The sequence below is a fragment of the Hyphomonas sp. GM-8P genome, from assembly GCF_003263315.1.
In the GTDB taxonomy this organism is placed as follows: Bacteria; Pseudomonadota; Alphaproteobacteria; order Caulobacterales; family Hyphomonadaceae; genus Hyphomonas.
Window position 1 is genome coordinate 57,672 of the sequence record NZ_AWFE01000024.1, and the last position, 56,496, is coordinate 114,167.

A 56,496-nucleotide genomic window follows, 5' to 3' on the forward strand; every position below is an offset into this window, starting at 1 on the left:
AAAAACGGCACCTGCAAGGTGCTGGTGGCAACCGACATTGCCGCCCGCGGCATCGACATCGACGGCATCAGCCATGTCGTGAACTTCGAAGTCCCGAACGTGCCTGAGCAATATGTGCACCGTATCGGAAGGACGGCTCGCGCCGGCCGGACAGGTCTTGCCGTCTCCTTCGTCGCGGAAGACGAGCGCTATTTCCTGCGCGACATCGAGAAGACGATCGATATGCAAATCGATGTGCTGAAGGCGCCGGAAGGCACCAAAGTCGATCTGTTGCCGACGCCTGACCCGAACGAGCGTCTCTACAAGCCAAAAGGCCCGGCGCGCGGTACTGGTGGACGTGGTGGCCAGCGCCGTCCGCCGAATTCTTCCCGCCCGCAGGGCAAGGGAAAGACTCAAGGCACAGGCAAGGCCGGTGGTAAGCCGGGTAGCCGTAGCCGCGGTGGCAAGAAGCGGAAACTGGAAGGTGCGCGCGGCTAGAGGCTGGCGCGCAGCTTGGCCCATTGGTTGGCGAGCTCGTCCCGGAAGTCAGGCGCGGAAATGGCGATCAGCCGTTCCGCGCGCTGGTCGATGTCGGCCGTGGTTAGGTCCGCAACTCCGTATTCGGTGACGACATAGCCGGCTTCTGCCCGGCTGAGCGTCACTGTGGGTGAGGCAAGCTGCACGACAATCCGGGACAGGCTGCCGCCACGGGCGGTGGCCGGCAGGGCAATGATGCTGCGCCCGCCTTCGGACAATTGCGCCCCGCGCACGAAGTTGCCGAGCCCGCCGGTGGAGGCAACCTGACGTCCCTTGACCCATTCGGAGTTCAGCTGTCCGAACAAGTCGACTTCCACGCCGCCATTAATGGCGGCAAGGCGGGGGATGGCGGCCAGCACAGGCACGGAATGGGTGACACTCACAGGCTGAAAATTGAAGCGCGCATCCTTTCCGGCTGTCGTGTAGAGCGGCGGTGTACCAATGGCCGTACCCGTCAGGATCGTGCCGGGCTCTGGTGCGATCGACCCGGCATTCAGCGCTTCCATCGTCGCGTCAGTGATCATGCCTGTATGAATACGGATATTTCGATGGTGCGCTGCCGCAGCCATCGCGATCTGCTGCACGCTGCCGATGCCGGACTGGATGGTGAACCCTTCATCCAGCAAAGTTGCGACATGTGCCGCGATCGCTTTTGATTCATCCGAGAGAGGCGGATCGGTGAGCGTGATGAGCGGCGCGGTGTCTTCCAGAACATCCGTAAAGTCCGAAAGAGGCAGGCGGGGGGCACTTGCCGGGAACGGCATGTCCGGCCGGACTACAGCAATCCGGCGGATATATCTGCGATCCGCGAGTGCCGGCGACATATCAGTGCCGAGGCTGAGTGAGACGTCTCCCTGCTCGTTCGGGGCAGAGACAGGAATGAAAGCGGCATCCAACGGAACCGACTTCAGCCATTCATAGGCTTCCGAATAATGGATGGGGCACAGCCTGTAACGACCTTCCTCGAATGCGGTGCGGTATTCCGAATAGAGGAATGTCCCTTCAGCAGACGCGTTCGGGTGAAAATCGGTCCAGGCTGTCCGGTTGATACCTGGCAGCCAGTGACCCACGAAGGTGGTGCCGTCCGCCAGGTCGGGTGTTTCGCGCAGGGCGTCCGCTACGCAGGCAGGTTCCGCCGGGCCGCCGGGCACATAAATACGCGGCGCGCCGTTTGCGGCGTCCCTCAACTCGGCAAGCAGTTGCTTTACGCTTTTCATGCCCGCCTCACGGCGTGAGGATAAGACCGGAGGAGGGGCTCACATCCGCATCCAGCGTTTTCTGCCAGGCGGCAGAGATGGCTTCGTGTCCCTTGGCTTGTTTCGGTTTCACGAACTTGCGTGACGCCTTGTAGAAACTCAGGAGCGACTGGCCGAGCTTCGCATTGAGCGTGTTGGCCCCGAGTTGCTTGGTACGCTCCGCCGCATAGGTCGGTACGAAGAAGAACTCCGGCTGCGGATCGGGCAGCTGGATCGGGGTGCGATTGCCTTCCCAGTCCGTTACACCAATGACAAGGCTGCGCACGAGCCGGTCTTTCAGCGCATTGTGCACGTCTGCCGTCAGGGTGGGGCGGCCGAGAAAGTCGACAAAGGCGGTCAGTCCGCGTGCATGCAGACGGTCTACATCGCCATAGGTTCTCACCCGGCCATACAGCCCGGTAGATTCCACGAAGGATTTGTTGCCTTTGGAGGTCAGCCCCACGGTGTCCACATTGCCACGCTGTTTCAGGCAATGCGCGAGGGCGAGAGCGGTCTTAGAAGAGGCCGAAGATATCACAACCGTTTCCGGGATCGGATCACCGGTTTCCATCAGCGAGTCGTCGATCATCCATCCGGTGGTGAACAGCGGCCGGAACAGCATCTGTTGTGCCTCGGACTCAGCGTCGTAGGAAGGGTCCGCGGCTGTGAAGATATAGGTGTTGTAGATGGCGGCCATGGGCTGGCGGTGCGCAGCGCCGTCCACGAAGCTGGCTTTGCTCACTTTCGAGGGCTCGACATCGAAGCGATCCGAGATCGGAAGGTATCCGTAGACCCGCTGGCCAGCCGTCACGCCTTCGGCCTTGGACTCTTCAACCGTCGCAAAGCCCCAGACCGGGACGCGCCCGTAAGCCGGGTCAGCCGCCGGGAAGAAGTCCCAGTATTTCATCGCATCGCCAAAGGTGGCGTATGTGACATTGTTGGCGGTCAGGGCGAAGGCTTCGATCTTGAGCCGCGCGCAACCATCGGCCAGCGGTGTTGCGAGCCGGTCGGTCCATTTGACGTCGCGCAGGTCGTCGCGCCGGATGAGAAAATCGCTCATGTCTTTGCTTTCGGTGACTTTCCTGTAAAGGCCCCGATTCGAGCCTGCATGTCAGGCCCCACGCCCTCATTGTTAAGTATCTCCCATTGCAGGCCGCTGTCCATATCGCGTGCATCGGTGGCTTCCAGAAGCCGCTTGTTGGCCGCATGAGAAAAGGCAGAGTTTTCCGTGATCTGTCCGGCCAGTTTTTCAATTGCCGCGTCGAACTCGGCGTCCGGTACGATCATTTCGGCGAGTCCGATGCGGAAGGCTTCGTCTGCGCGGATCATTTCGGCGGTAAACATCAGGCGCTTTGCGGTCGCGATGCCGACGCGGCGGGGCAGGCGCTGGCTCATGCCCCAGATCGGCGTCAGGGCCCATTTGGCGTGTGTGTCGCCAAAACGCGCACTCTCGGCGGCGATGATGAAGTCCGCCGCCAGCGCGACTTCCAGCGCGCCGGTGTAACAGTGCCCGTGCACGGCAGCGATCACAGGCTTCGGCAGGCGCTCCATCAGGCGTAGCGTTTCCGAATGCCAGCCGCGGGACGGCACGGCTTCGCCCTCGGCAATGTCTGCCAGATCGTGCCCGGCGGAGAAGCACTTGCCGGCACCGCGCAGGACGACACAGCCAATGGAGTCGTCCTTGTAGAGATCGGACACGTGCGAGCGGAGCTCCCGGAACATGCCGACCGTCAGCGCATTCAGCTTGTCCGGGCGGTTCAGGGTCAGGATGGCGCAGCCATCATTGTCCTGCCGCGTAACGAGTGTATCTGTCATGATCCGAGATCCACCATGAGGCTGGAGATGGCGTGAACGAAATTGTTCGGCGCGATGGTCTGCTCGCCGGTCCATTTCACATCCGGGAAGCGCGTCAGAATTTGCCGGTAAGCCGCTTCAAGCTGCATGTTGGCGACGCGCTGGCCCAGGCAGACATGAGGCCCATGCCCGAAGGCGAGATGCTCCTTCGCGTTCTCCCGAGTGATGTCGAACCGGTTCGGGTCCGGGAATTTCGCCGGGTCGCGGTTCGCCGCAGCATAGTACATGACCACCTTGTCGCCCTCGGCGATGGGCTGGCCGCCGAGTTCGGTGTCTGCCGTTGCCGTGCGGCGCATATAGGTGACCGGCGAGACCATGCGGATCGCCTCGTGGACGAAGTTGGGAAACAGGTCGGGATTGGCCTGCAGCTTCGCCTTCTGGTCCGGGAATTCCGTCAGCAGGCGCATCGTTCCGGAAAGAGAGTTCCGGGTCGTGTCGTTTCCGGCAAAGACAATCAGCAGCCAGGATCCGTCCAGGAATTCCGGGCTGAGCGGTTGGCCGTCGATCTCGACGTTGGCGATGGCTGACAGCAGGTCTTCTTTCGGCTCCTTGCGGCGTTCGGCCAGCAGGTGACGGCCGAAGTCGAACATCGCCTGAATCTCGTTGACGAACTCCATGATGTCTTCCGGCGTCACATTGCCGAGGCCTTCCTGCTGGGCCCGGTATTGCGATGTCTCCAGGAAGTGCATCCAGTGGACGAGCTTCGGCCGGTCGGCCGCCGGAACGCCGAGGATTTCGCATAGGGTGAACAGCGGCAGTTCGGCGGAGAACATCTCCACCATGTCCACGACGGGGCCTTGCTTCTCCATCGCGTCGAGCAGTTCGGTCACATAGGCATCCACGCGCTTGCGAAGTTCGGCGACGAAGCCGGGGCGGAAGAAGTGCATGTGCTCCATCCGCAGCGGCGTGTGATAGGGTCGGTCAAGATTGATCAGGCTGTTCAAGCTGGAGGAATGCAGCAGCGGATGGCGCGGCTGATCCGGCAGGCCATAGGTCATCAAGATGCCGCCGCGCTGGGACGAGAACGTCGCCGGGTCCAGTTCGACCTTCTTCACCAGTTCATACGGCGTGACGGCCCAGAAGCCGGCGGCGGCCTTTTCCGGATGCCACATGACCGGCGCTTTCTGACGCATCATGGCGAAGGCTTCGTGCGTGTAGCCGCCATGACTGGAAAACACTTCCGGATCGGTCAGATCGACCGGCGGGGCGAGGTCGTAGACCGGTTCGTTGGCTGGCGCGTGGGGCGGCACCTCTTGCTGGTAGGTGTCGGTCACGTTCTGAAGCGTCATGCAATGCCTCCCTTATGGCGATGACCACGGGCGGCATTTTATGCGCCGTCTCAGCGTGGCTTGCTGCGTTTTCTGCTGCCTGACAGCTTACCGGAAGGCGGCTTGGTGCCAAGGCGTGACTTGGGGGAAGTACGATCGGGGCTGGTTGACCATTCTTCCTCTGGCTTCCGGCCTTTTTTGCCGCGTGTTTTCGCCGCCGGTTTCGAGACAGGCTTCGGGCCGGGTTTGCTGTTCCTGACGGCCGGTTTCGACCGCGGAGGTGCGCCGCCGTTCCAGGCAGGCGCCGAGTGCTTGACGCCCTCGTACAAGTCGCCAACCGCTTGGACGAGCAGGTCAGGCGGGACTTCGTCCACCTGTCCCGGTTTCAGTTCCGCCAGTTCGAACGGGCCATAGGAGACGCGGATCAGCCGGTTGACCATCAGGTCCAGCGACTCTAGCGCGCGGCGTACCTCCCGCTTCTTGCCTTCGGCCAGCGTCACCGTCAGCCAGTTGTTGGCGCCGGTCTCACGATCCAGCACCGCCCGGATCGGCTGGTATTTCACCCCCTCGACCGTGATGCCCTGGGCGAGCTTTTCGATCTTTTCCGGCGTCACAGTGCCATGGGCACGGACGCGATAGGTCCGTTCCAACCCGCTGGAAGGCAGTTCCAGAGCCCGGGCGAGGGCGCCGTCATTGGTGAGCAGCAGCAAGCCTTCAGTGGTGAGGTCGAGACGGCCGACCGTGACGACGCGGGGCAGCGTGCGGGGCAGTTCGTCAAAGATGGTCCGGCGGCCTTCCGGGTCCACATTGGTTGTGATCAGGCCGGAGGGCTTGTGATAGCGCCAGACGCGCGTTGCTTCCGGGGCGGAGATGGTGCGCCGGCCGACGCGGATCAGTTCCTTGCCGGTGACCTTGAAGGCCGGTGACGCCAGCTTCTTGCCGTCGACCGTGACCTTGCCTTCCTCGATAAGGCGCTCGACTTCGCGACGGGAGGCAACGCCAGCCCGTGCGAGATACTTCGCGATCCGCTCGCCTTCGCTCCAGTCGGTTTCTTCAGCCGGACCGCGTGGTGCGCTGGATTTACCCCGAGGGCCAGATTTGTAGTTGGGCTTGTCGCCCGGTTTGCCTCTCGCGCTAGCAGGCTTGCGGCGCAGGCGGCCCGTCTCTCGACGCTCCGTCATGATGGCTTCCTTTCAATGTCAGCGGCCCGAATCCGTCATCCGGGCCGTTGATGCAAGGGATTTTGACTGCCGGTTACTTCGACAGTTCAGTGATCAGCACATACCAATGGTCCAGTGCGCCGGGGATGGAGGCGACCGGCACACGCTCGTTCAGGCCGTGAGCATACTCGTCCGAAGGCTTCATGAAGATGCCGGTGACGCCATAGGTATCGATGCCTTCCTTGCGGAAGAACAGGCCGTCCGTCGTGCCGGCGGACATGGACGGGATAATCGGCAGTCCGGGGGCCTGGGCATCGACGGCCTTGCGCAGCGCGGTCATGACCTCCGGGTGCAGCGGTGAGGTTTCAGACTGCGGGAAGACTTCCGGGAATGTCACCTGTGCGCTCTCGCCCGCCAGTTCCTGCAGCTTCGCCATCACGTCGAGCGACGGAATGCCGGGGAAGATACGGCAGTTGATGTTCGCCACCACGCTCTGCGGCAGGGCGTTTGGTGCATGGCCGCCGGTAATCTCGGTTGGCACGCACGTGGTGCGGACCTGACCGACATATTCCGGATGTTTCGACAGCTCTGCTGCGGCTTCGGCGTCGTCCGGATTTGTCGAGAAGCGCGCCATCGCCTCGCCCAAACCGCCTTCCGTGCGCTTGGCCGTTTCGGCGAAGAAAGCGCGCGTCAGTTCACTTGAGCGGACAGGGAACTGGTAAGTGCCGATCCGTTCCAGAACACCCGCCATGTCGACGATTGCATTGTGCGCGGTCGGGCGGCTGGAGTGGCCACCGGGATTGGTGATGGTGATCTTGAAGTCTGCATAGGTCTTTTCACCAGCCTGCAGGCTGTAGAAGGCGAAGCTGCCATCCTCGTTCAAGGTGCCGCCACCTCCATCGGCGTTCAGTACGTAACGTGCATCCCGGTAGAGCGGTGCAATCGTCTCGGCCGTCTTTTGCGCGGTCTCTTCGTCACCTGTCAGGATAAGGATGATGTCGTTTTCGGGTTCGAACCCTTCGCGCTTTAGGCGCAGCAGTGTGGTGACCAGCATGGTGAGGCCGAACTTGTCGTCCAGCACGCCGCGTCCATAATAATAGGTGCCGTCGGTTTCCATTGTGAACGGCGCGCGTTCCCAATCGGCCGGGTTCGCCTCGACCACGTCCATGTGGGCGTTCAGCAGGATCGGCGCGTTGGAGTTCCGGCCGTGGTAGGTTGCGATCAGGGTCGCGGTCTCGCCCAATGGGACGATTTCAACGTCCTCCTCCGGAAAGCCGCCAGCCTTCAGTTCGCCTGCAAGGTATTCGGCATAAGCCGGGACCTGTCCGCGGCCTGCAACCGTGTCGTACGCCACCGATTTGCCGAGGATCTCGGTTGCCTTCTCGACATCGACCTGCTCGGCGTTGGCGAAAGTTGGGGTTGACACGCAGCCAACGAGGAAGAGCGCCGCAAGGCTGGTGAGGAGTTTCTGTGTCATTGCATGAAGGTCCGGATGGTTTCGTAAATCTGGATGAGGTTGGATCCAATCGCCAGGCCGATGATAATTTCAAGCGGAATCCAGACGGGGATGAGGCCGCGGGCGCGATTCTTGTCCTTGTCGACCAGCAGAGAGAGCGAGCGTCCAATGCCTGCGCCGATCCATCCGAGGGCGAGGGGTAAGGCGGCAAATCCGGCATAGATGGCGGGCAGGTAGATCGCGATCAGCAGCGCCGACAGGTGCGCCATCAGGAACAGGCCGCCATAGGTGGCGCGGAATTCCGAATAGCCGCCCGGGCGGGCCGGGTCAGGATCTTCGACGAGGCGCACGACACCGGACGCCCATCGCGGGGAGATCAGGGCGCCAAGCCCCATCGCCGCGCCGGAGGCAAGGGCGATACAGGAAATGATCTGGCCATAATGCATGACGATTCATCCTCTCAGTCGGCAGGAACTTTATGCTGCTTTGCGCCTGTGTCTAACGGCCAGTTCAGTTGGCCACGACAAGAAAAAAGCGCCGGTCGTTTCGGACCGGCGCTGCAAGAGGGGATGGGTTAGTATGCCTACGCTTTACGTAGCTCTTCTTTCGGCGGACCGAATGCGTTGATGCTTGGGCGGCCGAGGAAGTAGCCCTGGCCGCGGCGGACGCCGAGCAGCTTCAGGGTACGCAGTTCGGCTTCGGTTTCGATACCTTCTGCAACGATCTGGGCGCTCGTCTCACGAGTATAGTGCAGAAGGGCAGAAATCAGTGCGCGGCGGGCAAGGTCGGCGTCGACGTTGCGCGTCAGGCTGATGTCCACTTTCACGAAATCCGGGCTCAGCTGGATGATGTGGCGCAGCGAGGAATGACCGGCGCCGGCATCATCGACTGCGATGCGCAGGCCGCGCTTGCGCAGCGGTGCCAGGCACTTCGTGAACAGGTCATAGTCCTCGATGATCGCGTGTTCGGTAATCTCAAGTACGATGCGCGACAGCGGAAGGCCGGAGAAGGCTGGCGCAAAGGCCGGGTTGATCACGGTCTGCGGTGAGGCGTTGACGGACACATACTGGTCTGCCGGCAGGACGTTCAGCGCCCGCACGGCATGCCGGATGGCCGCGAGTTCCAGTTCGGCGGCAAGGCCCACTTCGGCAGCTTCAGCGAACCAGATGTCCGGTGTGCGGTAAGGCTCAGCGGAGAAGCGGGACAGCGCCTCGAAGCCTTTCGGCTGCATGTCACCCAGGTCGACAATCGGCTGGTAGGCGATTTCGAAGGCTTTCTCTTCCAGCACGGACTCGATGCGGATGCGCTTCTCGCGCATGATGCGCTCGGTGCGGTGATTGGCATGAATCTGCTGCGTCGCGAGATTGGCGAACAGGCGCATCGTTTCCAGGTCGCGCGAGTTCAGGCTCGTATTTGGTTTCGGGCTGAGGCAGGCGAACATGCCGTAGATCGTGCCATCTTCCAGATGGATCGGAATGGCAATGTGAGACCCGATCGGAAGGGTGCGGGTGATCGGCAGGGAGGCAGCCAGCTGGTTCTCAGACGTGTCCGGGATCATTTGCGGCAGGCGGCCGGCGATGATCAGGCCGCAATAGCCTTCATCCATGCTGCGGCTGGCGCCGGCGCGGATCAGATGCTCATAACCGGGCGCATCGACATTGCGGTAAACGACGCGGCCGTTCACGAATTGCGAGAGGTAGGCCACCGGCATGTCCAGGTGTTCGCGGATTGCCCTCAGCGAAGACTCGATGATCTGCGGCGATGTATCCGACGGCCCCTTCAACATGGATGGGTCGAGTTGGAATGCGTTCATCAGTGCCCTCCCGGCGAGCGCCTGGTAAAAAGTAAATCCCCCTGCCGTCCTGGCAGCTACCCGGGAAACATAATTAGCTTTTTTTAAGCAAGCGGTGCCGGAAACGGGGGAATTCGGAAAAGAGAGTTGCCGACTTGGAAACCATGTTGAGCTAGGACAAGCTCGGCACATCAGGTGATGCCGGCTTCCTTCCAGGCTTCCTTGGGCCAGCGGCGGTGTTGCCAGAACCATTGGCCGGGATGGGCGCGGACCTGCGCTTCCAGGAATTTGTTGATCCGCGTGACCGAGCGCAGAATGTCGGCATCTGAATCGCCGGTATCTTCTGGCACATAGGGCTCGTGGAACTCGATCCGGAAACGGGCAGGGCCGGTGCGGATGGTTGAAACAGGTACAATTGGCACCTGGTATTTCAAGGCGAGGCGCGTCGGGCCCGGTGCGGTCATTGCCTCGCGGCCGAAGAAGGGGACGGCCACGCCTTCGTTGAATTTCTGGTCGTTCATCAGCGCGATGGGGGAACCCTTGGCAAGCGCCCGCATCAGTTCCCGCGTGCCGATGCCCTTCGGCGCGTTGATCGCCGTGCCGTAGTCATGACGCAGTTTCGAAATGCGCCGGTCGATGTGCGGATTGTTGAGCGCCCGGTAGGTCATCACCGCATGCGGGATCCGCTTGGTGATTGCGGCCGGCATGATTTCCCAGTTTGCGAAGTGGCCGGAGATGAACACCGCGCCTTTCCCGCTGTCGCGGATGCGGTCCAGGATATCGAGGCCGACGATTTCCACTCGTCCAGATGTGTACGGATCGATCTTTGGTAGGTGCGGCAGCTCGCCCGCTGTGCGCCCGGCAGATTCCCAGGCGGCGAGGGCGGTTTCTTCCACCTGCTCCTCCGTCCATTCGGGAAATGCCATTTTCAGGTTCCGCCGCATCGTCTTGTGCTGAGACAGTCGCGGGCCGATCTGGCGCAGCAGCCAGCCGCCAAAGTTGGACGCGCGTTCCGGCCCCATCGCCTTGACCGGTGCCCAGTAGATCCAGTCCCAGGCGATCGTTTCCAGCCGCCACTGGACCCGCTGCCAGAAGCTGGCACGGTTATCGATGTCCTTCGGGCGGACATATCCGGTTTTCTGCTGCGGATCGCTCATGCTTTATCCGGCGTGAGAACTGGCTTGAGAATTGGGGCGAGGAGCGCGGCGAGCGCTGCCTCATCCTCAAAGCGGGCTTCGACGGGAAAGACAAGAATGCGCGCGCGTTCTTCCGCAGGCAAGCGCACATGGTCTTTCGACGTTGTAATCAGGCGTGCCCCACGCTCGGCGGCGAGGTCATGCAGGAATTTCAAATCGCCTGCAGTGTAGGCGTGATGGTCGCCATAGGGCACGCTGTCCTGTAGGTCAGCGCCGGCTGCGGTCAGGCTGTCGAAGAATTTCACCGGGCGGCCGATGCCGGCAAACGCGACCAGTGGGCCTTCAGGCACATCACCTGCGGGGGCCAGTCCGGCCCGTACCACAGGCAATCGCGACTTTTGTACCGCCGTCAGTTCCTTGCCTTCTCCCATCAGGATCACGCCATCGGCGCGGGCCAGGCCGTCGGCGACCGGTTCGCGCAGCGGCCCCTTGGGCAGAACGTGGCCATTGCCGAAGGGCGCGGCGGCGTCGATCACGATCAGGGAGAGGTCTTTGGCGACGGACGGGTTCTGGTGTCCATCATCCATGACGATCAGCTGGACGCCGTCTTCTGCCATGGTGCGGGCCGCTTCGGCGCGGTCTTTCCCGATCCAGGCTTCGCCTGTGGCGGCGAGCATCAGCGGCTCATCGCCAACGTCGGCGGAATTGTGTTTGTCCGGATCCACTTTCAGCGGGCCTTCAAGCTTGCCGCCATAGCCCCGCGAAAGGCTTGCCGTGCGCAGGCCGGCTTCGCTGGCCCTGCGGCGGATGGCTTTCACGACCGGGGTTTTGCCCACACCGCCAACCGTCAGATTGCCGACGCAGACAATCCGTGCCGGGATGGATTCCGGTTTGGCGCGGGACAGCTTCCGGCGGATGCCGAAGGTGTAAAGCGCTGCGAGAGGCGTCAGCAGAAGACGGGTCAGCGGCGCAGCTTCGCGGGATCTCGGATCAAGGCCGGCCGACCAGAAGTGCGGCGCCTTCATTCCAGCAGCCCTTTTTCCGGGAGCAGCGGAAGAATGGCCCCCAGCGTCGCCTGCATGGGCGCGTCGGCCTCATATTCAAGAAGGTCGAGTGAGGAACTGGACGGCGGTGCCATGGTCACCAACGCGCGTCCGATGGCCTTGGGAGTCTTGAGCAGGCGGATCAAACCGCGCTCCGACAGGTCTTCCATCATGTTGGCGAAGTTGAACACATCCGGACTGGAGACCACCGGCTTGCCGAGCCGGATCGGTTCCAGCGGATTGTGTCCGCCGACGTCCGGCGTGTGCCCACCGCCGAGATAGACGGCATCGGCGAGCCGGAACCAGATACCCATCTCGCCCATCGTGTCGGCCAGCAGGACTCTTGTATTTGTATTGGGTGCTTCCCCGCGTGAGCGCCGGGCGAAGGGAATGTTCCGGGCACGCAGGAGGTCTTCAATCAACGGGCCGCGTTCCGGATGGCGCGGGGCAAGGATGAGGGCTGCGTCCGGCGCAGCTTTCATCGCATCCAGGAACAGGGCTTCTTCGCCGTTATGCGTGGAGGCGGCGAGATAGCATTTGCGCAGGCCCTTGAAGGATTCCTGCATCCGGCGCAGCTCAACATCATTGGCGGACGGCGGCGGCAGGGCAGATTTCAGATTGCCGGCACAGACGACAGGCTTCCCCATCAGGTTGGCCAGCCGCCGGGCGGTGTCCTCATCCGCCGCCAGCACGGCGTCGAACCGGCCGACAAGCGCCCGGAAGGTCTGGTGGAAGCGTTGCCAGCCCTGCGCGGACTTCTCGGTCATCCGTGCGTTGACCAGAGCGCGTTTTGCTCCGGCCTTTTCGGCTTCAAGGATCAGGTTGGGCCAGATCTCGCCTTCGCCGAAGATGCAGAGGCTGGGCTTCCAGTGCCGTATGAAACGCCGGGCAGCGGCCGGCGTATCGATTGGGGCCATTGTATAGACGGCGTTGTCGGGCAGCATCGGTCCCATCAGCTTGGCCGATGTCTGCGTCTGGCTGGTGAACAGCAGCATCAGGTCAGGCCGCTCGTCCAGAAGACGGTTTCCGAGTTCCAGCAGGAGGCGGCTCTCGCCGACGCTTGCCCCGTGCAGCCAGACCAGCACACCATTGTTGCGCAGCACGGGTAGGTGCCGCGCCATCCGCTCATTCCGGCGTGAGAAGTCTTCCTTGCCTTGTTTGACCCGCGCACTCAGCACAAAGCCCAGGAAAGGCGACAGCGCGCTGGTCAGAACGCGATACACGTGCAGCGCGAAGGTCATCTGGAAGCGGGATCCGTTTCTGTTTCCGATATGCGGCCGCACAGCATATCAGCCCGGCGGGTCACTTCATCAAGTCGAACCTGCAATTCGGCGCGCAGTGTTTCAGGGTCTGCAGAGCGGGGCGCTTCGACCGGCGCGCCCAGAATGATGGCGCCGCGGGAGAAAGGGAAGGGAATGATGAATCTGTCCCAGGTGTCCAGGCGCCAGCAGGGCTTCACGGACAGCGCGTAAGGCACGATTGGTGCCCCGGCCCGCTGCGCGATCATGATCGCACCGGGGCTGACGCGTTCGGCGGGGCCACGGGGCCCGTCCGGCGTAATGCATACGGCGCTGCCGCTTTTCAGCAGACGGGTGGCCTCTGCGATGGCCCGGGCACCGCCCTTGTCCTTGCGCTTTTTCTTGTTCGCCGCCGATCCGCGGATTGCGTGAAGGTCGAGATGATCGATCGCCCGGGCCACAGCTTCACCATCCGGCGACAACGAGATCAGCATTGCTGCGCGATTCACCCGGTCTTTCCAGCCGCGAATGAAGCGGATCCAGGCTGACGGCAGGATCATGATCCGGGAGTGCCAGGACGCGACCACGATGCCATCGTGGTCCCGCCATGCCTGACGGGCGGCAGGGTCCACTTCGACGGTCCAGCGGACTGTATGGGCCACCAGCGCCATCCATGCCCAGATCAGGCGGCCCAGGATGGCGGCGACGATGGAAGAGCGAAGCAGCGATTTCATCGCGCGGCTTATAGCGCGCTTTGCGGAAGGGACCACGCATTGTGTCAGGTGGCCTTGCTCGACGGAGACGGGAGGAACGGAAATGGTGGGCGATACAAGGTTCGAACTTGTGACCCCTGCCGTGTGAAGGCAGTGCTCTACCACTGAGCTAATCGCCCGTTCCGGAAGAGAGCGGGGTTAATCTGACTGAGTCGCGAGGTCAAGCGGGAAAGCTGAAGCGTGTGTATCAGCTTTCTGTCCCCCGATCAGGCTACATTCTCCTGCGAGTTGTGTGACACCCGAGTCATAGCTGCTATGCAATGATATGCTGCAATGCATGGTTTGGGAGCGGGATTTTCGGCGGGGGATTGCGGCGAAATCAAGGCTGTCACCTATCTGCGGGACAGGCGTGGTATAAGGGATTTACGCTTTTCTACAGGAACACCGTAAACATTGCCGTCATATTTCCACTATATGAACAGATGTTCATTCTGAACGTTTGTTCATCCTAGAACATTACGTTGGTTTCATTTGAAATAGGTCTTGAGATTGAACGCCAACATTGTCATTTTGCAGTCACACGAGACGGGCCGCGAACGGCTCGCAGAAATGTAGACCCTAAGAAGGACAGGCAGGGGCCCTTCGGCCCTGAAAAACAAAAACGCCTGGAGAGAGAGAAAATGAAAGACTGGTGTGACGAAGAAGGCGCAAAGCGCCTGCGTGAGAAAATTGCTGCCTATTGGGCCGAGCGTGGCTACGAAGTGGATGTCGACCTCATCGACGCCGGCTTTGTGCCTGCCATGCGCAGCGCCCGCACAGATGTGCGCAGCAACATGGTGAACGGCATGCCCCGCCGCCGGATCAATCCGGATGCGTCGGCCGCACGTCCGAGCTATCGCCCGCGCGCAGAAGCCACTGCCTAACTGATCAGGCGCGAGAGCGCCGCCGGCAGTTGGGAATAGTGAGAGACGACGGCGTCCGCGCCAATCGCTTCCACTGTTTCGGCTTCATAGCCAAATGGCACAAATACGAAGGGCAGTCCGGCATTCCGGGCTGCCCTTTCGTCTGTGCGGCTGTCACCCACCATGATTGCACGGGCAGGATTTCCGCCCGCGGCCTGAACGGTCCGCACGATGTGGTCACCGTCCGGCTTTTTCGATGGAACGCTGTCGGCGCCGATAATGGCGGCAAAGCGGGGGCTGAGGCCCAGCGCCTCGAGTAATTTGTCGGAAAGATCCTGCTTCTTGTTGGTGCAGACCGACAGGATCGCGCCATCGGCGGCGAGACCGTCCAGAATTTCCGGCGCCTGGTCAAACGGGCGGGAGCCGATCGCGATGTGGTCTGCATAGTACACAAGGAAGCGTGCGAAGAGGCCTTCGAGTTCGGCGTCGGAGGGCGTCAGGCCCTGATGTGCCATGCCCTTCTGGATCATCGCCTTGGCGCCATGGCCGATCATGCCAGCAACGGTTTGAAGGTCCACGGTTTCCAGTCCGGCATGGTCCAGAACGTGATTGAGCGCGTTCAGCAGATCCGGCGCCGTATCCACGAGCGTGCCGTCGAGATCGAACACCACGGTCCAGCCGTCCAGCCATCCTGTCATGCTTGCTCCAATTCCCGCTCGCCCCTCGCCTTGAATCGGCCTTTGATCTAGGCGAATGGGCAGAAGAAAGCGAGAGGTCCCTGTCATGAGCCAGACTGCCAGACCCCGCGCCGCGGTAATCCTCGCCGCCGGCAAGGGCACGCGGATGAAGTCGAGCCTGCCCAAGGTGATGCACCCGGTCGGCGGCCGCCCCATGGTGGACTGGTCTGTGGACCTGGCCCGCAAGGCCGGCTGTTCGGAAATCGTGGTCGTTGCCCATCCATCGCAGGGCCTGCTGATCGAGCATATCGCCAGCCTACCAGGAGATATCCCGGTCGCCTTTCAGGACCCGCCGATGGGTACGGGCCATGCAGTCCGATGCGCAGCCGATGCGCTTGGTGGATTTAAAGGTGCCCTTGTCGTGCTTTACGGCGACTCCCCGCTGGTTCCGGCAGACGCCATCGAAGAACTGTTCAGTTCGCTGGAAGAGGGCGCCACGGTTGGCGTGCTCGGCTTCGACACGCGTGAGCCGGGGCTCTATGGCCGCCTGATCACATCTGGCCACGGCGAGCTGGAAGCGATCATCGAGGCGCGTGAAGCAACGCCTGAACAGCTTCTGGTCACACTCTGCAATTCCGGGGTCATGGCGGCGGGCGCCGAGGACATGTTCCGGCTTCTGGAAAAAGTAACGAACGACAATGCCAAGGGCGAGTACTACCTGACCGACCTCGTCGGTCTGGCCCGGGCAGCAGGCAAGCGATGCCAGGCGGTCCGCTGCGATGAAGAGGATCTGATCGGCTGTGACTCCAAGGCGGATCTCGCCGAAGCCGAAGCCATCTTCCAGGCACGCTGCCGCAAGCAGGCGCTGGATGGAGGTGTAACCCTGATTGCGCCGGAAACCGTGTTCTTTTCCTATGACACGAAGGTGGAGCCGGATGTGGTGATCGAACCGAATGTTGTGTTCGGCCCGGGGGTCACGGTCCGGTCCGGTGCGCAGATCCGGGCGTTCAGCCATCTCGAAGGCGCGGATGTCGGCCAGTTTGCATCGGTCGGCCCGTTTGCGCGGCTTCGCCCGGGTGCGGTGCTGGAACAGGCAGCGTTTGTGGGCAATTTCGTGGAGGTGAAGAATGTGCGCATGGCCGAAGGCGCCAAGGCGAGTCATCTGTCCTATCTGGGCGATGGCGAAGTCGGCGCCGGCACAAACATCGGAGCGGGCACGATCTTCTGTAATTATGATGGCTTCTTCAAATACCGCACGACCATCGGCGACGGCGCTTTCATCGGGTCGAACTCTGCGCTCGTGGCGCCTGTCAACATTGGCGACGGCGCCTATGTCGGCAGCGGCAGCGTGGTGACCAAGGATGTCGAAGCCGGAGCGCTGGCCGTCGCGCGTGGCAAGCAGGTGGAACGCAAGGGCTGGGCAACGGCGTTCCGGGAAAAGATGATGGCGAGGAAAGCCGAAAAGAAAAAGGGCTGAGGATGGCAAATGAGCTGGAAAAGCAGAACGCGGCCGCCGCGGCGATGGAGTTCGTCGAAGACGGTATGACCATCGGTCTCGGCACTGGCTCGACTGCGAAATACTTCGTCGAAATGCTGGCGGAAGAGATTGCCGACGGCCTCGTCGTCCGGTGCATTGAGACCAGCGAGCAGACGCGCCGCCAGGCGGAGAGCCTGGGTATCCCCCTTATCCCGTCCGAACAGATCGAGCGTATCCACCTAACCGTCGACGGGGCTGACGAGGTGGACGAGCATGGGTTCCTGATCAAGGGCGGCGGTGCGGCTCTCTTGCGCGAGAAGATTATCGCCAATGCCAGCGATCACATGGTTGTGATTGCCGACCCTTCCAAACAGGTCGAACGCCTCGGAAAATTCCCTCTGCCGGTGGAGGTAACCCCCTTCGGCTACACAATCACCGCCAAGAAGGTTTATGATGCGCTCTGCTCCAGCGGGATCGACCGTCCGCGCGTGGAATTACGGGCCCAACCGGGCGGCCGGCTGGTCGTGACGGATGGCGGAAACTACATCCTGGATTGCCATTGCCAGCGCATTCCGGATGCAGAATCCCTGGCTGCGCGCCTCTCCGGCGTGCCAGGTGTCGTCGAACACGGATTGTTTATCGGCATCGCCCGGACGGTGATTATCGGCAATGAAGCCGGGGCGACGGTGTTTGAATTCTGATACGGCGCGCCCATATGCGCCCGCAGACACGCACAAGATTTTCAAGGACATGACCCATGGCTGAGCACGCTTACGACTTCGACCTGTTTGTGATCGGAGGCGGCTCCGGTGGGGTGCGCGCGGCGCGTATCGCAGCCATCGCCGGCGCGCGGGTCGGACTTGCGGAAGAATACCGGATGGGCGGTACCTGCGTGATCCGCGGCTGTGTGCCGAAGAAATTCATGGTCTATGCCAGCCAGTATGGGAAAGACATCGAGAAGTCTGCCGGCTATGGCTGGAGCGTTGGTGACGTCTCGTACGATCACGGAACATTCGCCGCCGCGATGCATGCCGAGGTCGATCGCCTGTCGGGCATCTATTTTCGCAACCTCAAAAATGCGGGCGTCGATATCTTCGAAGAACGTGCCGAGTTCGTGGATGCCCATACGGTTCGCCTGAAAAACAGTGGCAAGACGATCACCGCTGAGAAGATTCTGATCGCCGTCGGCGGCGCGCCCTGGCGCCCGTCCCGCGAAGAGCTGCCGGGCGTGGAACACACCATCACTTCGAATGAGGTGTTTCATCTGGAAGACCTGCCGAAGCATGTCGTGATCGCAGGCGGCGGTTACATCGCAGTTGAGTTCGCACACATTTTCGCCGGGCTCGGCGTGCCGACCTGCCTCGTCTATCGCGGCGAGGAGGTGCTGCGCGGCTTCGATGCCGATGTACGTACGGCGGTGCATGAAGGCCTGAAAGAAGCCGGCGTACGGGTTGTGACCGGCGCGGTGTTCGACAAGATCGAGAAGCGGGACGGTGCGGACCTTCCGCTTCACATTACACTTTCGAGCGGCAGCCATATCGATGCCGATGTCGTGCTGATGGCCGTTGGCCGCCGCCCGAATACTGAAGGACTCGGCTGCGAAGCCGCCGGGATTGAGCTGGACGACAATGGCGCCGTCAAGGTGGACGAATGGTCCAAGACCAATGTCGATAGCGTCTGGGCTGTTGGCGACGTCACCGACCGTGTGGCGCTGACGCCGGTTGCGATCCGTGAAGGCCACGCCTTTGCCGATACCGAGTTCGGCGGAAACCCCTGGCACTTCGATCATTCGGATATTGCGACGGCCGTCTTCTCCCAACCGGAAGTCGGCACGGTCGGCCTCAGCGAGGCCGATGCCCGCAAGGCCTATGGCGCGGATATCGATATCTACAAGACCAATTTCAAACCGATGAAGAACGCCCTCAATGGCAATACTAGCCGTGTACTGATGAAGCTGGTCGTGCGTGCATCGGATGAAAAAGTGCTCGGCGTTCACATGGTGGGCGACGATGCGGCTGAAATCATCCAGGCTGTTGGCATCGCCATCAAGATGGGCGTCACCAAGCCGGACTTTGACCGCACCTGTGCCGTACACCCCTCCGTCTCGGAAGAGCTCGTAACCATGCGGACGAAATGGGTGCCGGAAGTGACGAGCAACGCCTGACGCGGTCGCGCGTCATGTCATTGTTTCGCGCAAGTCTCCGTTCGCCATCGAAGCCGATTGCTCCGAACGTGCTTTAGTGCGTCTCGTCGCAGAGCGTCTTCAGTTCCAGCGCAATCGTCTTCAGGCTTTCGCGGATCTGCTTCAGCCCGCCGCCGCGTCCCGAATGAATGACCAGCTGTTTCCAGGCCGGCTGCCCTTCCTGCGGCGGCTTGATGGCAAGGTGCTTTGATCGCGGCAGGGCTGATTTCAGCAAGGCATCCGACAGCTTGAAGCCGGCAACGTCATCGAACGCTCCATTCCGGGCATCGGCCTCGAATGTGGATTGTTCGGAGCGACTGACTGCGTTGAACAGCACGGAAAGAGCCGGGCGCTTTGCCGCCGGGATTTGCGTCCGCACGACCTGGTTCAGCAGCTTCACCCCGCGCAGGGAATAGATATCGGTATGCATCGGCGCCAGAACGCGGTCTGCCGCTTCCAGCGCGCAGCGCGTCAGGAAGGTTGCGTTTGGGTTGGTATCGAACACGATCAGGTCATATTCGCTGCGATAGAAGTCCACCTGGCGCAGGAAGTGGAGCTTGATCTTTTCCAGGGCCTCATTGTCGGTGGCGAAGGCGTATTTCGAGATCTCGAACTGGCCGGAAATGATGTCGAACCGGCCGGGCGGGCTGTTGCCGTCTGCCATGAGGTCGTGGACGAGATAGTCCCGCGCAACCGGGGCAAAGGGCTCCGTCGACAGGTTCAGCCAGTGCTCCGCCGGGCTTTCTGCGTCGCGGGTATGCAGGCGCGAGCGTTCGAACAGCGAAATGACCGACCGGTCCGCTGCCGCGCTCTCGTCGGCGACGTCCATCTCATAGAAAGTCTGGGTCAGATTGTATTGCGGATCGAGATCGATCAGCAGGATGCGTCCGCCCGCCATGGCGTGCCAGGCGCCGAACACCTGCGCGGAGACAGTGGTCTTGCCGACCCCGCCCTTGAGGTTCATCACCGCGATGACCGGGCACTTCCTCTTGTAGGCATCCTGGGTCTGCTGGACAAGCTGCTCCAGACCGCCGGGCGTGGTGCTGGACAGGCGCAGATGCGGCTGGACTTCCTGCTTGAAGAAGCCGTTCAGGCGGGCCTTGTCGATCTGGTAGGGGATCAGCGGCAGGCCGCGGGCCTTGGCGCGCTCGATATCCTGCCGAACCGACTTCGAACGCACCGAGGAGGCCGAGACCAGCACGATCATCGCGAACGCATCGTCGATGTGTTCATTGTTGCGCTGACGGTCATTGTCGTCGTCAGGCGCGAATTTGACCGGAATGGAGGCGGCCCGCATCGCTTCGTGAAGCTTCAGCAGGTCGTCGAGGTCCAGCGTCGAGTGGGCGATGTAGACGTGAGACATGATCTCGCGGCGGTCCCTTCAGGCTTGCCTCAGGTCCTGTCTAAGTAAGGGGAGGCGGGGTGATTCCGCCAGCTTTCTGCTGTGAAATTGTGGTGAAACTTGAGCGATCGCCTGCCATGTGATTAATGCGGCCATCAATGGAGCGTAAGATGAGCAACTGGACCCCTTCCGACTGGCGCGAACTGCCGGCGAAGCACATCCCGGAAGATTACCCGGATACTGCAGCACTTGCTGCAGTAGAGGCCCGTCTGCGCTCGTTTCCACCGCTTGTTTTTGCCGGGGAAGCCCGACGCCTGAAAACACGTCTGGCCGAAGTGGCCGCAGGCGATGCTTTCCTGCTGCAGGGCGGCGACTGTGCCGAAAGCTTCAAGGAATTCCATCCGGACAACATCCGCGACACGTTCCGCGTGATTCTGCAAATGGCCGTCGTGCTCACCTTCGCCGCTGCCAAGCCGGTGGTGAAAGTGGGCCGTATTGCCGGCCAGTTCGGCAAGCCGCGGTCTGCTCCGATCGAGACGATCGATGGCGTGACGCTGCCGTCCTACCGGGGCGACAACATCAACGGAATGGATTTCACGCCGGAAGCCCGCATGCCCGATCCGGAGCGCCTGATTCAGGCCTACTCCCAGTCGGCAGCGACGCTGAACCTGCTGCGCGCCTTCAGTCAGGGGGGCTATGCCAGCCTCGCCAACGTGCACCGCTGGATGCTCGGCTTCGTGGATCGCAGCTCTCAGGGCGAACGCTATGAGAAGCTGGCGGACCAGATCTCGGCCTCGTTGCGCTTCATGGAAGCGGTCGGCCTGAACGCCGAAACCGTGCCTCAGATGGCGCAGGTGGAGTTCTACACCAGCCACGAAGCCCTGCTGCTTGGCTATGAGGAAGCGCTGACCCGCATCGATTCCACGTCTGGCGACTGGTACGATACGTCGGCCCATATGCTGTGGATCGGCCACCGGACCCGTCAGGTGGATCATGCCCATGTCAATTTCTGCAAGGGGATCAAGAACCCGATCGGCATCAAGTGCGGCCCCGGCATGGAGCCGGACGAGCTTGTCCGCCTGATCGAGACGATCAACCCGACAGACGAGGCAGGCCGGATCACGCTGATCACGCGCTTTGGCTCCGATGGCGTGGCGCAGGGACTGCCGCCGCTGGCACGTGCCGTCAAGGCAAGCGGCCGCACGGTGGTGTGGTCCTGCGATCCGATGCACGGCAACACGCTGAAGACCGACTCCGGCTTCAAGACGCGTCCGGTGGACCGTATCCTCTCCGAGGTGCGCCAGTTCATCGACGTCATGAATGCCGAAGGCTGTTACCCAGGCGGGGTTCACTTCGAGATGACCGGACAGAATGTCACCGAATGTATCGGCGGCGCGCAGGCCATCTCCGAGGACGACCTCTCCAGCCGCTACCACACGCACTGCGACCCGCGACTGAACGGTGAGCAGGCGCTGGAGCTGGCCTTCCTGGTGGCAGAGAAGCTTCAGGCGCTCGGCAACGGCAAGGACGCGGCCCGCAAGGCCGGCTGACGCACGCTTTTAAACCGGCCTTTCAGGCCGGGTGCGACAGCCAGATCCGTCTCCGTCAGGACACGGAAACTTTACAAGGCCGGACCTGATCCGGCCTTGCTTCGCACAACATAATTCAACAAGACACACAGCCCGGCGTATGACGCCGGGCAGAGGGTATTCCAATGCGGAGCATGAACTGGCCGGCCTGGGTCCGGCTTGGGGACATTATTGATTTGTTGCGCCTGTCGGTGCCGATTGCCATCTCGCGCATGGCGATGATGCTGATGAGCATGACGGACGCTGTGGTGCTCGGCCAGTTTGCGCCCGGAGAGCTGCCGTTCGTTCTGAACTCATGGCTTCCCATGGGCGTGACGCTGGGCTTCAGCATGGGCATCCTGATCGGGGTGCAGGTGCTGACGTCGGAGATGCTGGGCATCGGTCACCACGCCCAGTCGGGTCGTATCTTCCGGCGCGGGATGGTCGCGGCCATCGGGCTGGGCCTGGGCCTGCTGGGTATTGTGGTCCTGATCGCGGAACCTCTGTTTTACTGGCTATTCGTCGAAATCGCGCCACGCTCCAATGATGTCGGCCTGGCCGATCCGGAACATGTCGCGGCCTCAACAGCATCGGTTACGCGCATCCTGGCGCTGGCCTTGCCGGGCTTCACCATTTCGACTGTGTGCAGCCTTTATCTCGAGGCGCTGCGCCGGCCGACACTGGTGGCCGTCATCAGCTATGGCGGTGTGCTTCTGAACATCGTGCTGGACCTTGCCTATGTCGGCGGGTTCTGGGGCCTGCCCCAGATGGGCGCAGAGGGCGTCGCGATTGCGACGACCGGCTCGCGGTATGCGATCGCGGTCGTCATGTTCGTGGCGGTCCTCTTCCTGACGCCGGCCTTCCGCGCGTCGACCAAGGCGGAACCGGGCGAGGCGCGGCGCCAGTTTGAAGTCGGTATCGGCTCGGCCATTTCCAATGTGGCGGAATGGGGCGGGTTCAACCTCACCTTCACGATCGCGACCTGGATCAGCCTGGCCGCAAATACGGTGTATGGATACACGATCCAGCTCGTCGGCTTCTGCTTCATGTTCTACATGGGTATCGCCTCGGCAACGAGTGTCCGGGTGGCGGAAGCGTTCGGCCGTGGCAACAAGGAAGAGGTGGTCAATGCCGGCCGCCTCGGCGTGGCGGCGACGATCCTGACCGGTGTGACGCTGGGGCTCGGCCTCGTCATCTTCAGTGGGCCGCTTTCGGTGCTGCTGGTCGATGGCGAAGCGGTGATCGACGGTGTCCGGATTGCGCCGGCCATTGCATCGCTGTTGTTCCTGGCATCGGTCATGACGGTGTTCGACGGAATTCAGGCCACGGCGTCCTTCGCGCTGCGGGCACAGGAAATCGTCTGGTCGCCAAGCCTGATCCATATCGGCTCGTTCTTCCTGGTGATGCTGCCGGCCTGCTACTGGCTGGGCATCGTGCAGGGGCATGGGGCGAACGGCATGATGGAAGGCGCCCTGATTGGCGTGTTCGTAGCGGGGACGCTGCAGACGCTGATGCTGGAACTGAAAGCGGCGCGTCCTTTGAAAGGACACGCCGCCTGAAACTCTAATTGTTCCGGTAACGGATGACCGGTCCTAGAGATCCTTCATTGCGGAGGCTGGCTTGAAGGAAGCCGATGTCTTCTCCGGGATCTTGATCGGTTCACCGGTTGCCGGGTTACGGCCGGTGCGGGCATTGCGGGTTTTCGGCGCGAAAGTGCCGAAGCCTGCGATGGCGACCTGCTTACGCGATTTCACCGCGTCAGCGATCGTATCGAATACAGCATCAACGGCCTTGCCGGCGTCGCTTTGCGACAGACCCGAAGCAGCGGCCACTGCCTTCGTAAGTTCACCCTTGTTCATACGGGTTCTCCTCTGAGTTAAACGGCGATGCCCCGCCGTTGGTTCGACTAGTCCACGATTCGGAAACCCTGAACACGCCGGATTCCCAATAAACACGGGCTATATGCCTGGAATCCAGCCCTCTTCGGCCTGAATTTTCGTGTTTTCTGCCGTATCCACGCTTTTGGCTGTGGAAAAAGCAGCTGGAAGGGCCCCTTTTTCGTCGAGGGAGGCGAAATAATGGGCGATTCCGCGGACCTGGGCCGCATCCGGTGTTTCGCCGGATTCGGGGGTTGCCTTGGTCAATGAGGGGTAAATCTCGGTCATCACGACCTTCACGTCAGTGAGCGCTTCCTCAGTCAGGGGCTCTGCGGGATCGAATTCGAACGGCCAGATCCGGGCATCAGGCCAGGCCTCGCGCAGGGCGTGGACATGCGGAATCCCGGTCAGGGACTGGCTGCCGACACTGCCGGTATAGGCCAGCTGCCAGATGGACTTCGGCTGGCCGATTTTATTGTCCCGGAGATAGGCTTCTGCGATGCGGTATTCCGACAGGGGCGCATCGGTGAAATCGGGTTTTGTGCTGCCCAGTGTCGAGACGACATCGCGCACCGGCGCGCCCCAGAAGGGAAACGGCCCCTTGGAGATCGCATAGTTCATGCCAGCGGCGATGGCGTAACGCGCATTGGAATTGTCGGGCTTGTCCTTCAGCTTCGCGGCGAGGTGCTCATGCATTGCCTGCCACGGTGCCTTGCCGTCCAGCTTGAGGCCGAGGGCCTCTGCCGTGCCGGCCGGATAGCCAAGCGAGAAGTCAAATCCCAAGAGAACACGGTCGCCGCGCTTCGTCAGCTTACCGACCATGTCCTCAAGGAAAGTGCGGGCTTTCAGACGCGTCTCGATATTCACGGAGCGGTACTGCAGCTTCAGGCGTGCGTCCTTGGCCAGGATCCCAATCCAGATCGAATTGGGCCCGGTCACAGGCTTGGACGCCGCGCTCCAGTCCACCATGATGTACGCGTCGAAAAGGGTCGCCATGACTATCCCAGTTTAACAAGCATCTTGCCAGTGTTTGCACCGCTGAAGAGACCGATAAAGGCGTCCGGCGCCTTGTCGATTCCCTCCATCACGGTTTCCTGGAATTTCATCTGCCCTGCGGCGATCCATTTGGCCATATCTGCAAGGAAGGCCGGCTGCATATCGGCATGGGTGGAGACGATGAAACCCTGGATCTTCAGCTGCTTGCCGACGACCTGGATGATGTTGTGCGGGCCAACGGGCGTACCGGTTTCGTTGTACTGGGCGATCATCCCGCATTCGGCGAAACGAGCCAGCGGGCGGGCCACTTCGATGGCCGCGGCCAGGTGGTCGCCGCCGACATTGTCGAAATAGACGTCGATGCCTTTCGGAGCAGCGTCTTTCAGGGCGGCCACGAGACCGTCAAAGCCTTTGGCTTTCTTGTAGTCGATGACATGGTCTGCGCCGAGCGACTTCACGAAGGCGCATTTGTCCGGCCCGCCAGCGGAGCCGATGACGGTGCAGTTCTTGATCTTGGCGATCTGGACCACGGTGGAGCCCACCGCGCCTGCTGCGCCAGAGACGAACACCACGTCGCCTTCCTTCAGTTCCGCGATGCGCAGAATACCGGCATAGGCCGTCAGGCCCGGCATGCCCGCGACACCCAGGAACGCGCTGTCTGGCAGGCCGGTGTCGCCCGGCAGCTTCACCGCCATGGCGGTCGCCGGATCGCCGACCCATGCCGTGCGCCAGCCATTCATGGACTGGACAAGGTCGCCGACCTGGAAATCCGGATTGTTCGACGCGGTCACACGGCCCACTGCGCCGCCCGTCATCGTCTCACCGATGCCGAAGGGCGGGACATAGCTTTCGCGGTCATACATCCGCCCGCGCATGTAGGGGTCGACCGACATCCACGAATTCTGGACCTGGATCTCGCCCGGGCCCGGTTCGGCGATTTCGACCGTTTTCTTTTGGAAATCGGACTGCTGCGGCAGGCCGACGGGGCGGCGGGCCAGTGCCCATTCAGTCGATGTAAGTGTAGTCATTCGTGATTCCTCCTGCTTGGTTTCTTGTGTTTGTCTTGCGCCCTAGTTGGGCGCGAAGGTGAGCGCTGTGAAGGGGCAATCGGGAAGAAACCCGCTGCGGCCGGGCTGTGCCACGGCCTTGATACCATGGCAGTTGGGTGCCATTCCGGTCAGGACAGAGGGCTAGGACATGACGAAGCTGAAAGTGGGCGTCGCGGGCGCAGGGGTGTTCGGTAACTACCATGCACAAAAAGCGGCGGCTTCGGTCAGGACCGACCTGATTGGCGTCTACGACATCGATCTGGCCCGGGCGACACGCATCGCCGAACAGTTCGGCGCAAAAGGCTTCGACGACTACAAGGCATTTCTCGATGCGTGCGACGCCGTCGTCATCGCCGTGCCCGCCACCTGGCATGAGCCGCTGGCCCGGCAGGCGATCGAGGCCCACCGTCACGTCCTGTGCGAGAAGCCGCTGGCCCTTACCGGCAAGGCGGCACGCTTCCTGGCGGACGAAGCCGCCGCGCATGGCCGCATCCTTCAGGTCGGCCATCAGGAGCGTTTCGTCGCGAAGGCGATGGGCGTTCTGGCCATCGAGGAGAAGCCGCTTCTGCTGGAATCGGTCCGCGCCGGCCCGCCTGCGCCGGACAATCGCGCGGGCGATGTATCAGTCATCTGGGATCTGATGATCCATGACCTGGACCTTGCCGCGATGATGCTGGGCAATGAGTTCACCGGCGTGACCGCCACCGGGCGCCGGGTACATTCTGCCCATATCGACGAAGCAACGGCGGAATTCTCCTATGCCTGCGGCGGCAAGGCCCGGCTGACCGCCAGCCGCGCGGCCAACGAGCGCCAGCGCTCCATGCATGTGGTTTACCCGTCAGGCGAAATCGCCATCGACTTCCTGACCCGCAAGGTCGAGAACTCGACCCCCTATGAGATCAAGGTCGACATTTCCGCCGAGCTGCCTGATCCGCTGGGCGCAGCGGACGAGGGGTTCTACGCGGCCTGCCTTGGCCTCGCGCGCAGCCCGGTTCCGGCACACGGGACCGTTGGCGCGGTGGCGATGGCGGAAGCGGCCGAAGCAGCTGTACTGGCAAAGATCGACGCCTGATCAGGCGTCGCCGCGCCGGGCGGCCTGTTTCGGATCATGCTTCGGCGCCGGGGCGAGACGCATCACTTCGGTCTGGAAGCGCTCGTCATCCCCATCCAGCAGGAAGGGCAGGGCGCTGCCGATGGCATCGACCATCGGCTCGAACCATTGAAGGTCTGCCTTGGTGAAGTCCGACAGGACATGCGGCATGACCATGGCCTTGTCGCCCGGATGGCCGATGCCGATGCGCACGCGGCGGAAATTCTCGCCAAGATGCGCCATCATCGAGCGCACGCCATTATTGCCCGAATGCCCGCCGCCGCGTTTCACCCGCAGGCGCCCCGGCGCAAGATCAATCTCGTCATAGAAGACGGTCACATCCTCTGACGGGCGTTTGTAGAACTGCAGCACTTTTGAAAGCGCGCGCCCAGTCTCGTTGTAATAGGTCTGCGGTTTCACCAGCAGCACTTTCTGGCCGCCGACATTGCCTTCGGCGATCAGGCTTTCGAATTTCGAGCGCCACGGACCGAATTTGTACCGTGCATGCAGCTCATCCAGCAGGATGAAGCCGGCATTGTGCCGGTTCTTTGCGTAGCGGTCTGTGGGGTTTCCCTGTCCGGATAGGATCAACATGAGGAATGCGCCTCCTGCCGGGGCTTAGGGGTAAAAAGTGAGCGGCCCGCCTGGCAACATAGGACAGGCGGGCCGCACGTTAAAGGATGGAAGGGAAGAGACTTAGTCTTCTTTCTCTTCGCCGCCTTCTTCTTCAGCAGCTTCCTCTTCGCCAGCCTCGGCAGAGGTGTCATCGGCCTTGGCCGAGCGGCCGGCGATGGTGGCGATGGTGAAGTCACGGTCGGTGATGGTCGGCTCGGCATCGCTCGGCAGGGCGATGTCGGAGATTTTCACGTTGTCGCCGATTTCCAGTTTGGAAACGTCGGCTTCCAGCGATTCCGGAATGTGGCCGGCCGGAACGAGCAGTTCGACCGCGTGGCGAACCACGTTGAGCGTGCCACCCTTCTTGAGGCCCGGGGAGACTTCCTCACCCACGAAGTGCACAACCACTTCGACCTTGATCTTCTGCTTGGCGTCGACGCGGAACAGGTCCACGTGCATCGGCTGGTCGGAGACCGGGTGCATCTGGATCGCCTGCGGGATCACCAGCTGCTTTTCGCCATTGTGAACGAGCGTTGCGGTGGAAGACAGGAAGTGACCGGTTTCGATGGCCTTCTGAACTTCATTCCGCTTCAGGCTGATCGCCACCGGATCCTTGCCGCCGCCATAGAGGACGCCGGGCACGAGGCCTTGCTTGCGGGCTTCACGGGCGCCGCCGGTGCCGACGCGCTCACGCAGTTCGACATTGAAGGTAATCTGTTGTTTTGACATTGTTTTTCCTTTCGCCCTCGACTCCGCCCCGCCTTTGCGGTGAGGTGAGAAGCTGACACGAACGGCCTTGCGCCGTCGTTTCTGAAGGCGCGCAGGTAGCCCATACGCCCTGTATTGGCAAGGGTTTACGGCAGGTTCCGCCGGTGCGCCTGCAACGCTTTCCTTTCGCTGACATTCATTCGGATTTCCCCTCAGACCAAGGTCGGGGATGGTGATGGGCACAAATCGCGTAAACTGCTGAAAAGAATACGGGAGGAAAAGATGCTGAAATCGCATGTGATGATGGCTTTCGGCCTGCTGATGATCGCGATTTATGCGGTGCGTCTCGCGTCAGGCTTCAGCTTGTCGAACGGGGTGGATCTCGGTGAGGTCTACCTGATCGGCGGGTTGGGACTGGCCGGGGCGCTGCTGTGGAGTGGCTGGAATGAGCGCCGGCACGCGAAGCGCATCCGTCAGGAAAGTTAAGACCAAAGTGGGGCTGTCTGAGACAGCCCTTTTGCGTCAGCGTACAACCTGCGGCTGCCGCACCCAAACAACAAGAACGGCCAAAGAAGCCGGATAAGGCATTGGCCAAATAGGCTAAGGGAGGAAACGGAAACAATGACTCACAACATCAAAGAGATCGATGCGAAAGGGTACTGGCGCGACGTCGTCAAGCTGACCCTGAGCCTTCTCGCCATCTGGTTCATCGTGTCGTACGGGGCAGGCATCCTGTTCCGCAGCGTGCTCGACCAGGTGTCGATCGGTGGCGCGCCCCTTGGGTTCTGGTTCGCACAGAACGGATCCATCTACGTCTTCGTGGGGCTGATCTTCTATTACTGCCGGGCGATGAACCGCCTGGAGAAGAAATACGGCGTGGAGGCCTGAGACGATGGACGAGCAATTCTGGACCTATTTCTGGGTCGTCCTGACTTTCGGGACCTATATCGGCATCGCCATCTGGGCGCGCGCCGGTTCGACCGACGATTTCTATGTCGCCGGACACGATGTTCACCCCACCGTCAACGGCATGGCCACGGCAGCTGACTGGATGTCGGCGGCCTCCTTCCTGTCGATGGCGGGCCTGATTGCCTTCATGGGTTATGGCGGCTCCGTCTACCTGATGGGCTGGACCGGCGGTTACGTCCTGCTGGCCCTGCTGCTGGCACCCTTCTTGCGTGAGTTCGGAAAGTTCACCGTGCCGGACTTTGTGGGGGACCGCTATTACTCGACCACGGCCCGCCTGATCGCAGTCGTCTGTGCACTGTTCGTTTCGTTCACTTACATTGCCGGGCAGATGAAAGGCGTGGGCGTGGCCTTCTCGGGCTTCCTGGGCGTCGAGTTCAACACCGGCATCATGGTCGGCATGGCGATCGTGTTCGTCTATGCTGTCCTCGGCGGCATGAAGGGCGTCACCTATACGCAGGTCGCACAATATGTCGTGCTGATTTTCGCCTATACGGTGCCCGCGATCTTCATTTCACTGATCGTCACCGGAAACCCGATCCCGCAGCTTGGCTTCATCTCCAATGTGAAGGGTGAGGACATCTCCATGCTTGGCAAGCTGAACACCGTCGTGACGGATCTCGGCTTCCTGGAATACACGCAGACTGACAAGTCCATGCTCGACGTGATCGCCATCACCGGCGCGCTGATGTTCGGCACGGCAGGTCTGCCGCACGTGATCATCCGCTTCTTCACCGTGTCGAGCGCAGGCGCTGCCCGCGTGTCGGCCGGCTGGGCGCTGGTGTTCATTGCGCTGCTCTACACGACGGCCCCGGCGGTCGCATCGCTGGCCCGTCTCAACTTCATCGATACGGTGAACGAGGCGACCTATATCACATCCGATGCCGACTATGACACAGAAGCGGCCGCCATCGTGGCCGAGGGCGGCAAGCCGATCCCGAAATGGTTCAAGGACTGGGAAAAGATAGGCTTGCTTGAGGTGACCGACAAGAATGGCGACGGCGTCGTCCAGTACCGGGCCGGTGCGGACAATGAAGTCACTAAGCTGGACCGCGACATCATCGTGACGGCCAACCCGTCCATCGCAGGCCTCCCGGCCTGGGTGATCGGCCTCGTCGTGGCAGGCGGCCTTGCGGCGGCCCTGTCGACAGCGGCGGGTCTCCTGATGGTGATCTCGTCCTCTGTCAGCCACGATCTCTGCCGGCGGACCTTCTTCAAGGGCATGACCGACAAGCAGGAGCTGCTGACGGCCCGCGGCGCAGCTGCAGGTGCGGTGGTCCTGGCCGGGGTCATGGGGATGAACACTTCTGCACTTGGCTTCGTGGCGCAGGTGGTGGCATTCGCCTTCGGCTTGGCGGCAGCCTCGCTGTTCCCGGTCATTGTGCTCGGCATCTTCTGGAAGCGGATGAACCGTGAAGGCGCCATCGCGTCCATGCTGACCGGTCTCATCACCACCTTCTGGTACATCTACCACTTCAAGTTCGTGGATACGGATGCCTCGCACTGGTGGCTCGGTGTGTCGCCTGAAGGGATCGGCTTTGTGTTCATGTTCCTGTCGCTGACTGTCGGCGTCGTGGTTGCCCTGGTGACCGCACCTCCGCCGCAGGACATCCAGGACCTTGTGGAAGACATCCGCGTGCCGGGGACCCGTACCCCACACGGCATCGCCGATGCGGAAATGCTGCCCGATTAAGAAGGCAGCAGCCTGTAACCTTCCTGAACTGGGCGGTCCGAGGCAGCGGACCGCCCTTTTTGGCTTTCCGCTCCGGACTTGGACCAGACTTTGGACCAGACTTTGGGCGAACTTGCCAGATGGGCGCCCGCCGGGTGAAGATCGGCTCTCAAGGAGTAATCGTCCATGCCAGTCTGGCTGATCGTCGGGGCAACGGGGCTGTATGTGTTCGGCCTGTTCGCCATCGCCTGGCGGGGCGACCGGCGTGCGCGGGACCCGGCGGCGACGCATAGCCCGTACACCTACGCGCTGGCGTTGGCCGTCTATTGCACCTCGTGGACCTTCTTCGGCGCGGTCGGAACGTCCGCCACGAACGGGTGGGACTATCTCGCCATCTATCTCGGCCCGGCGCTGGTTTTCCTGTTCCTGCCGGACCTGATCCGCCGCATCGGCAATGTTGCCCAGCGCGAGAGTATCTCGTCCCTGTCGGACTTCCTGTCGGCCCGGTACGGCAAGAGCCGCGGGGTCGGCGCGCTGGCGGCGCTTGCAGCTGTGGCTGGCAGCCTGCCTTACATCGCGCTGCAGCTGAAATCCGTCGGCATGAGCTTCCAGGCGCTGGCCTATGGCGCGGAGAATGCGGGCGGACGGCCCGCCAGCCAGACCGTGCTGTTTACAGCGCTCGCCATGGGCGTGTTCGCCATCCTGTTCGGCGCCCGACAGTCCGATGCAACGCGCCGCAATGCCGGCCTGATGCAGGTGCTGGCGCTGGAAGCGATGATCAAACTCGTGGCGCTGGTCGCCGTCGCGGCCTTGTCCCTCTCGCTGATCACGTCGCCGGACATTGAAGTCCCGCCGCAGGCGACGGAACCCTTTGCCGGAGGGCTCCTCTCGCAGCGCATGATCACGACCACGCTCCTGTCCATGTGCGCCATTATCTGCCTGCCGCGCCAGTTCCATGTCGCCGTCATCGAGCGACGCAATCCACAGGAAGTGCAGACCGCGCGCATCGTGTTTGTGGCGTACCTCGCCGTGACCAGCGCGGTGGTGATCCCGATCACGATTGCCGGCCTGTCGACGCTGGGCGCGGATGTGCCGCCGGACCTGTTCGTGCTCGACCTGCCGCTTGCCCGCGATAACGGACTGCTGGCCCTGTTCGTGTTCCTCGGCGGCTTCTCGGCGGCGACCGGCATGGTTATCGTCTCCAGCGTGGCGCTGTCGACCATGGTGACGAATGATTTGATTGTGCCGGCGGTCATGCAGACCGGCCGGTTCGCCAGCCTTGGCGGCAATTCCGGCGCGCGCCTCACTATGATCCGCCGCGGTGTGATCATCGTCATCGTGTTGTGCGCCTATGGCTATTACCGGCTGGCCGGGACGGGCGAAGCGCTGGCGCAGATCGGCCTCCTGTCATTTGCGGCGGCGGCCCAGTTCGCCCCGGCCCTGATCGGTGCCGTCTATTGGCGCAGCGGACGTCGGGCGGGCGTCGTGTGGGGGCTGGCCCTCGGCATGGGCCTCTGGGCCTACACGCTGTTCTTGCCGGCTATCCTGCAGCCGGACCGGATGGCGGCCGCTGTGCCGGGCTGGCTGGATCCTCACGCCCTGTTCGGCGCCCGGTTCGACGACAGCCTGATCCATGGCGTGGTGTGGAGCCTCGGCGCCAATATCGCAGCCTATGTGATCCTGTCGCTCCGCTCGCGTGAGCGTCTGCGGGACAAGGTCCAGTCATCGGTCTTTGTGGGTGACGCTGAAAGGCTGGGTCATACCGAGACCGGCACGTCAGACACAGTGGCTTCCGTGACGCCGAACGGGCTGAAAACGCTCGCCTCCCGCTTCCTCAATCCGGAAGCGGTCGAGCACGCCTTTGCGGACTTCGAGCGCGTGTCGGGAGTTCCGGCATCGGGCGATGGCCCGGCGGACTGGCAACTCGTTCAGCGGACGGAACGCCTGCTTGCCTCGGCGCTGGGAGCATCCTCTGCGCGGGTCGTGCTGGCTTCGGCCATCGGTGGCAATCAGGTGGCCCTGCGGGATGTCCTGTCCATGCTGGACCACAAGACGCAGGCCGAACGCTTCGACAGGCATATGCTGCAGTCCATGCTGGAGAATATCTCGCAAGGCATTTCCGTTGTGGATTCCGACCAGCGGCTAGTCGCTTGGAATTCGGCCTATCTCGACCTGTTCCATTATCCGAACGATCTCGTGGCGGTTGGCACGCCTGTGGCGAAACTGATCGAGTACAATCTGAAATCCGGCTGGATCGAGGGTGATCCCGCCGAGGAGGCCCGCCGCCGAGTCGCGCATATGCGGTCCGGGCGCCAGCACACCTATGAGCGGCGCAATCCGGACGGCCGCTATCTCCGCATTGTCGGCAATCCGACCCCGGGCGGCGGCTATGTGACGACCTTCACCGACATCACGGAGGACAAGCTGCGCGAGCGGGCGCTGATCGAGGCAAACGAAACGCTGGAGACGCGGGTCCGCGAGCGCACGCACGATCTGGAAGAGATGGCGCAGGACTTGGACCTCGCCCGCCGCGACGCGGAAGGCGCGAATGCCTCCAAGACGCGCTTCCTCGCAGCAGCCAGCCATGACCTGTTGCAGCCGCTGAATGCGGCGCGTCTGTTCCTCGGGTCCATCCGTGCGGACGAGCAGGGGCAGGGACTGGTCTCGCGGGCCGACAAGGCCATTCAGTCTGCGGATGAACTGATCCGCGGCCTTCTGGATATCTCCCGGCTGGATCATGGAAGCATCGCACCGAAACCGGTGCAGCTGCCTGTCGGCCCCTTACTAGAGGATCTGGTGGAAGAGGCCATGCCCATGGCTGAACAGGCCGGAATCGAAATGCGGATCGCGCCGTCGAGTCTTGTGGTGGAAGCCGATCCGGATTTCCTGAAAAGCATCCTGCGCAACTTCATCTCGAACGCCCGCCGATATACGCGCGAAGGCGCCGTGCTGGTTGGCGCCCGGCGCCGCGGGGACATGGCTCGGATCGAGGTCTGGGATACCGGGCCGGGCATTCCGGCCGACAGCCTGCCGCTGATCTTCGAGGAGTTCCGGCGGTTTGAAGACACCGACAATACAGGCATCCGGGGCGCCGGTCTCGGCTTGCCGGTTTCGAAACGCCTGGCAGATCTGATGGATGCCAAAATCAATATCCGTTCGGTGCCGGGCCGGGGCAGCGTCTTCTCCGTCGCGGTACCGCTGGCGGCCAAGCAAGGGAAACGCAAACGCTCTGTCTCCAAAACGGCCCCGCGAAAGCCCGTGAGCCTCGCCAATCTGAACGTGCTGGTGGTCGATGACGAGGCCGCCATTGTTGACGGAATGACCGCGCTGCTGACCGGCTGGTGCTGCAAGGTGCGCGGCGCCCGCTCCGTGGCCGAGGCGCAGGGCTGGCTGGAGGCGGAAAGCTTCGATGCCATGATCGCTGACCTGAACCTGCAGGATGCCGTCGACGGCTTCGACCTGATCGCCATGAGCCGTCCAAAACTCGCATCGCCTGGCAATGTCCTGCTGCTGACCGCGGCGGCGAATGAGGCGGTGCGCACGCAGGCAGAGATCGACGGCATCGCCATGCTGCGCAAACCGGCTGCGCCGGACGATATCCGCCGTTTCCTCGAAAACCTCGCGCAAAACGTAACCACCTGACGGCAGGATCAGAGCGAGGTGGCTTCCTTGTAGATGAGCAGCGCCTGCGTGCGGTTGTTTGCGCCCAGCTTGCGGAAGATCGCCGTCATGTGCGCCTTCACCGTGGCGACCGAAATATCCATCTCATAGGCAATCTGCTTGTTCAGCAGGCCGTCATTGAGACCGGACAGAACCTTGCGCTGGGCGGGTGTCAGGTCCGCCACGCGGGCAAGGAGTTCTTCCCGGTTGGCATCGGCAGCATCATTCGCTGGCGGGAACCATTGCCCGCCGTCCAGTGCCGTGGCGAGCGCGGCGGAGAGGTCCTCCATCGACATGCTCTTGGGCAGGTATCCGGCCGCGCCAAGCGCCCGGGCCGTGCCAAATGCCTGAGACGCGTCGGTCGCGGAAACCACGACAATCGGGCAAGCAGGGCCCGCCGCCATCAGCCGAGTCAGTCCGTCGAATTCCTGCGTATCGCCGAGGGTGAGGTCCAGCAGGATCAGGTCGAAGCGTTGCTCTTTTACCTTGGAAAGCGCCTCCGCCAGGCTGCTGGCGTGCTGCGCGGTCGCGCCATCCGGAAAAGCCGTGCCAAGCGCTGCTTCGAGCGCGTCACGGAACAATGGATGATCGTCCACGATCAGGACGGTCGGAACCAGCCCCATTCTATCTGCCTCCCCGAGCGCCGCGGGTTCCCTGACCTGCAGTCTGCATCCTGTTAGGGGAACCATACCCCCACGGAAAGGGATGTCGAGCACCATTAGACTTTTGTCTTAGCACCAATGGCCAATAGCGGCGTTTCCCCGCCGGAAGGATACTCCCTGAAAATAATAAGGCACGGGAGGAAACTGATGCCACGGACAATTAGAGGTTTACTGCTGACGGCGTCTGTTGCGATCATGGCGCTGGCAGCAAACGCAGAACAGTCTGTCGAGGAGCGGATTGCTGCGCTTGAGGCAATGGTTGCGGAGCTGAAGGCCGAACTTGCGGCCGAAAAGGCGGACACGGACGCTGACATCGTCCGGATCGAGACAGTGGCCCAGCAGGCCGCGCCGGCAGCCGGTGCGCCGAAGACGGACGGTTTCCTTGTCGGGGACACGACGCTGAAATTCGGTGGCATTGTCGACCTAGACGTCCACGCAACCTCCCTCAGCGATGGGGGCATCGCATCCACGTCAATTGCACGGGACTTCTACATTCCGGGCGCGACGCCGATTGGCGGGGAGGGGACCGATTTCACGGACTTCACAGCCGAATCTTCGCGCTTCTTCCTTTCCGCCTCAAAGCCGGTCGGGGAAGACACGGTGCAAGGCTATATCGAAATGGACTTCCTCGGCTCCGGCCAGGGCAATGAACTCGTCTCCAACTCTTACTCGCCGCGCCTGCGCCGGGCCTTTGTGAAGTACGGTAGCTGGCTGGCAGGTCAGGAATGGTCGACCTTCCAGAACACGTCGGCCATTCCGGAGAGTGCGAGCTTCCTGATCCTGTCTGACGGCATGGTGTTCATCCGCCAGCCCCAGATCCGGTACACCAAGGGAAACTGGATGTTCGCTCTGGAGAACCCGAACACGACCACGCTGAACTCCGGCTCAAGGGATGAGAACCTCATTCCGGATGTCGTCGCCCGGTACAATTTCACCGGCGACTACGGCAACGTCTCGATCGCGGGTATTGCCCGCCAGCTGCGCGCGGATTTCGGCGCATCGGAGGATGAAACTTTCGGCTACGGCCTCAGCGTGTCCGGCAAGGTGAAGGCCGGAGAGAAGGACGACATCCGCTTCAATCTCGTCGGCGGGGAAGGGATCGGGCGCTATGTCGGTCTTGCGGCCAGCCGTTCCGCCGCGCTTGACACAAATGGCAAGCTGGAAGCCATTCCCAGCTATGGCGGCCTGATCGCCTGGCGCCATCCGTTCGGAGAAACCGCCCGTTTCAATGTCGGTTATTCCGGCCTGTTCGTCGACAATCCAAACTACCTCCCGGCGAACGCGACGACCAAGTCTGTGCAGTCCGCTTATGGTGCAATTCTGTGGGATGTCGCCCCGAAAGTGACCGTCGGTGTGGAGCTGCTTCACGGCATTCGCGAACTGGAATCCGGCGCGGATGGGTCGATCAGTCGCTTCACCTTCTCCACCAAATATGCATTCTGATATCAGGACGAAAATTCATGCCCTACGAGGAAACAACCATGAGCGATCAGGCAAAAATCTACCCCGTTCCCGAGGAATTCGCGGCGAAGGCGAACCTGACGCCGGAAAAGTACAAGGAGATGTACGACGCCTCGCTCGCAGACCCGGAAGCATTCTGGGGTGAGCAGGGCAAACGGCTCGACTGGATCAAGCCCTACACCAAGGTGAAGGATGTCTCATGGGAGACCGGCGACCTGCACATCAAATGGTATGCCGATGGTGAGCTGAACGTCACCGCGAACTGTATCGACCGCCATCTCGCCACGCGCGGCGACAAGACGGCCTTTATCTGGATTGGCGACGATCCGAACGAGAGCCACAAGGTCAGCTACAAGGAACTGCACGCCGCCGTCTGCCGCTTCGCCAACGTCCTGAAGAAGCTCGGCGTCAAGAAAGGCGATCGCGTCACGATCTATATGCCAATGATCCTCGAAGCGGCCTATGCGATGCTGGCTTGTGCGCGCATCGGTGCGGTCCACTCGGTCGTGTTCGGCGGCTTCAGCCCGGAGGCCCTGTCCGGCCGGATCACCGATTGTGAGTCCACCGTGCTGATCACCGCTGATGAAGGTGTGCGCGGTGGCCGCAAGGTGCCGCTGAAGGTGAATGCCGACAAGGCGGCCGACCTTTCGAACGGCATGCTGAAGTCGATGCTGGTGATCAAGCGCACCGGCGCTGAGATCAACATGGTCGAAGGCCGGGACCATTGGCTGCATGAAGCGGCTGAAGACGTTTCGTCCGACTGCCCGCCGGAGCCGATGAATGCCGAAGACCCGCTCTTCATCCTCTACACGTCCGGTTCCACCGGCAAGCCGAAGGGCGTGCTGCACACGACCGGCGGCTATCTCGTCTGGGCCTCAATCACACATGAATACGTGTTCGACCTGAAAGAAGACGATGTCTACTGGTGTTCGGCGGATGTGGGCTGGGTGACCGGCCACTCCTATATTGTGTACGGACCTTTGGCGAATGGCACGACGACCGTGATGTTCGAAGGCATCCCGACCTATCCGGATGCGAGCCGCTTCTGGCAGGAATGCGACAAGCATGGCGTGACCATCTTCTACACCGCACCGACGGCGATCCGCTCCCTGATGCGCGAAGGCGAAGGCCCCGTTAATGCAACGTCCCGCAAGTCCATCCGCCTGCTCGGCACGGTGGGCGAGCCGATCAACCCGGAAGCCTGGGAATGGTATTTCCACACCGTCGGCGACGCGCGTTGTCCGATCGTCGACACCTGGTGGCAGACCGAGACTGGCGCCACCATGATGGTGCCGCTGCCCGGCACGACGGACCTGAAGCCCGGCGCGGCCAGCCACCCCTTCTTCGGCATCAAGCCGGTTTTGGTGGATGCAGACGGCACGGAGCTGCCCGGCGCCACCGAGGGCAACCTCCTGATCACCGACAGCTGGCCGGGCCAGATGCGCACCGTCTATGGCGACCACCAGCGCTTCATCGACACCTACTTCACGGCCTATCCGGGCAACTATTTCACCGGTGACGGCTGCCGCCGCGACGAAGACGGCTTCTATTGGATCACCGGTCGCGTGGATGACGTGATCAACGTCTCCGGCCACCGGATGGGCACGGCGGAAGTCGAAAGCGCGCTCGTCAGCCATGATGCCGTGGCAGAAGCCGCCGTGGTCGGCTATCCGCACGACATCAAGGGGCAGGGCATCTATGCCTATGTCACATTGGTGCAGGGCGTGGAGGCCGACGAGGCGTTGCGCAAGAACCTCGTCCAGCATGTCCGCGCCGAGATCGGCCCGATCGCTTCGCCGGACCTGATCCAGTTCGCCCCGGGCCTGCCGAAGACCCGTTCCGGCAAGATCATGCGCCGTATCCTGCGCAAGATCGCGGAGAACGAATTCGGCAACCTCGGCGACACGTCCACACTGGCCGAACCGGAAGTCGTCGACGATTTGATCAACAACCGCCAGAACCGCGGCTAACGCGGCTCTGACCGGACAAAGAAAAAGCCCCTGCATTCGCGGGGGCTTTTTTGTTGCCTCAGATCGCCGGCAGGTCCACGCAGAATCTCGCGCCGCCGCCGTCGCGGTTCTCGGCCCAGACCTTGCCGCGATGGGTGGCGATGATCTGTTTCACGATAGAGAGGCCGAGACCGGAATTGTTGCCGAAGGCGGTGCCTTTCGGGCGGTCCGTATAGAAACGGTTGAAGATTGTGTCCAGCTTGTCCGGCGGTACACCGGGGCCGCAATCCTCGACTTTGATCCGGGCGATGGTCTGAGGGCCGTCATTGGTCTGGTCCAGCGTCACGTCCACCACAGAGCCGGGCGGGGAGAAGGAGCGGGCATTGTCGATCAGGTTCCGGATCACCTGTCCCAGCGGCCCTTCACGGCCCTGCACCAGCAGGCGGCCGCCCATCGTGGCATCGTGAAAGGACACCGTCACCGCGCCTTCGTCCAGCGCGAGTGACTCGTAAGTGCCGACCACGTCGTGTACGAAGCGGGCAATGTCGAGCTGCTCGTTCGGCACGCGGGTCATTTCTGCTTCGAGGCGCGAGGCGTTGGAGATGTCGGTGATCAGGCGGTCGAGGCGCTTCACGTCTTGCGCGATGACGCCGCGCAGCTTTTCGGTCAGCTCCGGGTTTTCCTTCACGCTGTCCAGCGTCTCGATAGCGGAGCGGATGGAGGTGAGCGGGTTTTTCAGCTCATGCGCCACGTCGGCGGCGAATTGTTCGTTGGCCTGGATGCGCTCGATCAGCGCCTCGGTCATGCCCTCCATGGAGGTGGCGAGGTCGCCGATCTCGTCCTTGCGGGCGGAGAGCGCAGGCACATTGATCCGTTCCGAAGCGCCGGCCCGGATCCGGTCGGCCGCCACGGCCAGACGGCGCAATGGCCGCGCAATGCCGAGTGTCAGCAATACCGATGTGATGAAGGCCACGAGCACCGCCACGCCGATGAACGGCAGTAGCGCCGCCCGCTCGGCGCGGATGATTTCGTCGATGTCGCTCGATTCCAGCGTCAGCACGCCCACGACGGCGGAGACCCGCTGGATCGGCATGGAGACCGAGATGATGCGCTGGCCGCGATCATTGAAGCGCTGGCTGGCGGCTTCCCCGCCTTCGACGGCGGTATCGAACTCTTCCTCGAAGGTTTGCGTGCGGACGGCATCGGAGGAGCGCCGCGGCATGACCGGCCCGAACACATGGGCGGCCCATTCCGACAGGTCCCGGCCCCAGCGGGCCACACGGCCCGGCTCTCGCAGCGGTGGCAGGGCATCCACATCCACCCGTTCGGAGAGATAGAAGCTGTCGCCCACCATCTCGCCATCGGGCAGGTATATGCGCGCACGCACTCGTTCGGGCAGGTTCAGGCGGACGATGGTTTGCCGGGCGGCGTCAACGTCGAGCGCGGGCTGGGGCGTGGTGGCATCGTCGCCGAGCAGGCTGGTGAAGATCTGCGCCTGGGCGACGAGGTCCTGTTTCTTCGAGACGACGAAGCCGGCCCGCATTTCGTTCAGGACCATCGCCCCGATGATGAGGATGGCAAGGCCAGCAAGGTTCGACGCGAAGATCAGCCGTGCGATACGGCTACCGAACACGACCGAACTGTTCAGTCCGGCGCGCGGTGTCTTCCGTTTCTTGTCCTTACCGGCCATGCGGGTCCTTCCGGCTTGAGCCAGATCAGGCGTCAGCAGCGACGCGCATGGAGACGATCTTGTCCGGATTGCGCGGCGGCTCGCCCTTGGCCAGCTGGTCGACCACATCCATGCCTTCGGTCACCTTGCCCCAGACGGTGTATTGTCCATTGAGGAAGCTGGCATCGTCGAAGCAAATGAAGAACTGGCTGTTAGCCGAGTGAGGCGCCGAAGTGCGGGCCATGGAGCAGGTGCCGCGCACATGCGGCTCTGCATTGAACTCGGCTTTCAGGTCGGGCTTGTCGGAGCCGCCCATGCCGGTGCCCTTCGGGCAGCCGACCTGGGCCATGAAGCCCGGAATCACGCGGTGGAAGACGATGCCGTCATAGAAGCCCTCGCGGGCAAGTTCCTTGATCCGCTCGACATGCCCGGGGGCGAGGTCCGGGCGCAGCTCGATGGTAACGTTGCCTTTGGAGGTTTCGAGGAGGATCGTGTTTTCAGGGTCGGCCATGGGAGTTCCTGTTTCTTGTGCTAATCTAGAGACTGGCTATTGAATGAAGCCCATTGCGGCAAGCCCGTGCGGCAGGAATATGCCAATCGGGGAGGGCGCCGCGTCACGGCTGAGGACTTAATGCTCGCACCCACTCTTTCGGTCATTCTGGCCTGTATTCTGTCGATTGCAGGCCTGTTGCACACACTTTGGGGCTTCGGCGTGACCTTTCCGGCCGCCAATGAACAGCAATTGGCGCGTATGGTGGTCGGAAAGCGCGGCATCACCAAGATGCCGTCCATGACCGCCTGCCTGTTCGTGGCGGTCAGCCTGTTCGCCTTTGCCTTCCTGGCGCTGGTGCTGGGCCAGCATGTGCACCTGCCGGTATCGAAATGGCTGGTCGCTTTGGCCGGGGCCGGGGCGGCGCTTGTATTCACGGGACGGGGCGTTGTGGGCATATTGCCGGCGTTCGAGCGGGCGCTGCCGGAACAGCCATTCCTGACGCTGAACCGGCGCTTCTATTCCCCGCTGATCATCCTGATCGGCGTCGGGTTTGCGCTGCTGACCCTGGCGCTGCCCCATTGGAGCTGGCGCCTGGGCTTGCTGGGCTAGACCCTATTCGGTGTAGCGGTAGCCAACGCCGTAGAGCGTCTCGATCGCATCGAACTCTTCAGACACTTCGCGGAACTTCTTGCGAAGCCGCTTGATGTGGCTGTCGATGGTGCGGTCGTCGACATAGATCTGGTCGTCATAGGCCGCATCCATCAGCTGGTCGCGGCTCTTCACGTAGCCCGGGCGCTGGGCGAGGGCCTGCAGGATCAGGAATTCCGTCACCGTCAGGCGCACCGGGTGTCCGTCCCAGGTACAGGCGTGGCGGTTCGGGTCCAGCGTCAGCTTTCCGCGGACGATCGGCTTGTGGTCGCCTTCTTCCGGGCCGGCCTGTCCACCGCGGGCGCGGCGCAGCACGGCTTTCACCCGCTCTGCCAGCAGGCGGTTGGAGCAGGGTTTGCGCACGAAATCGTCGGCGCCGATGTTGAAGCCGATCACCTCGTCGATTTCCTCGTCCTTCGACGTCAGGAAGATCACCGGCAATTCGCTGGTCTGGCGCAGGCGCCGCAGCAATTCCATGCCGTCCATCTTCGGCATCTTCACGTCGAGGATGGCGATGTCCGGTGGGGTCTCCGTCAGCGCAGGCAGGGCGGCCTCACCATCATGATAGGTGCGGACATTGTAGCCTTCGGCCTCGAAGAACATCTTGAGAGAGGCGACGATGTTCTCGTCATCGTCCACAAGCGCGAGAGTTGTCATAGTCCGGTCCTTGTCCGCCAGTTTCGGCCCTGTGTGGGGCCGGTCAGCTGTGGAGTGAAACATGGTTCGCGTCATGGAAATAGCCTCCCTTCAGTGGTCTTGCAATGAAAGGCAGTGATCCGGGCGAGCGCTTGCTCACATTAAGGCGCTTTGGAGGTCAATTGCGGCGGGATTGCCCTGAATGTTGCCAGCAGTGGTGGTGATCCGTCTTAGTCGTCCATAGTCCGGTATGGTCATGGCAAGTCATGACTGATCATGGCGCAGTCCGGTTTGGTCATGCATATTCCCCTCAGGCGTCACGCCCGATGGCCAACGGTCATTTGGGCGCCCATCTCTGAACGAAGCAACGGGCGCGTCATGACATGACGTTCCTGACGCGCTTATCAGAGATGGGTCCCCAAACCGCTCCGAGGCCGGGGATGACGCAAGTAGAGGGTTATCCACCAACCAATGGCGCCAAACCTGCCGTACTCATTGCCGCGAAAACAAATCCATCCGACACCTCCGTGGCCGGATGTATATTGCGCGCATGTCGCTCTTCCATCCACCCGAAGGCTTCCCGCCGCATCTTGTCGCCTTCTGGCCGCTCGTCTGGGTCCAGCTCCGGCTGCTCGGCGCAGCGGTGCGGGCCACCTATGGGAAGGACGCGACCTATCGCTGGAGCATCACCCCGAACGGGCGCGTCTTCCTGACCTGCATTCACTTCAGGCTGTAGGACAAGGCAGCGCGTGAGTGGCTGATACCGCGCGCGTATTTCACCGACCGCCTTGCCGCGGTTTGCGATGGCCGGGCCTTTGCGCCCGCTTATGCGGCACGGTGCGCCGAGCCACATGATGTCGGGGGTGCGCCTGTCGCACGTCGCAGCACGCAAGCCTGCAACCTGAACCTGCCCCTGCCGGAAACCTGACGCGGGTTTTCTCCCTGAAAATTCAGTTCACCCACAAAGCGCCTTCACGGGCGTCGCAGGCTCTGGAAGCGTTACGGATCCAGGCGCACGGCACCTTGAGACGCGTTCCCGACATGGGCCGCATAGACCTTCAGGGCACGGCTCACCTTGCGGGGGCGCTCCTCGACGGGCTTCCAGGCCTTGTCGCCTCTGGCTTCCATCGCGGCGCGGCGGGACGCGATTTCCTCGTCCGTAAGTTTCGCATGGATCGTGCGGTTCGGGATGTCGATCTCGATGATGTCGCCTTCCTCGATCAGGCCGATCAGGCCGCCTTCCGCCGCCTCCGGACTGACATGGCCGATCGAAAGCCCTGACGTGCCGCCGGAGAAACGCCCGTCGGTGATCAGGGCGCAGGCCTTTCCGAGCTTCATCGATTTCAGGTACGAGGTCGGGTAGAGCATCTCCTGCATGCCGGGGCCGCCGCGCGGGCCTTCATGGCGGATGATGACCACATCGCCTGCCTTCACGCCCTTGTTCAGGATGCGCTTGCAGGCGTCTTCCTGGCTATCGCATACAACGGCCGGGCCGGAGAATTTGAGGATCGAGTCGTCGACGCCAGCGGTTTTCACCACGCAGCCTTGTTCCGCGAGATTGCCGAACAGGACAGCGAGGCCGCCATCCTGCGAGAAGGCATGCTCGGCAGAGCGGATGACGCCTTTCTCGCGGTCTGTGTCGAGTTCCTTGTAGCGGCGCGACTGGCTGAAGGCCTCGGTCGTGCGCACGCCGCCCGGCGCAGCCAGGAACAGCTCGTGTGCAGCCGGATCATTGGTGACGGTTATGTCCCATTTGGTGATCGCCTCGGCCAGCGTGTCGGAGTGGATGGTACGGACGGACGTGTCGAGCTTTCCGGCACGGTCGAGCTCACCCAGGATGCCGAAGATGCCCCCGGCGCGGTGGACGTCTTCCATGTGGACGTTGGCCACAGCCGGGGCGACCTTGCAGAGGCAGGGCGTCGAACGGCTGAGCCGGTCGATATCGTCCAGTGTGAAATCGACCTCGCCTTCGCGGGCGATGGCCAGAAGGTGGAGGATCGTATTGGTCGAGCCGCCCATGGCGATGTCGAGCGTCATCGCGTTTTCGAACGCGGCCTTGGTGGCGATGCCGCGGGCGGAAACGGATTTGTCGCCGTCTTCATAATAGAGCTTGGTCAGCTCCACGATGCGCTGGCCAGCGCGGCGGAAGAGGGCCTCCCGGTCGGCGTGGGTGGCTAGCGTCGAGCCATTGCCCGGCAGGCCGAGGCCTAGGGCTTCGGCGAGGCAGTTCATGGAGTTTGCGGTGAACATGCCGGAGCAGGAGCCGCAGGTCGGGCAGGCATTCTGTTCGAACTCGGCGACTTCTTCGTCGGTCCGGTCGGGGTTCGCCGCTTCGATCATGGCGTCGATCAGGTCGACCGCGCGCAGTTCGCCGTCGATATTGACCTTGCCGGCCTCCATCGGGCCGCCGGAAATGAAGACGACCGGAATATCGAGGCGCAGCGCCGCCATCATCATGCCGGGCGTGATCTTGTCGCAATTGGAGATGCAGACCATCGCATCGGCACAGTGGGCGTTTACCATGTACTCGACACTGTCGGCGATCACTTCGCGGCTCGGCAGGGAATACAGCATGCCGTCATGGCCCATCGCGATGCCGTCATCGACCGCGATCGTGTTGAATTCCTTGGCCACGCCGCCCGCCGCGACGATCTCGCTGGCGACCATCTGGCCGAGGTCTTTCAGGTGCACGTGGCCGGGCACGAACTGGGTAAAGGAGTTCACCACCGCGATAATCGGCTTTCCGAAATCGCTGTCCTTCATGCCTGTCGCGCGCCAAAGGCCGCGGGCGCCGGCCATGTTGCGGCCATGGGTGGAAGTGCGGGAACGGTAGAGAATTGCCACTTTGTGCCTCTTTTACGGTGTTCGGCAGGGGATTACCTGCCGGGCGGGCGATTATCAATCATGACGAAGGGGGAACGGCCAGCCCCCATCTGTTGCCGGGTCTGCTGGCAGGGCTACTGCGCGGCGGCCCTGGCCGCAGGCTGTACCGGGCCGAGGCAGCGTATTCCGGCAATCACTGGCGCGAGCCGCGCATGAGCGGCCTGATAGGCGTCCGCACCCACGGTGGGAATGTAGCGGGACTGGATCTCGTTCAGGTACCGCTCGTCCCCGTCGGCGCAGATACAGGCCACGCGGGCCGGTTTGTCCTGCCTGGCGAGCCAGTCCAGTGCACCGAGAATGACACCGGTGCTGGACAGGCCAACCTTGGAGAGCTCGTGCTCGTGCAGCAGGTTGAAGGCCGCAATGGTTGCAGCCTCGTCCATCCGGATCATGCCGGGATCGGGTTTCATGCCCGCAAAGGAGGAGCGCCGCTGGCTGCCGAAGGCGGGGATCTTCAGCTTGTCTGTGCAGCCCGACGGAGCATCGAGGAAGGCGCAGGAGCTTTCCGGTTCCACGAGGCAAAGCTGTGTCTGGCCCGGATGGGCTTTCAGATAGTCGGCAAAGCCGCGCGACGTGCCGCCAGAAGACGAGGTCATGAATACCGCGTCGAATGGCCCGTCCGCAAACAGTTCCGGCGCCGTCCAGTTCTGGTGCGAGGCCGGGTTAAGCGGATTTGAATACTGGTCGAGGAAAACCGAGCCTTCCTGCTCAGCAATCTCACCGGCCACGCGCATGCGGGCGGCATTGGAGGTTTCGCCGGGCCTCGGTTCGGCAATCACCAATTTGGCGCCAGCGCCTTCGATCTGGGCGGCATTATGCGCACTGATCGATGCGGACGACACGATGGTTGCATCTATGCCCAGCCGCTGGCAGATACAGGCCAGCGCATTGCCGTAATTGCCGGAGGAAGCATCCACCACGGATTTGACCGGGCCGATCTTCTCGATCGTTCTCGACAGGATGTACCACGCTACGCGGTCCTTGACCGAGCCGAACTCGTTGCAGCGCTCCTCTTTCACCAGCAATTCATGGGTCAGATTGCCAATTTTGACCTGGTAGGCGGTCAGGGGCGTGTGGCCGATTTTGAAGGGACAGCTGGCGACGGCGGTAGAAAATGGCATGAGCCTGCCTCGGTCTGCGTTACGCAATGCAACATAGCTAGCAGGCCGAATCGCTCACGCAAATGTGACAACTGCGTCTGGCAACATTGAAAATTAGTATGCCTTTCAGCGCAGCAACCTCGCTTCAGAACCAGACAGCCTAGTGGGCATCGGCCCAGTTTGCGGCGGCGCGGGCGTCCACTTCCAGCGGAACTGACAGGTCCATGGCGGGGCTGGCGGCCGACTGCATGGTCTCTTTGGCGACCTTGATCAGTTTTTCGGCTTCCTTCTCAGGACACTCGAAGACGAGTTCGTCGTGCACCTGCAGCAGCATGCGGGCTTTCAGCTTTGCCTTGGCCAGCGCTTCCGGCATCCGGATCATGGCGCGCTTGATGATGTCGGCGGCAGACCCCTGGATCGGCGCATTGATGGCCTGACGCTCGGCGAATGCCTTTTGTGGGCCTTTCGACTTGATCCCGGCGAGGTGCACTTTCCGGCCGAAGGCCGTCTGAACGTAGCCGTGCTCCTTCGCAAAGGCCTTGGTTTCGTCCATATAGGCGCGGATGCCGGGGAAGCGTTTGAAATAGGTCTTGATGTATTCCGAGGCTTCCGATTGCGGGATGCCCAACTGGCGGGCGAGACCGAAGCCGGAAATGCCGTAGATGATGCCGAAATTGATCGCTTTGGCCTGGCGGCGCACCATCGGATCCATGTCTTCGATGGGCACGCCGAACATTTCGCTCGCCGTCATGGCGTGAATGTCGAGACCTTCCTTGAAGGCGGTTTTCAGGGCATCGATGTCGGCCATGTGGGCCAGTACGCGCAGCTCGATCTGGCTGTAGTCCGCGCTGACGAGCACGTTGCCTTCATCGGCAATGAAGGCTTCGCGGATCTTGCGGCCTTCTTCTGTCCGCACCGGGATGTTCTGAAGGTTCGGATCGGATGAGGAGAGGCGCCCGGTCTGCGCCACCGCCATGGAAAAGCTGGTATGGACCCGGCCGGTTTCCTTGTTGATCGCGGCCTGCAGGGCCTCGGTATAGGTCGATCGCAGCTTCGAGAGGGTCCGCCAATCGACGATGGTGCGGGGCAGGTCATGGCCTTCAGCAGCGAGGCCTTCGAGCACGTCCGCGTCGGTCACCCAGGCGCCGGTCTTCGTTTTCTTGCCGCCTTCGATGCCCATCTTGTCAAACAGGATTTCGCCAAGCTGTTTGGGGCTGCCAATATTGAACTGCTCGCCGGCCTGCTCGTAGGCTTCGGCTTCCAGCGCGGCCATGCGTTGGGAGAAGTCGGCGGACAAGCGCGAGAGTTTGTCCCGGTCGACCTTGATGCCCTCGCGCTCCATGGCGGCAAGCACCGGCACCAGCGGGCGTTCCTCGGTCTCGTAGACCGTGGTGACTTTCTCCGTGTGCAGAAGTGGCTTGAATGTCTGCCACAGGCGTAGCGTGACGTCGGCGTCTTCAGCGGCGTATTCGGTGGCCTTGTCCAGCGCGACACGGTCGAAGGTGACCTGGGATTTTCCGGTGCCGGCCACGTCCTTGTAGGAGAGCGGCGTGTGGCCGAGATATTTCTCCGACAACATATCCATGCCGTGGCTGTGCTTGCCGGCATTCAGCACATAGGACAGCAGCATCGTATCGTCGATCGGCGCGACCTGGATGCCGTGCTGGGCGAAGATGTTCAGGTCATACTTGATGTTCTGGCCGATCTTCAGGATAGCGTCGTTTTCCAACATCGGCTTCAGCGCCTTGATGGCATCCTTCATCCGGATCTGCCGCGGCGGGTCCGCACCGAACATGTCGCCATCGCTTGCATCGTTGGGATCGATATGCGCCAGCGGGATGTAGCAGGCTTCGTTCGGAGCGAGCGCTAGCGACACGCCGACAAGGTTCGCCGTGACAGAGTCGAGGCTGTCAGTTTCCGTGTCGACGGCGACATAGCCCTGCTTCGTTGCGCGGGCGACCCAGTCTTCGAGGTCCTTGAAGTCACGGACGCAGGCATATTTGGTCCGGTCGATCGGATCTTCTGCAGGCGTAGCAGCTTCCAGCGCGCCTTCCTTTTCCATCATCTCGCGCACACGGCGGGTGATGGTCTTGAATTCCATTTCCTCCAGGAAGCCGAGCAGTGTTTCCGGTTCCGGATCCTGAACGGCGAGATCTTCCAGCTTCACCTCCAGCGGCACGTCATCCTTCAGGGTGACGAGGTCTCGCGAGAGCCGGATCTGGTCAGCGAAATTGATCAGCGTTTCGCGGCGTTTCGGTTGCTTGATCTCCTCGGCGCGGGCGAGCAGCGTGTCGAGATCGCCATACTCGCTGAGCAGCGTCGCCGCCGTTTTCACGCCGATGCCGGGGGCGCCCGGCACATTGTCCACGCTGTCGCCGGCCAGCGACTGGACATCGACCACTTTATCCGGGCCGACGCCGAACTTCTCGAACACTTCGTCCCGGCCCATCGTCTTGTTCTTCATCGTGTCGAGCATGACGATCTTGTCGGTGACGAGCTGCATCAGATCCTTGTCGGAGGAGACGATGGTGACGCGCGCGCCTTTCGCCTCGGCCTGGCGGGCATAGGTCGCAATCAAATCGTCGGCCTCGAAGCCATCCATCTCGATGGCATGGGCGGCGAAGGCTTCGGCGGCGCGGCGCACCAGCGGGAATTGCGGGCGCAGCTCTTCCGGAGGCTCGTCACGGTTTGCCTTGTACTGGTCGTACAGTTCGTTCCGGAATGTGTGCGCCGAGGCGTCGAAAATGCAGGCGAAGTGCGTCGGCCGCTCATCGCCCTTCAGGTCTTCCAGCAGCTTGAACAGCATGTTGCAAAATCCGCTGACTGCACCGATGGGCAGGCCATCTGACGAGCGTGTCAGCGGTGGCAATGCGTGGAACGCCCGGAAAATGTAGGCGCTGGCATCGACCAGGTAGAGGTGGCTGTCCTTGGTGACGGGGGCGGTGGCCATAAGCGAGAATCCTTCGTTCCCGTTGGTTTAGCCGCCAGAGAAGGGCGCGTCACCCGCCCGTAATCCGGGGGACGATTCTGCTTGTGGATTAAATGACCCAAGGTAAGCTTTGCCGCAATGAACGTCGGGGAGGGCAAATCATGAGCGATACGACAATCAAAACGCCATGGCACCTTTGGGCCGTGGGCGGGATCAGCCTGCTGTGGAACGCATTTGGCTGTTACGATTTTACCATGACGGCGACCAACAATGCCGCCTATCTTGAGCCATATCCGCAGGAACTCAGGGACTATTGGCTGAACATGCCAACCTGGACCTGGATCATCTGGGCGATAGGGGTGTTCGGTGGCTTGCTGGGCAGTCTTGCGCTGCTGCTGCGTCTCAAGTTGGCCTATCCGCTGTTCGCCGCTTCGTTCCTGGGCGCCTTGGTCAGCATGGGGCGGAGTTACCTCGACAAGGATGCCCCCACCGTGGAAGGCATGGCGGTCATGAGCCTCGTCATTCTGGCGATCGCATTGATACTCGCCCTGTACGCCCGCTGGTTGTCGCGCCGGGAAGTCTTGCGCTGATGGCAGAAGGCTCTAGCCTCCCGGCAAAAGGGAGAAGCACATGAGCGAGATGAACCAGACATGGGTGCTGCGCCAGCGGCCGGTGGGCGATATCAAGGAAGGCGATCTCGAACTCGTCGAGACGCCGCTTGAGCCCCTGAAGGACGGCGAGATCCGGGCGAAGACGGTCTACCTCTCGCTGGACCCGACCAATCGCATCTGGATGAGCGATGTCGACGCTTACCTGCCACCCGTCGGAATCGGCGATGCCATGCGGGGCGGCGGCCTCGCCGTCGTCGTGGAAAGCAAGCATGACGGCTTCCAGCAGGGCGATGTCGTGAACACCGGCCTCGGCACATGGACGATGTATCCGACGCTGCAGGGTGAAGGCCTCGCCAAGCTGCCCATCCTGCCCGGCGTACCGCTGACGGCTTATATGGGACCGCTCGGCGCGACCGGCATGACGGCCTATTTCGGCCTAATGGATATCGGCAAGCCGAAAGCGGGCGAGACCGTTGTGGTCTCCGCTGCGGCGGGTGCCGTTGGCTCGATGGTGGGGCAAATCGCGAAGATCCAGGGCTGCCGCGCCGTCGGCATCGCGGGCAGCGACGACAAGTGCAAATGGCTAACGGAAACGGCCGGCTTCGATGCGGCCATCAATTACAAGACCGAAGATGTCGGTGCCGCGTTGGACAAGCATTGCCCGGACGGTGTCGACATCAATTTCGAGAATGTCGGTGGGCAGATTATGGATGAGGTGATCGCGCGCCTGAATGACTTCTCCCGCATGCCACTCTGCGGCCTGATCAGCACTTACAATGCGACCGGCCCTGTACCGGGGCCGTACAATTTCTCGAATCTTCTGATGCGGCGGACGCTCATGAAGGGCTTCATCGTGATCGACTACTTCCCGCGCTTCCCGGAAGGCATCCAGCAAATGGCCCAGTGGCTGATGGAAGGGAAACTGAAGTTCGAGACGGATGTGGTCAAAGGGTTCGAGAATGCCCCGTCCAGCCTGTCACGGCTCTTCGAAGGCAAGAACCTCGGTAAACTCGTCGTTGAATGTAGTCCGCCGCCCGCTTGATCGATTTGCTGTTCATCCCTCATTCAATTACACTGCTTTGTTATTGCTGGTGAATTGGCTGGAGGGGTGACATGACGCATTCAAGGCGGCTGAAACTGGCCGGGGCGGTCCTGGCCGGAACCGGATTAATGCTGCTTGGCGGCTGCACAAGCGAAGACATGGCTATGTTCGCTGACGCGATGGCCGAGGCTTCTGAGGAGATGTCCGTCACGCTGACATCCGTGCCCAGCTATGGCTGCGATTACAATATCGACGGTTACCTGGTCTGCGACGACACCGGAGACGGGTTCGCAGACCGGTATGGCGATTCCTATGATGTCGCCCCGGTTGCCTACGTGCCGGTAACGCCGCCTGTGCGGGTCAATGGTTACGGCGAGGCCTATCAGTATGATGGCGGCTGCGACTGCTGGCTGCGGGAACCGTCACTGGATGAAGCCCCGCCGCGGCATGGACATCACGACTAGAGCACAGCGGGCGCAATCCAGAAGCCAACGATCGTGATGATCACGACGCCCATCAGATTGATGCGGAAACCCTGCTTGATCATTTCGCTGATCGGCACTCTGCCGGTTGCGTAAATCACAGCGTTTGGCGCCGTCGCGACTGGCAGCATGAAGGCACAGCTGGCCGCAACAGCGGCAGGCGCGAACAGGGATTGTGGCGCGGCGCCGACGGCCACGGCAAGTGATCCGATGATCGGCGACAGGGTCGTCATGGTCGCGACGTTCGATGTCACTTCCGTCAGGAAGATCACCAGCAGCACCATGATCGCCACAATCATGAGCGGCGGGAAGATACTCAGCATCTGCATCTGCGTGCCGATCCAGTCCGACAGTCCGGTCGCGTGCATCGCCTTGCCAAGCGAGATGCCCCCGCCAAACAGGATGATCACGCCCCAGGGCAGTTTGACCGCTTCTTCCCAGGTCATCAGCGCGCGGCGTTCCTCGCCACCTGCGGGCACGAGGAAGACGAGCACGGCGCCGAACAGGGCGATCATCATGTCCGTCTGCCCGCCATAGGCTTCCAGCAGGGGATAGCCCATGGAGGTAAGCAGCTTGGTCACTGGCAGACGCAGCACCCACATCGAGGCGATGATTCCGAACACGATGGCGATCCGCTGCTCAGGCGTTTTGATCGGGCCGAGTTCGAGCAGGTCTTGGTGCACGGAGGCGGCCATCGATTCCCCGTGCTTGTATTTCGGCAGCCCGCGCGTGACCGCCCACCAGGCGGCCGGCACCAGCAGCGCTGCGGTGGGGATGCCGAACGTCATCCATTGGCCAAAGCCGATGCCTTCGCCGGTCTCTTCCTGAAGCCATTTCAAGGCGATCAGATTGGTCGGCGTTCCGATGGGGGTGGCCACGCCGCCAATGGAAGCGGAATAACAGACACCGAGCAGGATGGCGGTGGTAAACTTGCCTTCCTTGTCCTGCAGGGCGGCCGCCGCCGAAATCGCAATCGGCACCATCATCAGCGAGGTCGCTGTGTTGGAAATCCACATGGACAGAACGGCGGTCGCCAGCATGAAGCCGAAGATCAGCGCCTTGGGCGATGTGCCGACGCGGTCGACGATGTTGAGGGCGATCCGCTTGTGCAGGTGCCAGCGCTCAACCCCCAGCGCGATCACGAAGCCGCCCAGCAGGAGGAGAACGATCGGATCCATGTAGCTGCTGCTGATCGCTCGGGGCGACAGCGCCGCTACGCCGATCGCGTCGGCATGTTCGCCATGACCGATGATCGCTGCGCCAAAGGGCAGGACGATCAGCGGGAGCAAAGAGGTCGCCGGGATCGGGATCGCCTCGGTGGCCCACCAGGTTGCCATCAGGACCAACAGACAGCCTGTCAGCCAGGCAGGCCAGGACAAACCGGCAGGCGGTCCCAAGATGAGCATGAGCGCCGGAAGAACAATCCCGAGGATGAGGCCGATCGTCCGGTGGGAGAGCGTCATGCAGGGCCTTTCATGGCGGCGAAAGCGGAGTCGAGCTCCGCCTTGAGGTCTGAGACGGCCTCCAGGCCGACATGGATACGAAGCAGCGGGCCGGCTCGGGATGCGGTCCAGCTGTCCTTGGAACGGGTCAGCTGGTGGTCACACGGAATGAGCAGGCTTTCATAGCCACCCCAAGAAAAACCCATGCCAAACAAGTGCAAAGCGCCCAGAAAACGGTCCATTCCGCCTTCGGGGATGGCATCCAGCACGACGCCGAACAGGCCGCTGGAGCCTGTGAAGTCCCGTTTCCACAAGGCGTGGTCCGGGCTGGAGGGCAGGGCCGGGTGCAGCACGTCGGACACTTCCGGCCGGTCTGCCAGCCAGTTTGCGAGTTCCAGTGCGCCCGCCTCATGCGCCCTGAGGCGTGTGTGCAGGGTGCGCATGCCGCGCAGGCAGACATAGGCCTCATCTGCGCTGAGGCTGATGCCAAAATCCTCGGACGCCATGGCAATGCGATTGTAAAGCCGGCTGTCCGATGTGATCACGGCGCCGCCGAAGCCATCTGCGTGGCCCACAATGTATTTGGTCATCGCCTGCACGACGATGTCGGCGCCGAGGTCCAGCGGCTTCAGGAAATAGCCAGCGCCCCACGTGTTGTCGGCGATTGTGGTTACGCCACGTTCGCGCGCCACCGCGGTGATCTCCGGAATATCGGTAACTTCAAAGGTCAGGGAACCGGGCGATTCGATAAAGATCGCCTGCGTCTCCGGACGGATCATGTCGGCAATCCCCGTCCCGATCCGCGGATCGTACCGCGTGGCGGAGACGCCCATATATTTCAGACGCCGTTCGCAGAAACGTGCGGTCGGGCCGTAGGCGCTATCTGGGAACAGGATGTGTCCGCCGGTCTCCACGCAGGAGGCGATGGCGAGGGCGCAGGCCTGCAGGCCGTTCGCGGTGAGGCGTACATGGCTGCCGCCTTCCAGTTCAGAGAGCGCTGCTTCCAGTTCGCGATGAACGCCAAGACCCATCCGGCCGTAACCGGGCTTTGTCTCGTAGAGCGCCTTTTCCGTTTTGAACAGGACCGTGGAGGCGCGCTCCACGGGCGGGTTCACGGTGACGCTGCCAAGCCGCTCGCCGCGCGTGTGGATGATCCGCGTTTCCGGCCGTTTCATGCCGCGCCTGTTGCCACCGGGCGGGACGGGTCGGACGCCCACTCGGTCCAGGATCCGTCGTAAACCGCCACGTCCCAGTTGCCGAGCCGGGCATAGCCGAGCGCGAGGATGGCGGCGGTCACGCCGGAACCGCATGTCGTGATGGTTGGTGCCTTATGGTTCGACAGCAAGCCTTGCAGTTCGCTGACCGATTTGAACGTACCGTCCGGATTGATCAGATTGCTGGATGGCACGCATGTGCTGCCCGGAATGTGTCCGGAAGGGAGGCCTTCGCGCGGCTCTGGCGCCTCAGCGGTAAACCGGCCGACGGCCCGCGCGTCGACAATCGCGTGGGAGCCCGTTTCAGAAGCAGCAGCCACCTGCTCGGCGTCTTTGACCAGATCGCTGCGGACGCGGGCGGTGAAGTGGCGTTCCACGGCCACCGGCGGCATGTCTTCCAGCTCGCCACCTTCGGCTTTCCATGCTGCCAGGCCGCCATCCAGCACTTTCACATCATTGTGCCCCATGACGCGCAGCATCCACCAGACACGCGCGGCAGCGCAGTAATTGTTGTTGTCATAAACGATCACGCGATTGCCGTCGCCGATGCCCAGCTTGCGAACACGGGACGAGAACATGATCGGATCGGGCAGCATGTGCGGCAGGTCGGTTCCGCCGGCCTTGATGGCATCGATATCGAAATGGACGGCGCCAGGAATATGGGCTTCGGCCCAGTCTTCGCGGCCGGTTTTCTCTGCCTTGAGGAAAGGGGCGTAGTAAGTTGCGTCAACGACGCGAATGTCGGGCGCCGAGATATTCTGTTTCAGCCAGCTTGCAGTGACGAGAGGGTCGCCCGTTTCCATTCCTTACCCTTTGATCCATGGCGGAACCGGCAAATCTTTCGACCGCAGGAATTCCGGATTGAATAGTTTCGACTGATAGCGATTGCCGTAGTCGCAGAGTATCGTAACGATCGTGTGGCCGGGGCCAAGATCCTTCGCCATTTTTACTGCGCCGGCAATGTTGATGCCCGAAGACCCGCCAAGGCAGAGCCCCTCATGCTGGACGAGGTCGAACAGCACGTTCAGCGCTTCGGTATCCGTGCAGCGATAGGCGCGGTCCACCACGATGTCTTCCAGGTTGGCGGTGATCCGGCCCTGTCCGATGCCCTCGGTGATCGAGGTGCCTTCGGACTTCAGGACGCCATTGGTAAAATACTCGTACATCGCCGCGCCGCCGGGATCGGCGAGACCGATCTGGACTGACTCGCGCTTTTCCTTGAGGGCCATCGAAATGCCGCCCAGCGTGCCGCCAGAGCCCACGGCACAGATGAATGCATCGAGTTTGCCGTCGGTCTGGGTCCAGATCTCCTGGCCCGTTGTTTCATAGTGGGCTTTGCGGTTCGAGACATTGTCGAACTGGTTGGCCCAGATCGCCCCGTTGGGCTCGCTCTTGGCGAGGTCTTCCGCCAGACGGCGGGAATAGTGCTGATAGTTGTTCGGATTTGCGTAGGGCACCGCGTCCACTTCGATCAGCTCAGCGCCGAGCAGGCGAATGGCGTCCTTCTTTTCCTGGCTTTGCGTGCGCGGCATCACGATCACCACACGGTAGCCGAGGGCTGCACCGACGAGGGCCAGGCCGATTCCGGTATTGCCTGCCGTGCCTTCCACGATGGTGCCACCGGGTTTCAGGTCTCCGGCGGCTTCGGCGTCGCGGACGATGCCAAGCGCCGGACGGTCCTTCACCGACTGGCCAGGGTTCAGGAATTCACATTTGCCAAGGATCTCGCAGCCTGTTTCGTCAGAGACCTTGTTCAGGCGGAGGAGCGGTGTGTTTCCGATAAGCTCGATAACGGATCGGTAGGTTTGCATGCGTGCGGTATCCAGGTCGGTTTCCGGGGTGAGCCCGGAAGCTAGGGTGCCCGGCGTGGCAGGACAACCGTCGCAGGCCGGGCTTCCCCTAAACTGATCCATCATCTGACCTGTTGCGTAAACAGGATATGCGAACCTTTACTGGTGGAATCCTGGCGATAGCCTTTGGTCTGGGCCTGACTGCGGCAGGGCCGGCGGCAGCGGACAATGTGCCGGCTGAGAACGGCTTTGTCTGGACGCCGGGGGATGGAGATATCATCCGGTTTGATGTCCGGCGGCAGGGGAAGCCGTTCGGCACACATGAGGTCCGGTTCGACGTTCTGCCCGACGGGACTATCGAAGCATATACGAATGTGAAGCTGCGTGCGGGCTTCGGCCCGATCCCGCTCTACCGCTATGATCTGCAGGCCACCGAGCGGTGGCAGGATGGCCGTCTCATCGGCCTGGAGGGCGAGGTCTACAAGGACGGCAAGGAAGGCTCCGTGACGGCGCAGGCGGACGGCGATGGCATCGACGTAGACGGCACGGGTTTTGATGGAACGGCGCCCGCCGGCATCGTTCCGGCGAGCCACTGGAACATCGCCCAGACGCAGGCAAGCGTGCTGCTGTCGTCCGAAAACGGCCAGCTGATCGATGTTTCAGTCCGTCCTGAAGGACGTGAAATGCTGGAAATCGCGGGTGAGACGGTCGAAGCGAATAAATTTCTTCTCGATTCCGATATCGACGTGACGCTCTGGTATGATGATGCCGGGCGATGGCTGAAACTGTCGTTTTCAGCACGCGGCCAGGATATCGACTATGTTCTCGATACGCCTTACTGGCGCGATGAAGGATAGCGAAACTGGCGCTGGAGAGCGCAGATAGATTAAATTTCATCGATCCGGCTTCCTCCCCGTTCACTCGTATTTTGTAGAAATGATTCCACCCGAGGTCTCCCGGTGGGATGGGGATTCGGGCGACATCCGGCCAGCCGGATCATGTGATGGGGATCATGCGTTGACCGGATTTTTGAAGAGCATTGCTGTTCCTGAAAAGCATGCAGGCAGCCTGCGTGTACGGCAGCTGGATATGGTGCGCCGGATCACGTTCGTGATGATCCTGGCGAACCTGCTGAATGCCGGCATTGTGATGTTCTGCTTCCTTGGGACGGCCTCCAGCGATTTTCTGTACATCTGGGGCGCAGCCATTCTGGTATCGAGCACCGTTTCGGTTGGGACGCAGTTCTTCAACCCCCGCAACATGGATCCGATGGATGGGCGCTCGCAAACCGCG

51 protein-coding genes and 1 tRNA gene (2 of these 52 running past the window's edge) are annotated in these 56,496 nt (G+C 62.0%); 21 read left to right on the plus strand and 31 right to left on the minus strand.

All coding sequences use genetic code 11. The features are described from left to right. Positions 1 to 477: the 3' portion of a DEAD/DEAH box helicase gene (locus HY26_RS02585; protein WP_034768429.1), read on the plus strand. Its footprint begins 873 nt before the window's first position; only the last 477 of its 1,350 coding nucleotides appear in the window; its start codon lies off the left edge, out of view; its stop codon occupies positions 475 to 477. Here the strand turns inward: HY26_RS02585 and HY26_RS02590 are convergent. From HY26_RS02590 to HY26_RS02650, 13 genes are all read right to left on the minus strand, one after another. After that, on the minus strand, positions 474 to 1,733 hold the full coding sequence (locus HY26_RS02590) for an acetyl-CoA hydrolase/transferase family protein (protein ID WP_112072872.1): 1,260 nt from the start codon (positions 1,731 to 1,733) through the stop codon (positions 474 to 476). The two genes, HY26_RS02585 and HY26_RS02590, sit on opposite strands and share 4 nt — an antisense overlap. A gap of 7 nt (positions 1,734 to 1,740) precedes the next feature. After that, positions 1,741 to 2,811, minus strand: a complete 1,071-nt coding sequence (locus HY26_RS02595) for a DUF2855 family protein (RefSeq protein WP_034768200.1) — start codon at positions 2,809 to 2,811, stop codon at positions 1,741 to 1,743. Beyond that, a complete protein-coding gene (locus HY26_RS02600) occupies positions 2,808 to 3,566 on the minus strand; it encodes an enoyl-CoA hydratase/isomerase family protein (protein WP_112072873.1) in 759 nt (252 codons plus the stop codon). The genes HY26_RS02595 and HY26_RS02600 overlap by 4 nt, the downstream gene beginning before the upstream one ends. Further along, positions 3,563 to 4,894, minus strand: a complete 1,332-nt coding sequence (locus tag HY26_RS02605; RefSeq protein WP_034768204.1) for a cytochrome P450 — start codon at positions 4,892 to 4,894, stop codon at positions 3,563 to 3,565. Before HY26_RS02605 ends, HY26_RS02600 begins: the two co-directional genes overlap by 4 nt. A gap of 50 nt (positions 4,895 to 4,944) precedes the next feature. After that, positions 4,945 to 6,054 carry a pseudouridine synthase gene (locus HY26_RS02610; RefSeq protein ID WP_112072874.1) on the minus strand — a complete coding sequence of 370 codons (1,110 nt, stop codon included), beginning with the start codon at positions 6,052 to 6,054 and terminating at the stop codon, positions 4,945 to 4,947. Between the two features lie 73 nt (positions 6,055 to 6,127). Next, a complete protein-coding gene (locus HY26_RS02615; RefSeq protein WP_112072875.1) occupies positions 6,128 to 7,510 on the minus strand; it encodes a M20/M25/M40 family metallo-hydrolase in 1,383 nt (460 codons plus the stop codon). After that, positions 7,507 to 7,935: a hypothetical protein gene (locus tag HY26_RS02620; RefSeq protein WP_112072876.1), complete on the minus strand. Its 429-nt coding sequence runs from the start codon at positions 7,933 to 7,935 to the stop codon at positions 7,507 to 7,509. The genes HY26_RS02615 and HY26_RS02620 overlap by 4 nt, the downstream gene beginning before the upstream one ends. 137 nt (positions 7,936 to 8,072) lie before the next feature. Further along, on the minus strand, positions 8,073 to 9,302 hold the full coding sequence (locus HY26_RS02625; protein ID WP_034768210.1) for an EAL domain-containing protein: 1,230 nt from the start codon (positions 9,300 to 9,302) through the stop codon (positions 8,073 to 8,075). Positions 9,303 to 9,472: 170 nt separating this feature from the next. Then, positions 9,473 to 10,438 (minus strand): lysophospholipid acyltransferase family protein, encoded by a 966-nt coding sequence (locus HY26_RS02630; protein ID WP_112072877.1) that lies wholly within the window; start codon positions 10,436 to 10,438, stop codon positions 9,473 to 9,475. Continuing rightward, complete coding sequence (lpxK, locus tag HY26_RS02635; protein WP_112072878.1) at positions 10,435 to 11,442, minus strand: tetraacyldisaccharide 4'-kinase; 1,008 nt, start codon at positions 11,440 to 11,442, stop codon at positions 10,435 to 10,437. The genes HY26_RS02630 and lpxK overlap by 4 nt, the downstream gene beginning before the upstream one ends. After that, positions 11,439 to 12,701, minus strand: a complete 1,263-nt coding sequence (locus HY26_RS02640) for a 3-deoxy-D-manno-octulosonic acid transferase (protein WP_112072879.1) — start codon at positions 12,699 to 12,701, stop codon at positions 11,439 to 11,441. Before HY26_RS02640 ends, lpxK begins: the two co-directional genes overlap by 4 nt. Further along, on the minus strand, positions 12,698 to 13,432 hold the full coding sequence (locus tag HY26_RS02645) for a lysophospholipid acyltransferase family protein (protein WP_051600174.1): 735 nt from the start codon (positions 13,430 to 13,432) through the stop codon (positions 12,698 to 12,700). The genes HY26_RS02640 and HY26_RS02645 overlap by 4 nt, the downstream gene beginning before the upstream one ends. Before the next feature lie 83 nt (positions 13,433 to 13,515). Next, positions 13,516 to 13,590 (minus strand) — tRNA-Val (locus HY26_RS02650). A 501-nt stretch (positions 13,591 to 14,091) separates the two neighbouring features. Between HY26_RS02650 and HY26_RS02655 the strand changes: the two genes are divergently transcribed. Further along, positions 14,092 to 14,334, plus strand: a complete 243-nt coding sequence (locus tag HY26_RS02655) for a hypothetical protein (RefSeq protein WP_034768214.1) — start codon at positions 14,092 to 14,094, stop codon at positions 14,332 to 14,334. On the opposite strand, the gene HY26_RS02660 is transcribed toward HY26_RS02655, so the two are convergent. After that, positions 14,331 to 15,011 (minus strand): HAD-IA family hydrolase, encoded by a 681-nt coding sequence (locus HY26_RS02660; RefSeq protein ID WP_034768216.1) that lies wholly within the window; start codon positions 15,009 to 15,011, stop codon positions 14,331 to 14,333. The genes HY26_RS02655 and HY26_RS02660 overlap by 4 nt on opposite strands. Before the next feature lie 85 nt (positions 15,012 to 15,096). On the opposite strand from HY26_RS02660, the gene glmU reads away from it, so the two are divergent. Genes glmU through gor form a run of 3 tightly spaced genes read left to right on the plus strand, consistent with a single transcriptional unit; the run spans position 15,097 to position 18,631 of the window. After that, on the plus strand, positions 15,097 to 16,467 hold the full coding sequence (gene glmU / locus HY26_RS02665) for a bifunctional UDP-N-acetylglucosamine diphosphorylase/glucosamine-1-phosphate N-acetyltransferase GlmU (protein ID WP_112072880.1): 1,371 nt from the start codon (positions 15,097 to 15,099) through the stop codon (positions 16,465 to 16,467). 2 nt (positions 16,468 to 16,469) lie between these two features. Further along, entirely contained in the window at positions 16,470 to 17,168 is a 699-nt protein-coding gene (gene rpiA, locus HY26_RS02670; RefSeq protein WP_034768221.1) for a ribose-5-phosphate isomerase RpiA, read from the plus strand. 56 nt (positions 17,169 to 17,224) lie between these two features. Further along, positions 17,225 to 18,631, plus strand: a complete 1,407-nt coding sequence (gene gor, locus HY26_RS02675) for a glutathione-disulfide reductase (protein WP_112072881.1) — start codon at positions 17,225 to 17,227, stop codon at positions 18,629 to 18,631. A gap of 73 nt (positions 18,632 to 18,704) precedes the next feature. Here gor and HY26_RS02680 read toward each other — a convergent pair whose 3' ends face one another. After that, positions 18,705 to 20,012 (minus strand): ParA family protein, encoded by a 1,308-nt coding sequence (locus HY26_RS02680; RefSeq protein WP_034768224.1) that lies wholly within the window; start codon positions 20,010 to 20,012, stop codon positions 18,705 to 18,707. A 149-nt stretch (positions 20,013 to 20,161) separates the two neighbouring features. On the opposite strand from HY26_RS02680, the gene HY26_RS02685 reads away from it, so the two are divergent. After that, on the plus strand, positions 20,162 to 21,541 hold the full coding sequence (locus HY26_RS02685) for a class II 3-deoxy-7-phosphoheptulonate synthase (RefSeq protein ID WP_034768226.1): 1,380 nt from the start codon (positions 20,162 to 20,164) through the stop codon (positions 21,539 to 21,541). Between the two features lie 173 nt (positions 21,542 to 21,714). Beyond that, complete coding sequence (locus HY26_RS02690; RefSeq protein WP_233351514.1) at positions 21,715 to 23,118, plus strand: MATE family efflux transporter; 1,404 nt, start codon at positions 21,715 to 21,717, stop codon at positions 23,116 to 23,118. Positions 23,119 to 23,151: 33 nt separating this feature from the next. On the opposite strand, the gene HY26_RS02695 is transcribed toward HY26_RS02690, so the two are convergent. The 3 genes from HY26_RS02695 to HY26_RS02705 form a co-directional block, all read right to left on the minus strand. Beyond that, on the minus strand, positions 23,152 to 23,418 hold the full coding sequence (locus HY26_RS02695; protein WP_034768228.1) for an HU family DNA-binding protein: 267 nt from the start codon (positions 23,416 to 23,418) through the stop codon (positions 23,152 to 23,154). Between the two features lie 99 nt (positions 23,419 to 23,517). Beyond that, positions 23,518 to 24,432, minus strand: a complete 915-nt coding sequence (locus HY26_RS02700; protein ID WP_112072883.1) for a hypothetical protein — start codon at positions 24,430 to 24,432, stop codon at positions 23,518 to 23,520. 2 nt (positions 24,433 to 24,434) lie between these two features. Further along, on the minus strand, positions 24,435 to 25,460 hold the full coding sequence (locus tag HY26_RS02705; RefSeq protein WP_112072884.1) for an NADP-dependent oxidoreductase: 1,026 nt from the start codon (positions 25,458 to 25,460) through the stop codon (positions 24,435 to 24,437). A gap of 169 nt (positions 25,461 to 25,629) precedes the next feature. Here HY26_RS02705 and HY26_RS02710 point away from each other — a divergent pair, with 169 nt between their 5' ends. Continuing rightward, positions 25,630 to 26,553, plus strand: coding sequence for a Gfo/Idh/MocA family protein (locus tag HY26_RS02710; protein WP_034768234.1), 924 nt, complete (start codon positions 25,630 to 25,632; stop codon positions 26,551 to 26,553). On the opposite strand, the gene pth is transcribed toward HY26_RS02710, so the two are convergent. Both pth and HY26_RS02720 read right to left on the minus strand, forming a co-directional pair. Next, entirely contained in the window at positions 26,554 to 27,165 is a 612-nt protein-coding gene (gene pth, locus HY26_RS02715) for an aminoacyl-tRNA hydrolase (protein ID WP_034768236.1), read from the minus strand. 102 nt (positions 27,166 to 27,267) lie between these two features. Further along, the gene (locus HY26_RS02720; protein WP_034768237.1) at positions 27,268 to 27,915 is read right to left on the minus strand and encodes a 50S ribosomal protein L25/general stress protein Ctc; all 648 of its coding nucleotides are present in this window, start codon (positions 27,913 to 27,915) and stop codon (positions 27,268 to 27,270) included. Between the two features lie 261 nt (positions 27,916 to 28,176). Between HY26_RS02720 and HY26_RS02725 the strand changes: the two genes are divergently transcribed. The 4 genes from HY26_RS02725 (at position 28,177) to HY26_RS02740 (ending at position 34,174) form a co-directional block, all read left to right on the plus strand. Further along, entirely contained in the window at positions 28,177 to 28,380 is a 204-nt protein-coding gene (locus HY26_RS02725; protein WP_112072885.1) for a hypothetical protein, read from the plus strand. Positions 28,381 to 28,515: 135 nt separating this feature from the next. Beyond that, positions 28,516 to 28,782, plus strand: coding sequence for a DUF4212 domain-containing protein (locus HY26_RS02730; protein WP_034768239.1), 267 nt, complete (start codon positions 28,516 to 28,518; stop codon positions 28,780 to 28,782). A gap of 4 nt (positions 28,783 to 28,786) precedes the next feature. Further along, positions 28,787 to 30,553: a sodium:solute symporter family protein gene (locus HY26_RS02735; protein ID WP_112072886.1), complete on the plus strand. Its 1,767-nt coding sequence runs from the start codon at positions 28,787 to 28,789 to the stop codon at positions 30,551 to 30,553. A gap of 165 nt (positions 30,554 to 30,718) precedes the next feature. Further along, a complete protein-coding gene (locus tag HY26_RS02740) occupies positions 30,719 to 34,174 on the plus strand; it encodes a PAS-domain containing protein (protein WP_112072887.1) in 3,456 nt (1,151 codons plus the stop codon). Positions 34,175 to 34,182: 8 nt separating this feature from the next. Here HY26_RS02740 and HY26_RS02745 read toward each other — a convergent pair whose 3' ends face one another. Beyond that, positions 34,183 to 34,815, minus strand: a complete 633-nt coding sequence (locus HY26_RS02745; protein ID WP_034768243.1) for a response regulator transcription factor — start codon at positions 34,813 to 34,815, stop codon at positions 34,183 to 34,185. 186 nt (positions 34,816 to 35,001) lie between these two features. Between HY26_RS02745 and HY26_RS02750 the strand changes: the two genes are divergently transcribed. Then, on the plus strand, positions 35,002 to 36,297 hold the full coding sequence (locus tag HY26_RS02750; protein ID WP_112072888.1) for a DcaP family trimeric outer membrane transporter: 1,296 nt from the start codon (positions 35,002 to 35,004) through the stop codon (positions 36,295 to 36,297). 38 nt (positions 36,298 to 36,335) lie between these two features. Next, positions 36,336 to 38,285 carry an acetate--CoA ligase gene (gene acs / locus HY26_RS02755; protein WP_034768442.1) on the plus strand — a complete coding sequence of 650 codons (1,950 nt, stop codon included), beginning with the start codon at positions 36,336 to 36,338 and terminating at the stop codon, positions 38,283 to 38,285. A gap of 58 nt (positions 38,286 to 38,343) precedes the next feature. Here the strand turns inward: acs and HY26_RS02760 are convergent, their stop codons facing one another. Continuing rightward, positions 38,344 to 39,954 (minus strand): stimulus-sensing domain-containing protein, encoded by a 1,611-nt coding sequence (locus HY26_RS02760; protein WP_034768246.1) that lies wholly within the window; start codon positions 39,952 to 39,954, stop codon positions 38,344 to 38,346. Positions 39,955 to 39,979: 25 nt separating this feature from the next. Continuing rightward, positions 39,980 to 40,444: a peptidylprolyl isomerase gene (locus tag HY26_RS02765; RefSeq protein WP_034768248.1), complete on the minus strand. Its 465-nt coding sequence runs from the start codon at positions 40,442 to 40,444 to the stop codon at positions 39,980 to 39,982. 120 nt (positions 40,445 to 40,564) lie between these two features. Here HY26_RS02765 and HY26_RS02770 point away from each other — a divergent pair, with 120 nt between their 5' ends. Then, complete coding sequence (locus HY26_RS02770) at positions 40,565 to 41,035, plus strand: DUF3995 domain-containing protein (protein WP_034768250.1); 471 nt, start codon at positions 40,565 to 40,567, stop codon at positions 41,033 to 41,035. Between the two features lie 3 nt (positions 41,036 to 41,038). Here HY26_RS02770 and HY26_RS02775 read toward each other — a convergent pair whose 3' ends face one another. Then, complete coding sequence (locus HY26_RS02775; RefSeq protein ID WP_034768443.1) at positions 41,039 to 41,731, minus strand: response regulator transcription factor; 693 nt, start codon at positions 41,729 to 41,731, stop codon at positions 41,039 to 41,041. 529 nt (positions 41,732 to 42,260) lie between these two features. Between HY26_RS02775 and HY26_RS02780 the strand changes: the two genes are divergently transcribed. Further along, on the plus strand, positions 42,261 to 42,446 hold the full coding sequence (locus HY26_RS02780; protein ID WP_139068895.1) for a hypothetical protein: 186 nt from the start codon (positions 42,261 to 42,263) through the stop codon (positions 42,444 to 42,446). A 263-nt stretch (positions 42,447 to 42,709) separates the two neighbouring features. Here HY26_RS02780 and ilvD read toward each other — a convergent pair whose 3' ends face one another. The 3 genes from ilvD to polA all read right to left on the minus strand — a co-directional run bounded on the left by ilvD (position 42,710) and on the right by polA (position 48,643). After that, a complete protein-coding gene (gene ilvD / locus HY26_RS02785; RefSeq protein WP_034768445.1) occupies positions 42,710 to 44,548 on the minus strand; it encodes a dihydroxy-acid dehydratase in 1,839 nt (612 codons plus the stop codon). 119 nt (positions 44,549 to 44,667) lie between these two features. Next, positions 44,668 to 45,714 (minus strand): PLP-dependent cysteine synthase family protein, encoded by a 1,047-nt coding sequence (locus HY26_RS02790; protein ID WP_112072889.1) that lies wholly within the window; start codon positions 45,712 to 45,714, stop codon positions 44,668 to 44,670. 139 nt (positions 45,715 to 45,853) lie between these two features. Continuing rightward, positions 45,854 to 48,643: a DNA polymerase I gene (gene polA / locus HY26_RS02795; RefSeq protein ID WP_112072890.1), complete on the minus strand. Its 2,790-nt coding sequence runs from the start codon at positions 48,641 to 48,643 to the stop codon at positions 45,854 to 45,856. Positions 48,644 to 48,783: 140 nt separating this feature from the next. Here polA and HY26_RS02800 point away from each other — a divergent pair, with 140 nt between their 5' ends. The 3 genes from HY26_RS02800 (at position 48,784) to HY26_RS02810 (ending at position 50,739) form a co-directional block, all read left to right on the plus strand. Beyond that, the gene (locus HY26_RS02800) at positions 48,784 to 49,212 is read left to right on the plus strand and encodes a hypothetical protein (protein WP_112072891.1); all 429 of its coding nucleotides are present in this window, start codon (positions 48,784 to 48,786) and stop codon (positions 49,210 to 49,212) included. 49 nt (positions 49,213 to 49,261) lie between these two features. Then, positions 49,262 to 50,275, plus strand: a complete 1,014-nt coding sequence (locus HY26_RS02805; RefSeq protein WP_112072904.1) for an NADP-dependent oxidoreductase — start codon at positions 49,262 to 49,264, stop codon at positions 50,273 to 50,275. A 71-nt stretch (positions 50,276 to 50,346) separates the two neighbouring features. Continuing rightward, positions 50,347 to 50,739, plus strand: coding sequence for a hypothetical protein (locus HY26_RS02810; RefSeq protein ID WP_034768258.1), 393 nt, complete (start codon positions 50,347 to 50,349; stop codon positions 50,737 to 50,739). Here the strand turns inward: HY26_RS02810 and HY26_RS02815 are convergent. From HY26_RS02815 to HY26_RS02830, 4 genes are read right to left on the minus strand one after another with little or no spacing between them, the layout of a single operon-like run. Beyond that, complete coding sequence (locus HY26_RS02815; protein WP_034768259.1) at positions 50,736 to 52,220, minus strand: DASS family sodium-coupled anion symporter; 1,485 nt, start codon at positions 52,218 to 52,220, stop codon at positions 50,736 to 50,738. The genes HY26_RS02810 and HY26_RS02815 overlap by 4 nt on opposite strands. Continuing rightward, entirely contained in the window at positions 52,217 to 53,374 is a 1,158-nt protein-coding gene (gene metC / locus HY26_RS02820) for a cystathionine beta-lyase (RefSeq protein ID WP_112072892.1), read from the minus strand. The genes HY26_RS02815 and metC overlap by 4 nt, the downstream gene beginning before the upstream one ends. Beyond that, positions 53,371 to 54,216, minus strand: coding sequence for a sulfurtransferase (locus HY26_RS02825; RefSeq protein WP_112072893.1), 846 nt, complete (start codon positions 54,214 to 54,216; stop codon positions 53,371 to 53,373). The genes metC and HY26_RS02825 overlap by 4 nt, the downstream gene beginning before the upstream one ends. A 3-nt stretch (positions 54,217 to 54,219) precedes the next feature. Continuing rightward, entirely contained in the window at positions 54,220 to 55,224 is a 1,005-nt protein-coding gene (locus HY26_RS02830) for a cysteine synthase A (RefSeq protein ID WP_112072894.1), read from the minus strand. A gap of 128 nt (positions 55,225 to 55,352) precedes the next feature. On the opposite strand from HY26_RS02830, the gene HY26_RS02835 reads away from it, so the two are divergent. Next, entirely contained in the window at positions 55,353 to 56,060 is a 708-nt protein-coding gene (locus HY26_RS02835) for a DUF6134 family protein (RefSeq protein ID WP_112072895.1), read from the plus strand. Positions 56,061 to 56,220: 160 nt separating this feature from the next. Continuing rightward, a protein-coding gene (locus HY26_RS02840; protein WP_158531403.1) for a bifunctional diguanylate cyclase/phosphodiesterase crosses the window boundary here: on the plus strand, positions 56,221 to 56,496 show its 5' end (the start). It continues 2,094 nt past the right edge of the window; the window shows 276 of its 2,370 coding nt (coding positions 1–276); its start codon is at positions 56,221 to 56,223; its stop codon lies off the right edge, out of view.

What these genes read in the sequence shown, in the direction of transcription:
- HY26_RS02590 (WP_112072872.1), bottom strand. Translation starts at nt 1,733, where the DNA reads ATGAAAAGCGTAAAGCAACTGCTTGCCGAGTTGAGGGACGCCGCAAAC.
- HY26_RS02595 (WP_034768200.1), bottom strand. Translation starts at nt 2,811, where the DNA reads ATGAGCGATTTTCTCATCCGGCGCGACGACCTGCGCGACGTCAAATGG.
- HY26_RS02600 (WP_112072873.1), bottom strand. Translation starts at nt 3,566, where the DNA reads ATGACAGATACACTCGTTACGCGGCAGGACAATGATGGCTGCGCCATC.
- HY26_RS02605 (WP_034768204.1), bottom strand. Translation starts at nt 4,894, where the DNA reads ATGACGCTTCAGAACGTGACCGACACCTACCAGCAAGAGGTGCCGCCC.
- HY26_RS02610 (WP_112072874.1), bottom strand. Translation starts at nt 6,054, where the DNA reads ATGACGGAGCGTCGAGAGACGGGCCGCCTGCGCCGCAAGCCTGCTAGC.
- HY26_RS02615 (WP_112072875.1), bottom strand. Translation starts at nt 7,510, where the DNA reads ATGACACAGAAACTCCTCACCAGCCTTGCGGCGCTCTTCCTCGTTGGC.
- HY26_RS02620 (WP_112072876.1), bottom strand. Translation starts at nt 7,935, where the DNA reads ATGCATTATGGCCAGATCATTTCCTGTATCGCCCTTGCCTCCGGCGCG.
- HY26_RS02625 (WP_034768210.1), bottom strand. Translation starts at nt 9,302, where the DNA reads ATGAACGCATTCCAACTCGACCCATCCATGTTGAAGGGGCCGTCGGAT.
- HY26_RS02630 (WP_112072877.1), bottom strand. Translation starts at nt 10,438, where the DNA reads ATGAGCGATCCGCAGCAGAAAACCGGATATGTCCGCCCGAAGGACATC.
- lpxK (WP_112072878.1), bottom strand. Translation starts at nt 11,442, where the DNA reads ATGAAGGCGCCGCACTTCTGGTCGGCCGGCCTTGATCCGAGATCCCGC.
- HY26_RS02640 (WP_112072879.1), bottom strand. Translation starts at nt 12,701, where the DNA reads ATGACCTTCGCGCTGCACGTGTATCGCGTTCTGACCAGCGCGCTGTCG.
- HY26_RS02645 (WP_051600174.1), bottom strand. Translation starts at nt 13,432, where the DNA reads ATGAAATCGCTGCTTCGCTCTTCCATCGTCGCCGCCATCCTGGGCCGC.
- HY26_RS02655 (WP_034768214.1), top strand. Translation starts at nt 14,092, where the DNA reads ATGAAAGACTGGTGTGACGAAGAAGGCGCAAAGCGCCTGCGTGAGAAA.
- HY26_RS02660 (WP_034768216.1), bottom strand. Translation starts at nt 15,011, where the DNA reads ATGACAGGATGGCTGGACGGCTGGACCGTGGTGTTCGATCTCGACGGC.
- glmU (WP_112072880.1), top strand. Translation starts at nt 15,097, where the DNA reads ATGAGCCAGACTGCCAGACCCCGCGCCGCGGTAATCCTCGCCGCCGGC.
- rpiA (WP_034768221.1), top strand. Translation starts at nt 16,470, where the DNA reads ATGGCAAATGAGCTGGAAAAGCAGAACGCGGCCGCCGCGGCGATGGAG.
- gor (WP_112072881.1), top strand. Translation starts at nt 17,225, where the DNA reads ATGGCTGAGCACGCTTACGACTTCGACCTGTTTGTGATCGGAGGCGGC.
- HY26_RS02680 (WP_034768224.1), bottom strand. Translation starts at nt 20,012, where the DNA reads ATGTCTCACGTCTACATCGCCCACTCGACGCTGGACCTCGACGACCTG.
- HY26_RS02685 (WP_034768226.1), top strand. Translation starts at nt 20,162, where the DNA reads ATGAGCAACTGGACCCCTTCCGACTGGCGCGAACTGCCGGCGAAGCAC.
- HY26_RS02690 (WP_233351514.1), top strand. Translation starts at nt 21,715, where the DNA reads ATGAACTGGCCGGCCTGGGTCCGGCTTGGGGACATTATTGATTTGTTG.
- HY26_RS02695 (WP_034768228.1), bottom strand. Translation starts at nt 23,418, where the DNA reads ATGAACAAGGGTGAACTTACGAAGGCAGTGGCCGCTGCTTCGGGTCTG.
- HY26_RS02700 (WP_112072883.1), bottom strand. Translation starts at nt 24,432, where the DNA reads ATGGCGACCCTTTTCGACGCGTACATCATGGTGGACTGGAGCGCGGCG.
- HY26_RS02705 (WP_112072884.1), bottom strand. Translation starts at nt 25,460, where the DNA reads ATGACTACACTTACATCGACTGAATGGGCACTGGCCCGCCGCCCCGTC.
- HY26_RS02710 (WP_034768234.1), top strand. Translation starts at nt 25,630, where the DNA reads ATGACGAAGCTGAAAGTGGGCGTCGCGGGCGCAGGGGTGTTCGGTAAC.
- pth (WP_034768236.1), bottom strand. Translation starts at nt 27,165, where the DNA reads ATGTTGATCCTATCCGGACAGGGAAACCCCACAGACCGCTACGCAAAG.
- HY26_RS02720 (WP_034768237.1), bottom strand. Translation starts at nt 27,915, where the DNA reads ATGTCAAAACAACAGATTACCTTCAATGTCGAACTGCGTGAGCGCGTC.
- HY26_RS02725 (WP_112072885.1), top strand. Translation starts at nt 28,177, where the DNA reads ATGCTGAAATCGCATGTGATGATGGCTTTCGGCCTGCTGATGATCGCG.
- HY26_RS02730 (WP_034768239.1), top strand. Translation starts at nt 28,516, where the DNA reads ATGACTCACAACATCAAAGAGATCGATGCGAAAGGGTACTGGCGCGAC.
- HY26_RS02735 (WP_112072886.1), top strand. Translation starts at nt 28,787, where the DNA reads ATGGACGAGCAATTCTGGACCTATTTCTGGGTCGTCCTGACTTTCGGG.
- HY26_RS02740 (WP_112072887.1), top strand. Translation starts at nt 30,719, where the DNA reads ATGCCAGTCTGGCTGATCGTCGGGGCAACGGGGCTGTATGTGTTCGGC.
- HY26_RS02745 (WP_034768243.1), bottom strand. Translation starts at nt 34,815, where the DNA reads ATGGGGCTGGTTCCGACCGTCCTGATCGTGGACGATCATCCATTGTTC.
- HY26_RS02750 (WP_112072888.1), top strand. Translation starts at nt 35,002, where the DNA reads ATGCCACGGACAATTAGAGGTTTACTGCTGACGGCGTCTGTTGCGATC.
- acs (WP_034768442.1), top strand. Translation starts at nt 36,336, where the DNA reads ATGAGCGATCAGGCAAAAATCTACCCCGTTCCCGAGGAATTCGCGGCG.
- HY26_RS02760 (WP_034768246.1), bottom strand. Translation starts at nt 39,954, where the DNA reads ATGGCCGGTAAGGACAAGAAACGGAAGACACCGCGCGCCGGACTGAAC.
- HY26_RS02765 (WP_034768248.1), bottom strand. Translation starts at nt 40,444, where the DNA reads ATGGCCGACCCTGAAAACACGATCCTCCTCGAAACCTCCAAAGGCAAC.
- HY26_RS02770 (WP_034768250.1), top strand. Translation starts at nt 40,565, where the DNA reads ATGCTCGCACCCACTCTTTCGGTCATTCTGGCCTGTATTCTGTCGATT.
- HY26_RS02775 (WP_034768443.1), bottom strand. Translation starts at nt 41,731, where the DNA reads ATGACAACTCTCGCGCTTGTGGACGATGACGAGAACATCGTCGCCTCT.
- HY26_RS02780 (WP_139068895.1), top strand. Translation starts at nt 42,261, where the DNA reads ATGTCGCTCTTCCATCCACCCGAAGGCTTCCCGCCGCATCTTGTCGCC.
- HY26_RS02790 (WP_112072889.1), bottom strand. Translation starts at nt 45,714, where the DNA reads ATGCCATTTTCTACCGCCGTCGCCAGCTGTCCCTTCAAAATCGGCCAC.
- polA (WP_112072890.1), bottom strand. Translation starts at nt 48,643, where the DNA reads ATGGCCACCGCCCCCGTCACCAAGGACAGCCACCTCTACCTGGTCGAT.
- HY26_RS02800 (WP_112072891.1), top strand. Translation starts at nt 48,784, where the DNA reads ATGAGCGATACGACAATCAAAACGCCATGGCACCTTTGGGCCGTGGGC.
- HY26_RS02805 (WP_112072904.1), top strand. Translation starts at nt 49,262, where the DNA reads ATGAACCAGACATGGGTGCTGCGCCAGCGGCCGGTGGGCGATATCAAG.
- HY26_RS02810 (WP_034768258.1), top strand. Translation starts at nt 50,347, where the DNA reads ATGACGCATTCAAGGCGGCTGAAACTGGCCGGGGCGGTCCTGGCCGGA.
- HY26_RS02815 (WP_034768259.1), bottom strand. Translation starts at nt 52,220, where the DNA reads ATGACGCTCTCCCACCGGACGATCGGCCTCATCCTCGGGATTGTTCTT.
- metC (WP_112072892.1), bottom strand. Translation starts at nt 53,374, where the DNA reads ATGAAACGGCCGGAAACGCGGATCATCCACACGCGCGGCGAGCGGCTT.
- HY26_RS02825 (WP_112072893.1), bottom strand. Translation starts at nt 54,216, where the DNA reads ATGGAAACGGGCGACCCTCTCGTCACTGCAAGCTGGCTGAAACAGAAT.
- HY26_RS02830 (WP_112072894.1), bottom strand. Translation starts at nt 55,224, where the DNA reads ATGCAAACCTACCGATCCGTTATCGAGCTTATCGGAAACACACCGCTC.
- HY26_RS02835 (WP_112072895.1), top strand. Translation starts at nt 55,353, where the DNA reads ATGCGAACCTTTACTGGTGGAATCCTGGCGATAGCCTTTGGTCTGGGC.